Origin of the sequence: Leifsonia sp. NCR5 (assembly GCF_002105485.1) — a bacterium.
Lineage (GTDB): Bacteria > Actinomycetota > Actinomycetes > Actinomycetales > Microbacteriaceae > Leifsonia.
Map to the genome: position 1 here is coordinate 57,672 of NZ_NCSR01000013.1, position 55,909 is coordinate 113,580.

General features: G+C 67.9%; 56 protein-coding genes and 1 tRNA gene (2 of these 57 only partly in view). 20 read left to right on the forward strand and 37 right to left on the reverse strand.

What is annotated here, in order from left to right:
- Both B7438_RS12220 and B7438_RS12225 read left to right on the forward strand, forming a co-directional pair.
- Window positions 1-1,049, forward strand: partial view of an Hsp70 family protein gene (locus B7438_RS12220; protein WP_085369877.1) — the 3' portion only. The gene continues 532 nt to the left of window position 1, outside the view; only the last 1,049 of its 1,581 coding nucleotides appear in the window; its start codon lies off the left edge, out of view; its stop codon occupies window positions 1,047-1,049.
- 7 nt (window positions 1,050-1,056) lie between these two features.
- On the forward strand, window positions 1,057-1,662 hold the full coding sequence (locus B7438_RS12225; protein WP_085369878.1) for a VWA domain-containing protein: 606 nt from the start codon (window positions 1,057-1,059) through the stop codon (window positions 1,660-1,662).
- Window positions 1,663-2,294: 632 nt separating this feature from the next.
- Here the strand turns inward: B7438_RS12225 and B7438_RS12230 are convergent.
- On the reverse strand, window positions 2,295-2,567 hold the full coding sequence (locus tag B7438_RS12230; RefSeq protein WP_143465874.1) for a hypothetical protein: 273 nt from the start codon (window positions 2,565-2,567) through the stop codon (window positions 2,295-2,297).
- Window positions 2,568-3,271: 704 nt separating this feature from the next.
- Between B7438_RS12230 and B7438_RS12235 the strand changes: the two genes are divergently transcribed.
- Window positions 3,272-5,881 (forward strand): AAA family ATPase, encoded by a 2,610-nt coding sequence (locus tag B7438_RS12235; RefSeq protein WP_256922005.1) that lies wholly within the window; start codon window positions 3,272-3,274, stop codon window positions 5,879-5,881.
- A gap of 475 nt (window positions 5,882-6,356) precedes the next feature.
- Here the strand turns inward: B7438_RS12235 and B7438_RS12240 are convergent, their stop codons facing one another.
- Genes B7438_RS12240 through B7438_RS12245 form a run of 3 tightly spaced genes read right to left on the reverse strand, consistent with a single transcriptional unit; the run spans window position 6,357 to window position 9,843 of the window.
- The gene (locus B7438_RS12240) at window positions 6,357-8,735 is read right to left on the reverse strand and encodes a hypothetical protein (RefSeq protein ID WP_085369881.1); all 2,379 of its coding nucleotides are present in this window, start codon (window positions 8,733-8,735) and stop codon (window positions 6,357-6,359) included.
- The gene (locus B7438_RS20305) at window positions 8,732-9,211 is read right to left on the reverse strand and encodes a hypothetical protein (protein WP_143465876.1); all 480 of its coding nucleotides are present in this window, start codon (window positions 9,209-9,211) and stop codon (window positions 8,732-8,734) included. The genes B7438_RS12240 and B7438_RS20305 overlap by 4 nt, the downstream gene beginning before the upstream one ends.
- Complete coding sequence (locus B7438_RS12245) at window positions 9,211-9,843, reverse strand: hypothetical protein (protein WP_143465878.1); 633 nt, start codon at window positions 9,841-9,843, stop codon at window positions 9,211-9,213. The genes B7438_RS20305 and B7438_RS12245 overlap by 1 nt, the downstream gene beginning before the upstream one ends.
- A 346-nt stretch (window positions 9,844-10,189) precedes the next feature.
- Between B7438_RS12245 and B7438_RS12250 the strand changes: the two genes are divergently transcribed.
- Window positions 10,190-10,765, forward strand: a complete 576-nt coding sequence (locus B7438_RS12250; RefSeq protein ID WP_085369883.1) for an HD domain-containing protein — start codon at window positions 10,190-10,192, stop codon at window positions 10,763-10,765.
- Here the strand turns inward: B7438_RS12250 and B7438_RS12255 are convergent.
- Together B7438_RS12255 and B7438_RS12260 are read right to left on the reverse strand one after the other, a co-directional pair.
- On the reverse strand, window positions 10,753-11,223 hold the full coding sequence (locus B7438_RS12255) for an NUDIX hydrolase (protein ID WP_085369884.1): 471 nt from the start codon (window positions 11,221-11,223) through the stop codon (window positions 10,753-10,755). The two genes, B7438_RS12250 and B7438_RS12255, sit on opposite strands and share 13 nt — an antisense overlap.
- A gap of 4 nt (window positions 11,224-11,227) precedes the next feature.
- Complete coding sequence (locus B7438_RS12260; protein ID WP_179150806.1) at window positions 11,228-12,007, reverse strand: helix-turn-helix domain-containing protein; 780 nt, start codon at window positions 12,005-12,007, stop codon at window positions 11,228-11,230.
- A 208-nt stretch (window positions 12,008-12,215) separates the two neighbouring features.
- Here B7438_RS12260 and B7438_RS12265 point away from each other — a divergent pair, with 208 nt between their 5' ends.
- The 3 genes from B7438_RS12265 to B7438_RS20565 all read left to right on the forward strand — a co-directional run bounded on the left by B7438_RS12265 (window position 12,216) and on the right by B7438_RS20565 (window position 13,978).
- Window positions 12,216-12,572, forward strand: a complete 357-nt coding sequence (locus B7438_RS12265; protein ID WP_085369886.1) for a hypothetical protein — start codon at window positions 12,216-12,218, stop codon at window positions 12,570-12,572.
- Window positions 12,573-12,626: 54 nt separating this feature from the next.
- Window positions 12,627-12,854 (forward strand): helix-turn-helix domain-containing protein, encoded by a 228-nt coding sequence (locus tag B7438_RS21025; RefSeq protein WP_179150807.1) that lies wholly within the window; start codon window positions 12,627-12,629, stop codon window positions 12,852-12,854.
- 515 nt (window positions 12,855-13,369) lie between these two features.
- Window positions 13,370-13,978 (forward strand): tyrosine-type recombinase/integrase, encoded by a 609-nt coding sequence (locus tag B7438_RS20565; RefSeq protein ID WP_179150808.1) that lies wholly within the window; start codon window positions 13,370-13,372, stop codon window positions 13,976-13,978.
- Between the two features lie 46 nt (window positions 13,979-14,024).
- On the opposite strand, the gene B7438_RS12275 is transcribed toward B7438_RS20565, so the two are convergent.
- The 20 genes from B7438_RS12275 to B7438_RS12370 all read right to left on the reverse strand — a co-directional run bounded on the left by B7438_RS12275 (window position 14,025) and on the right by B7438_RS12370 (window position 34,579).
- A tRNA-Ser gene (locus B7438_RS12275) sits at window positions 14,025-14,114 on the reverse strand.
- A 94-nt stretch (window positions 14,115-14,208) separates the two neighbouring features.
- Complete coding sequence (locus tag B7438_RS12280; protein ID WP_085369888.1) at window positions 14,209-14,934, reverse strand: DUF2510 domain-containing protein; 726 nt, start codon at window positions 14,932-14,934, stop codon at window positions 14,209-14,211.
- Window positions 14,935-15,026: 92 nt separating this feature from the next.
- Entirely contained in the window at window positions 15,027-16,505 is a 1,479-nt protein-coding gene (locus B7438_RS12285; RefSeq protein ID WP_256922006.1) for a sulfatase-like hydrolase/transferase, read from the reverse strand.
- Window positions 16,502-16,843, reverse strand: coding sequence for a DUF202 domain-containing protein (locus B7438_RS12290; protein ID WP_085369889.1), 342 nt, complete (start codon window positions 16,841-16,843; stop codon window positions 16,502-16,504). The genes B7438_RS12285 and B7438_RS12290 overlap by 4 nt, the downstream gene beginning before the upstream one ends.
- Entirely contained in the window at window positions 16,840-17,196 is a 357-nt protein-coding gene (locus tag B7438_RS12295) for a YidH family protein (RefSeq protein WP_085369890.1), read from the reverse strand. Before B7438_RS12295 ends, B7438_RS12290 begins: the two co-directional genes overlap by 4 nt.
- Window positions 17,193-18,656, reverse strand: a complete 1,464-nt coding sequence (locus tag B7438_RS12300) for a sulfatase (protein WP_085369891.1) — start codon at window positions 18,654-18,656, stop codon at window positions 17,193-17,195. The genes B7438_RS12295 and B7438_RS12300 overlap by 4 nt, the downstream gene beginning before the upstream one ends.
- Window positions 18,657-18,747: 91 nt before the next feature.
- Complete coding sequence (locus tag B7438_RS12305) at window positions 18,748-19,761, reverse strand: aliphatic sulfonate ABC transporter substrate-binding protein (protein ID WP_085369892.1); 1,014 nt, start codon at window positions 19,759-19,761, stop codon at window positions 18,748-18,750.
- Window positions 19,762-19,825: 64 nt separating this feature from the next.
- A complete protein-coding gene (locus tag B7438_RS12310; protein WP_085369893.1) occupies window positions 19,826-20,614 on the reverse strand; it encodes an ABC transporter ATP-binding protein in 789 nt (262 codons plus the stop codon).
- On the reverse strand, window positions 20,611-21,411 hold the full coding sequence (locus B7438_RS12315; protein WP_085369937.1) for an ABC transporter permease: 801 nt from the start codon (window positions 21,409-21,411) through the stop codon (window positions 20,611-20,613). The genes B7438_RS12310 and B7438_RS12315 overlap by 4 nt, the downstream gene beginning before the upstream one ends.
- Before the next feature lie 49 nt (window positions 21,412-21,460).
- Window positions 21,461-22,693 carry an ROK family protein gene (locus B7438_RS12320; protein ID WP_085369894.1) on the reverse strand — a complete coding sequence of 411 codons (1,233 nt, stop codon included), beginning with the start codon at window positions 22,691-22,693 and terminating at the stop codon, window positions 21,461-21,463.
- A gap of 136 nt (window positions 22,694-22,829) precedes the next feature.
- Complete coding sequence (locus tag B7438_RS12325) at window positions 22,830-25,184, reverse strand: family 20 glycosylhydrolase (protein WP_085369895.1); 2,355 nt, start codon at window positions 25,182-25,184, stop codon at window positions 22,830-22,832.
- Between the two features lie 141 nt (window positions 25,185-25,325).
- Entirely contained in the window at window positions 25,326-25,841 is a 516-nt protein-coding gene (locus B7438_RS12330) for a gluconokinase (RefSeq protein ID WP_256922007.1), read from the reverse strand.
- A complete protein-coding gene (manD, locus tag B7438_RS12335; protein WP_085369896.1) occupies window positions 25,838-27,088 on the reverse strand; it encodes a D-mannonate dehydratase ManD in 1,251 nt (416 codons plus the stop codon). The genes B7438_RS12330 and manD overlap by 4 nt, the downstream gene beginning before the upstream one ends.
- 1 nt (window position 27,089) lies before the next feature.
- Window positions 27,090-28,472: a mannitol dehydrogenase family protein gene (locus tag B7438_RS12340; protein WP_085369897.1), complete on the reverse strand. Its 1,383-nt coding sequence runs from the start codon at window positions 28,470-28,472 to the stop codon at window positions 27,090-27,092.
- Window positions 28,469-29,338, reverse strand: a complete 870-nt coding sequence (locus B7438_RS12345) for a sugar phosphate isomerase/epimerase (RefSeq protein ID WP_085369898.1) — start codon at window positions 29,336-29,338, stop codon at window positions 28,469-28,471. Before B7438_RS12345 ends, B7438_RS12340 begins: the two co-directional genes overlap by 4 nt.
- Before the next feature lie 3 nt (window positions 29,339-29,341).
- On the reverse strand, window positions 29,342-30,484 hold the full coding sequence (locus B7438_RS12350) for a Gfo/Idh/MocA family protein (protein ID WP_085369899.1): 1,143 nt from the start codon (window positions 30,482-30,484) through the stop codon (window positions 29,342-29,344).
- Window positions 30,481-31,314 carry a sugar phosphate isomerase/epimerase gene (locus tag B7438_RS12355; protein ID WP_085369900.1) on the reverse strand — a complete coding sequence of 278 codons (834 nt, stop codon included), beginning with the start codon at window positions 31,312-31,314 and terminating at the stop codon, window positions 30,481-30,483. The genes B7438_RS12350 and B7438_RS12355 overlap by 4 nt, the downstream gene beginning before the upstream one ends.
- Window positions 31,315-31,334: 20 nt before the next feature.
- Window positions 31,335-32,210 carry a carbohydrate ABC transporter permease gene (locus B7438_RS12360; protein WP_085369901.1) on the reverse strand — a complete coding sequence of 292 codons (876 nt, stop codon included), beginning with the start codon at window positions 32,208-32,210 and terminating at the stop codon, window positions 31,335-31,337.
- Window positions 32,207-33,208: a carbohydrate ABC transporter permease gene (locus B7438_RS12365; RefSeq protein ID WP_085369902.1), complete on the reverse strand. Its 1,002-nt coding sequence runs from the start codon at window positions 33,206-33,208 to the stop codon at window positions 32,207-32,209. Before B7438_RS12365 ends, B7438_RS12360 begins: the two co-directional genes overlap by 4 nt.
- Window positions 33,209-33,220: 12 nt before the next feature.
- Entirely contained in the window at window positions 33,221-34,579 is a 1,359-nt protein-coding gene (locus tag B7438_RS12370) for an ABC transporter substrate-binding protein (protein ID WP_085369903.1), read from the reverse strand.
- A gap of 144 nt (window positions 34,580-34,723) precedes the next feature.
- Between B7438_RS12370 and B7438_RS12375 the strand changes: the two genes are divergently transcribed.
- From B7438_RS12375 to B7438_RS12385, 3 genes are all read left to right on the forward strand, one after another.
- Window positions 34,724-35,758 (forward strand): LacI family DNA-binding transcriptional regulator, encoded by a 1,035-nt coding sequence (locus tag B7438_RS12375; protein ID WP_085369904.1) that lies wholly within the window; start codon window positions 34,724-34,726, stop codon window positions 35,756-35,758.
- Complete coding sequence (uxaC, locus tag B7438_RS12380; protein ID WP_085369905.1) at window positions 35,755-37,170, forward strand: glucuronate isomerase; 1,416 nt, start codon at window positions 35,755-35,757, stop codon at window positions 37,168-37,170. The genes B7438_RS12375 and uxaC overlap by 4 nt, the downstream gene beginning before the upstream one ends.
- 92 nt (window positions 37,171-37,262) lie before the next feature.
- Window positions 37,263-38,255, forward strand: a complete 993-nt coding sequence (locus B7438_RS12385) for an NADP-dependent oxidoreductase (RefSeq protein WP_085369906.1) — start codon at window positions 37,263-37,265, stop codon at window positions 38,253-38,255.
- Between the two features lie 15 nt (window positions 38,256-38,270).
- On the opposite strand, the gene B7438_RS12390 is transcribed toward B7438_RS12385, so the two are convergent.
- Window positions 38,271-38,828 (reverse strand): DUF1697 domain-containing protein, encoded by a 558-nt coding sequence (locus B7438_RS12390; RefSeq protein WP_085369907.1) that lies wholly within the window; start codon window positions 38,826-38,828, stop codon window positions 38,271-38,273.
- Window positions 38,829-38,832: 4 nt separating this feature from the next.
- Window positions 38,833-39,618: an SDR family oxidoreductase gene (locus B7438_RS12395; protein WP_085369908.1), complete on the reverse strand. Its 786-nt coding sequence runs from the start codon at window positions 39,616-39,618 to the stop codon at window positions 38,833-38,835.
- 77 nt (window positions 39,619-39,695) lie between these two features.
- On the opposite strand from B7438_RS12395, the gene B7438_RS12400 reads away from it, so the two are divergent.
- From B7438_RS12400 to B7438_RS12410, 3 genes are all read left to right on the forward strand, one after another.
- Window positions 39,696-40,568 (forward strand): sigma-70 family RNA polymerase sigma factor, encoded by an 873-nt coding sequence (locus B7438_RS12400; protein ID WP_085369909.1) that lies wholly within the window; start codon window positions 39,696-39,698, stop codon window positions 40,566-40,568.
- 61 nt (window positions 40,569-40,629) lie between these two features.
- On the forward strand, window positions 40,630-40,830 hold the full coding sequence (locus B7438_RS12405) for a hypothetical protein (RefSeq protein ID WP_085369910.1): 201 nt from the start codon (window positions 40,630-40,632) through the stop codon (window positions 40,828-40,830).
- A 63-nt stretch (window positions 40,831-40,893) separates the two neighbouring features.
- The gene (locus tag B7438_RS12410) at window positions 40,894-41,937 is read left to right on the forward strand and encodes a glycoside hydrolase family 6 protein (protein WP_256922009.1); all 1,044 of its coding nucleotides are present in this window, start codon (window positions 40,894-40,896) and stop codon (window positions 41,935-41,937) included.
- On the opposite strand, the gene B7438_RS12415 is transcribed toward B7438_RS12410, so the two are convergent.
- The 7 genes from B7438_RS12415 to melA all read right to left on the reverse strand — a co-directional run bounded on the left by B7438_RS12415 (window position 41,931) and on the right by melA (window position 49,159).
- On the reverse strand, window positions 41,931-42,635 hold the full coding sequence (locus B7438_RS12415) for a PBS lyase heat domain-containing protein repeat-containing protein (protein ID WP_085369912.1): 705 nt from the start codon (window positions 42,633-42,635) through the stop codon (window positions 41,931-41,933). The genes B7438_RS12410 and B7438_RS12415 overlap by 7 nt on opposite strands.
- 26 nt (window positions 42,636-42,661) lie before the next feature.
- Window positions 42,662-43,618 carry a carbohydrate kinase family protein gene (locus tag B7438_RS12420; protein WP_085369913.1) on the reverse strand — a complete coding sequence of 319 codons (957 nt, stop codon included), beginning with the start codon at window positions 43,616-43,618 and terminating at the stop codon, window positions 42,662-42,664.
- Window positions 43,615-44,502, reverse strand: coding sequence for a carbohydrate ABC transporter permease (locus B7438_RS12425; RefSeq protein WP_085369914.1), 888 nt, complete (start codon window positions 44,500-44,502; stop codon window positions 43,615-43,617). The genes B7438_RS12420 and B7438_RS12425 overlap by 4 nt, the downstream gene beginning before the upstream one ends.
- A complete protein-coding gene (locus tag B7438_RS12430) occupies window positions 44,502-45,452 on the reverse strand; it encodes a carbohydrate ABC transporter permease (protein WP_085369915.1) in 951 nt (316 codons plus the stop codon). Before B7438_RS12430 ends, B7438_RS12425 begins: the two co-directional genes overlap by 1 nt.
- Before the next feature lie 13 nt (window positions 45,453-45,465).
- Complete coding sequence (locus B7438_RS12435) at window positions 45,466-46,785, reverse strand: ABC transporter substrate-binding protein (RefSeq protein ID WP_085369916.1); 1,320 nt, start codon at window positions 46,783-46,785, stop codon at window positions 45,466-45,468.
- 58 nt (window positions 46,786-46,843) lie between these two features.
- The gene (locus B7438_RS12440; RefSeq protein ID WP_085369917.1) at window positions 46,844-47,725 is read right to left on the reverse strand and encodes an SIS domain-containing protein; all 882 of its coding nucleotides are present in this window, start codon (window positions 47,723-47,725) and stop codon (window positions 46,844-46,846) included.
- Window positions 47,726-47,845: 120 nt separating this feature from the next.
- A complete protein-coding gene (gene melA / locus B7438_RS12445; RefSeq protein ID WP_085369918.1) occupies window positions 47,846-49,159 on the reverse strand; it encodes an alpha-galactosidase in 1,314 nt (437 codons plus the stop codon).
- A 109-nt stretch (window positions 49,160-49,268) separates the two neighbouring features.
- On the opposite strand from melA, the gene B7438_RS12450 reads away from it, so the two are divergent.
- Window positions 49,269-50,084 carry a DeoR/GlpR family DNA-binding transcription regulator gene (locus B7438_RS12450; RefSeq protein WP_085369939.1) on the forward strand — a complete coding sequence of 272 codons (816 nt, stop codon included), beginning with the start codon at window positions 49,269-49,271 and terminating at the stop codon, window positions 50,082-50,084.
- Window positions 50,085-50,089: 5 nt separating this feature from the next.
- Window positions 50,090-50,725, forward strand: coding sequence for an NADPH-dependent F420 reductase (locus B7438_RS12455; RefSeq protein WP_085369919.1), 636 nt, complete (start codon window positions 50,090-50,092; stop codon window positions 50,723-50,725).
- 26 nt (window positions 50,726-50,751) lie between these two features.
- Here the strand turns inward: B7438_RS12455 and B7438_RS12460 are convergent, their stop codons facing one another.
- Window positions 50,752-51,510, reverse strand: coding sequence for an SDR family NAD(P)-dependent oxidoreductase (locus B7438_RS12460; protein ID WP_085369920.1), 759 nt, complete (start codon window positions 51,508-51,510; stop codon window positions 50,752-50,754).
- 86 nt (window positions 51,511-51,596) lie between these two features.
- Here B7438_RS12460 and B7438_RS12465 point away from each other — a divergent pair, with 86 nt between their 5' ends.
- Window positions 51,597-52,193: a TetR family transcriptional regulator gene (locus B7438_RS12465; protein WP_085369921.1), complete on the forward strand. Its 597-nt coding sequence runs from the start codon at window positions 51,597-51,599 to the stop codon at window positions 52,191-52,193.
- Window positions 52,194-52,208: 15 nt separating this feature from the next.
- Here the strand turns inward: B7438_RS12465 and B7438_RS12470 are convergent, their stop codons facing one another.
- On the reverse strand, window positions 52,209-53,129 hold the full coding sequence (locus B7438_RS12470) for an NADP-dependent oxidoreductase (protein WP_179150809.1): 921 nt from the start codon (window positions 53,127-53,129) through the stop codon (window positions 52,209-52,211).
- A gap of 112 nt (window positions 53,130-53,241) precedes the next feature.
- Here B7438_RS12470 and B7438_RS12475 point away from each other — a divergent pair, with 112 nt between their 5' ends.
- The 4 genes from B7438_RS12475 to B7438_RS12490 form a co-directional block, all read left to right on the forward strand.
- Window positions 53,242-53,742: a MarR family winged helix-turn-helix transcriptional regulator gene (locus tag B7438_RS12475; protein WP_085369922.1), complete on the forward strand. Its 501-nt coding sequence runs from the start codon at window positions 53,242-53,244 to the stop codon at window positions 53,740-53,742.
- Between the two features lie 70 nt (window positions 53,743-53,812).
- Window positions 53,813-54,397, forward strand: a complete 585-nt coding sequence (locus tag B7438_RS12480) for a TetR/AcrR family transcriptional regulator (protein ID WP_085369923.1) — start codon at window positions 53,813-53,815, stop codon at window positions 54,395-54,397.
- 81 nt (window positions 54,398-54,478) lie between these two features.
- Window positions 54,479-55,621: an ABC transporter permease gene (locus B7438_RS12485; protein WP_085369924.1), complete on the forward strand. Its 1,143-nt coding sequence runs from the start codon at window positions 54,479-54,481 to the stop codon at window positions 55,619-55,621.
- A protein-coding gene (locus tag B7438_RS12490; RefSeq protein ID WP_085369925.1) for an ABC transporter ATP-binding protein crosses the window boundary here: on the forward strand, window positions 55,618-55,909 show its 5' portion. Its footprint extends 401 nt past the window's final position; only the first 292 of its 693 coding nucleotides appear in the window; it begins with the start codon at window positions 55,618-55,620; its stop codon lies beyond the right edge, outside the window. Before B7438_RS12485 ends, B7438_RS12490 begins: the two co-directional genes overlap by 4 nt.

The following is a 55,909-nucleotide window of genomic DNA, read 5'->3' on the forward strand; positions in this document are numbered from 1 at the left end:
TCGACGCGACGGTCATCCGGCTCACCGACCAGGGGCCGCGTGTGGTGGCCGTGGACGGCGCCAGCCGGCTCGGCGGGCTGGACTTCGACGAACGACTCGGCGCGCTGCTGCTGGAGCGGTACGCGTCGATGACCGACGACGAGGCCGCTCTCGACGACGAGGAGTTCGCCCTCCGAGTCTATGCCGACGCCGAGGAGCTCAAGAAGAAGTTGTCGCGCGCCGAGTCCGCGGCCCTGCCGATCAGCCGTGGCGGGAAGAGCGCTCGCATCGCGGTGACCCGCGCCGAGTTCGAGGCTGCGACGGCGTCGCTCGTCCACGAGACCCTCCGCGTCGTCGACCGGGTGATCTCTGCGGCGACGGCTCTCGGCGCACCGGCGCCGAGCCAGGTGCTGCTCACCGGAGGCTCGACACGAATGCCGGCGATCACGCTGGCGCTCCAGGACTATCTGCGGGTGCCCGTCCGGTTGAGCGATCCGGACACTGCGGTGGCTAAGGGCGCGGCGATCCACGCGCGCGCCCTGTCGGGGACAGGGGCCGAACCCGCCGCCGCCAGGCTGCTTTCGTCTCCGGCGGCGGCCCGACTGCTCGCGAGCCGCCCGGTGCGCTCGGTCGTCCCGCGCGCGATCGGCGTGAAGATCCACGACAGCCACGACCCCTCCGGGAAGGGGATTATCGTCGAGCACATCATCCCGGCGAACGCTCCGCTCCCCGTGCGAGAGGTGACCACGACCTTCGCGACCGTCGTCGACGGTCAGAATCGCATCCGTATCGAGCTCATGGAACAGGCAGGCTCCGTCGCGGGCTCCGATCTCGCCTTCAACAGGCGGATTCTGGACGGGGAACTCACCGGCCTTCCGGCCGACCTCCCGTCGGGCTCACCCATCGACGTCTCGGTGTCGATCGGAACGGACGGCCGTATCGAGTGCGTCGCGCGAGAGCGAGGATCCGGCCGCGAACTGGTACTCGAGTCCTACATGGAGGGCGTCGCCGACGCGCACGAAGCTGCTGAACTCCGTCGCGTCGTGTCCGGACTCCTGGTGAAGGGATGACTACGGAATGAAATGGCTCAAGCGCACCTACGACGCTGCCGGGCTGACGCAGTACCCCGTCGGCCCGCATCTGGAGGCGGTCCAAGCTCAATTCGGCGGCTCCGTAATACTTTGCCTCGATGTCAGCGGATCCATGGCCATGGGGTCGCACCTGACGCAGGCCGCACGCGGATGCGAGGTATTCGTCAGGGAGGCCGTGGAGAGCGGCTACTCCGTAGGCGGCGTCCTCTGGCATCACGACGTCGAGAGGGCCACGGAGCTGTCACGTGATCCCGACCCCGCGATCCGGCTCTTCCACGGAGCAGTCGCGAACGGTGGAAACAACATCGTCCCGACTCTCCGGCTTTGCGAGGCCGCGCTCGCGGACAAGTCGGGAGACCGCGTCATCGCGATCTTCGGCGACGGCGACCTCGGCGATGCCGCCGCGGCCGCCAAAGAGGCCGAGCGACTTACTGCCGCCGGCATCCGCGTTCTGACCTGCGGCCTCGGCGGCAGCAGCGCCGAACAGCTCGGCGCCATCTCGTCGGAGTCCACCGCTCCCCGGGTGGCGACGACCGACGGAATCGCCCAGGCGATCGCCGGCATGACATCCGGGCTGCGGCGACGGCGGTAGCGGGGCGCCCGCCCTCGCGCGGCCTTCGCCCCGTAGCGGTTAGTGCCTCGCAGCTGACGCTGCCGACGGCTGGTGTAGTCACAGAAGATCGAGCGCTAAACCAGCTGAGGAGAGAGGCCCAGACAGAGGGGCCAGACGACGAAGGGTATGACATATAGACATAGAGCCCAAGGCCATAGGCGAACGAGACAAGCCAGAGGACATATGGAACCAACAGCGAAATGCACGCAGGCACTTAAGTGGAACGGCCTGCGCCAGACCCGGATTCAGAGGACTCCCGCGTCAACACGATCACCTCCATCTTCCCGGCGTTCGACGTCGAGCGATCCGCATCGCGCAACACTGATCCTCGTGGAGAACGGCGTCTACTTGCGACTGTGCGACATGGTGATGCAGGGTGTCTGAGAAGTGGTCCCGCGTTGTAACCCGAGACGATGACGGGGCCACAATCATGACCGCATGCCGATGGACGAGGACGCCGCAGACGGCGCAGCGCTGCTGAGGATTGAGGGCCTTTCCGTCGCCCGATCGTAGTTCGTTCCCGGAGCTCCGTGCCGGGCTTTCGCGGCATATGCTCACTCCGCTCCGCTATTCCACAGACCCGGCACTGCGCGCCTCCCACTCGCTATCGATCACTCGCCGGAAAGGCGCTCAAAACGATCGACCTTGGGAGTGAGTGAGATGCGGGTATTCATCATCGACACCAGCAACATGGCACCGGAACTGCAAGGCGGACTCATCGGCGTGGAAGGGTCCTCAAACCCGACCGCAGCGGGGAAAAAGAAAAGCGTTGAGACAGTCAGCACATACGTGATGGACGGATGGGCGATCGCGGCCGACCCGCACACTGCAATCGGCTGGCTCGCCGCCCTCACAGCGGAGACGGCATGTGTGCCGTTCGTCAACCTCACCCGTCTCGCTCTGGGTCATCCCGCTGCAGTCCGCACACTTCTGACCCACCCACTGTCGACTCGACTGCGCGGTCGGGCTGTTTGGCGAGTTGGAAAGGGGGAATGCCCGGCGGCGAGATGCGGTCGGGCAGTGAACGGTTTCTGCGAAATTCGAATTTGCGCGTCAAAACCTCCTCGGAAACACAACGTGTAGGTATGAGGGCACCGCTTTCGGGAACCGCACCGCGGCGCAGTACGCCGTCGGCGGCTCCGGAAAGCTCGCCGGATTTACAGCAGAAGCGGCCTGCACGTCCGCTGTCCGCCTCTGCGACCGCACCATCGAACACGCTGCGCCGCAGTCGTCTCAAACCCACATCGGTGGTTAGGCGGGCCATGTTCGCGTGGCCTCCCGGCACGGCTCACCAAGGGGAGAAGCCGCTCGACTCTGATGAGTTTCTAGCGGGTTTCGGACGTTTGGGCCGTTTGCGCGCCAAAACGACCTTGGAACCGGAAGTTCTAAGTAGACGGAGTCTTTTTCGAAAGGACAAGACTGCCCATTTCGGGAAGCCCGAGACGAGGTGCGCGGGAGGTGAGTGCGGGTGCGAGGTGGAGTAGCCAGGTGGAAGCGGGGACAGCAGTCCCATGGTGTCAAGCAAGCCGTCGACTACGCGTTCAACGGGGTTTGTGACGCGACCCTCACCGCCAAAACTGCCGACGGTGTGATCGCCGCCGCCGGCTACGCCGACGCGGTGATGACCCGCTACATCGTCGAGAACGGCGCCATCCGCGATGACCTCCTCACCCGGGATCAGCTCAAAGCGTGGGTCGACGGGTCCGACCCGCTCACCGGGGAGCGCCGTGGTCGGGACCTCGAGTCCCCGGTCGCGGACCTGATTCTGGATACGACAATCAACGCACCAAAGTCGTTCTCGATCGCCGCCATGCTGGACACCGATCTGGCCGCAGCCTACGAGGATCTGCAAGACCGACTCCGCGACCGGATTGTGAAGCTGTGGCAGTCCGAGCTCAACGCCCGCCGCGGCAAAGGCGGCACTATCCGGGAGAACCTGGCCCGGATCGAGGTCGTTGAGCTCCGCCACGAACGTTCTCGTTCGTTGGATCCGCACAAGCACCGCCACCTCTGGCTGAACGTCAAAGTCCAAGGCGTCGACGGCAAATGGTCCAACATCGACACGAGAGTGGCATTGAGGTTGCAGAACGTGATCAACGCCGAGGGCGACCTCGCCTCCCGCACCGACCCGACCTGGATCAGCGCTCTCGCCGCGAAAGGGTTCACCCTCAACGAGGACGGGGAGATCACCCAACTGCGGCACCTGGTGCGGCCGCTGTCGAAGCGGTCCGCGCAGATCGAAGCCAACAAGATCGTCCGCACCGCCTGGTGGAAGCAGCAGCACCCCGGGCAAGAGCCCTCCCACGACGTGCTGAACCAGATCGACCGATGGGCGTGGGCCACCGGCCGACCCAACAAACCCGTCGACCTCAACTCCGACGACTGGGCAAAGCTCATCCAACACGAACTCCTGACGGCCGACCCTGCGCTGCGCCGAGACCGCTCTCCGGTCGCGGCTGCCACGGCGTCGCTCGCTGATCTCGACATCGAACTCCTCGCCGCGAAAGCCATCGTCGATGCCGACGCCCGCTCAACCAGCACGGGCGGACGCTTCAGCATGATGGACCTGCGAGCAGGAGCCGTCCGCACCATTGCCGCCACCGGGGTAATCGCTGAACGCGCGGAACTCGCCACGATAGCCGATCAGGTCGTTGCATCCACTCGAGCACTTACCGTCACCCTGCTGGAGGACAGCGACGTCCCAGCGCATATCAAGTCCCGCATGGCCACCTCGACCGCAGCATTGAAGGCCACGATCGCCAACCGCATCGAAGCGCTCTCGGCGCCCGGTGCACCCGCTCCAGTCGAGGAGATTACAGCGATCGCCCACGCCCTCGACCTGAACCGATTCCTAGACAACGACCAAACCGACGGCGCCTCCGCCATCGCCGGAGCCGCTTCCGTCGTCGCGATCACGGGAGCCGCCGGCACCGGCAAAACCACGATGCTGAAGGTCGCCGTCGCCGCACTTCGCCGCCACGGGCACGACTTGATCATCGTCGCTCCTACCAAGAAGGCCTCAACCGTCGCCGGACGCGAAACCAACAGCGCCGCATCAAGCCTTCACCAGCTCCTACATGACTACGGTTGGCGATGGAACACAGGTGCCGCCGGGAACACAGAATGGACTCGCCTCAACCCCGGCGACACCGACCCCACCACCGGGCAGCGATATCAGGGCGCCCGCACGCGGATCCGCCCTGGCGATCGAATCGTCGTCGACGAGGCCGGCATGCTCGACCTCGAAGCCGCAAACGCCCTCATCGATGTCATCCACCGCACCGGCGCGACCGTCGCGGTCGTCGGCGACGACTACCAAGCCCTCCCCGTCGGGCATTCCGGCGCTATGGCGCTCTTCCGGCGCTCGGCATTCGAGAAGATCGAGCTCACCGAGATCCACCGCTTCCGCGACCCCGAATGGGCAGACCTGTCCGCGCGTCTGCGCGACTCACGTGGTTCGGCTGAGTCTCGGGCGATCGCCGAGGAGATTGAACGCACGGGACATCTCATGCGCGTCTCCAGCGAGGCTGAGGCTCATCAGGCGATGGTCGCCGCGTGGCTCGAGTCGTCACGAAAGGCGGAGACTATCGCGCTCGTCACAGCGACACACGCGGAGGCTCAAGAGATCAACGAAGCGATACAGACCCGGCGCATAGAGTCGGGCGCGCTCGACACACGCCGCTCGGCGCTTGGGCAGTCAGAGCAGCCCCTCTTCATTGGGGATGTGGTTCAGACCCGACGGAACGACAACGCATCCGGTGTAGAGAATCGGCAGAACTGGATCATTAGGAATATCACGGACGCGCACCTCACCCTGGTGTCCGTGTCCGACTCGACCGCGCTGCGGAGAATCACGCGCGAATACGCGAGCTCCAACCTGCACCTCGGCTACGCCAGCACCGTATACGGCGTCCAAGGCGAGACCACAGATCGCGCCATCGTGGGACCAGGCGTCGACGCGGCCGGCCTCTACGTCGGACTCACTCGCGGACGTGCGCGGAACGACACAGTCATCATCGCGTCAACAGGTGAGGCGGCCAAGACAGAATTGGCGGCCACGATGCAGCGACAGCTCGGGGAAGAGACCATAGAAAAGTCCCGCATCGCGGCCCGCCAAGAACTCGGCAGGGCGGCAAGAATCGACGCTTCACGGACGGTTCCTACGTCCGACGCAACGTCCTCCACATTGACACGCTGAGCCGTCAGAGTTCGGTTACGTCCCTGTCAGACCGGTCGCGACGATTTCCCGCCCAAGTCGACTCCTGCCATCGAGTGCACGGTCCCGTTCGCGGTAATTGAGCAGTGCCACCCCAAGAGCGTCGGCACGTTCTTGCGCAACGGGGCGCACACCGCCCCGTTGGAAGATGAGCGGTTGACGGCCATCTGCTGCCGCCACTCGTGCAGCCTTCTCAACGACGTCGACGTCGAGATTGCCACGGCCATTGTCAACCCAGGCCAGGTACCGAGAGCTGTATAGGTCGCACGTCGCGCGCGCTGGACCGGCAGAGACGACCGCCTCCCTTGCACCGAGGGCGACCATCCACTCCCTACACAATTCAATTGCTTCTATGTCAGAAACCCCGAACGGCCTAGGGTTTGGCGGGTCGTAACGCACGCGTCAAGTCTGCCGTAGGCCACCGTCGAGTTGCGGTCACGCTATAGATGCCTCGCAGCTATACGTCCGACGTCCTCTCATCAGACACTGTGAAGGCGTACCGAGCTGCACGGCTGAGGACGCGAGGCGTCTCCTGATTCGCGATTGCCTGAAGTGGCTCTCTGAGCGCCGAAAGCGGTCCGTCGAGCCCGAATTGCTGAATGGCATGAATTATTCGCAGAGGTACACGTTGGCCGTCGGACGTCAGCAATTCCACCAGACGCTTCGTAAGCTCGGCTGACGCGTCAGTGCTCGCGGCGAGTACCCGGACCATTGCTCTCGCGGCCTCAGCTCGAACATCCGGGCTTCGATCGTAGGAAAGCTGAAGCAGAAGGTAGTGACCCCATATCGGATTGGAGGTATTTGTCATCGCAGCGGGCACAGACCTTGCTGTTTCGATTCGGGAGCCTTCGTCGCCCGACGACCACCTCAGTAGCTGGTCAACGAGCGAGCTGCCGTCCTGAATGCCAAGCGACTCCCCGGCGCGAAGCGCCGAAGGGAACCCCTCCTTGACAGAAGATCGCGCCAACAACACCCTGTAGGAACTCCCGGAAATCGCCTCCCACCGGGTCGAGAGCACTTCGCGAACGGTCGCCGGAACCTGGGACGGAAAGTTCGCGATGCGTTCGAGGGCTCGCGCCTTGAAGGCGGCATCGACGTTAGCGAGCAGCATTTCACAAACTTCACGCCAGACTTCGATCGAATCGAACCGCATGGCGAAAGCAACAGCGACATCACCCAGATCGACACCGCCGATCGAATATCCCCCCTGGACTGCGGTTGCCGTCTCCGTTCGGAGCGCGCCGACAATGATGGCCTGTGCTTGGTCCAGATCGTCAGGTGCTGGATCCCGCTCCCGGTCATCAACCAGCCGCGCGACATCGATGACGGTGGACAGCTCGCGAACATTGTCCAAGTCCAGACACTCAGCAACTGCTTCACGCAATACTGCCGCGCCGGCCGACTGCGACTGGTACCACTCGATCCAGGCCGCTCGAAGCTCTTCCTCGACTTCAGCCCAATCCAGGCTTTCGAGAGTAAGCGCGATCGCCGAGGCCACAGGCTCATCAACACCTTCGGTGGCCGCATCCAACGCTTTCTGCGCTAAGTAGGCGTCGGCCCCGCTGCCTGGAGCTAGTCGCTTCAGAGTCCGCCACACCCTATCGTGAGCCGACCAACCGGCAGGACCGTTGAGACGCTCAGCGTCAATCGAACGTTCAGCGATATCGATGGCCCGCATAAGCTCGTCGCGGTCAAGCAAGTCGGCCGCGAAGTCCAGCACGAGAAGGTCCGCCTCCGTAGCTCTCTGGGAGCTCGAGGGGCGGTCGGTGATTACCTTGGCCTCTCGGTAAAGGGCGTCACTTGGCCCTTCGCTCTGAATGAATCGAAGGGCCGTTTGCAGCGACCCCGTGCTTCCTGCCTGTCGTAGCAGTCGAATGGCTTCGCGTGCTTCGAAAATGCCGCTCTCGCTTGCAAGCAGTCGAAGCTTGCCAAGCGATTCTCGAGCGCGATGCATTAGCGAGCTTGATCCGGAAAGTTCCGCAATCAGATAGGCACCGTATCCGAGTTCGGAAAGCGGGGTACGACCCATCACGACCTTTCCAGAGTTGGACTCGAACCGGTCTTCCCACTGTTCAAGCAGCACTCGCGAATCGCGGTCTTCGAATGCACCGGAAACCCGATAGTCGATCCAAGTAGCCCTGCTGCGCACGGCCGCGGTCCAACTGTTATCCCGCATGAATTGAAGATGAGCCCATTCGCCCATGGCACGACGGAGGAGAGTTGCGTGAATGTCCGATTGCACCATGGAAGAGTCCCAGCTGATGCCTTCGCTCACCGGGAAGGTTTCCAGCGGCCCTAAGTTTTCACGCCTAAGAATCTCAAGACACTCGGCGCATGCCTCACGGGCCAACTCAAACTGCTGCCCGTCCTGCCGGCGGGCACACACGAGCAGAAGCAAATACGCCTCGAGTAGCGCATGGCTGCCGGGATAATCGCGAGACCCCGCTTCTTTCCCATTCCGAGCGAGCTCGCCGAGCTTGTCAGCAGTAAGCTCCGGCTGATCCGCTTCAAGGGACCCAAGTGCGGCAAACGCGGCCGAAGCTACCCGCTGACCGAAGGAGAGCGCTGGGTCCTCTGCCAGACTCCAGAGGCCGACGATTGCGTCCTCCTGCGTTTCGAGTGAAAGCGACATCGCACTCAAAGCAACGATGTTTGAAGCTTCCGTCGCCGCCACTGCGGACGCGATCGCAGTCTGGTCCGTCTCGAAAGGTCGGCGTTCCACGACCAACGCCAGCCGGCTAGCCTCATCCGCGATGGGGGCCGAGAAGTTTGGGTGGGTGGACACCGTCCAGGGCGCGACGACGGCTGCCAGCCACTCGATACCAGTGTTTGTCAAAAGTCATCTCCTCTCATTGTTGACCGCTCGCGTCTTGTCAGGCTGAGTCCGGTTAAGTTCTTTTGGCCTATGTAGGTAAGTAGGAATTGCCTCAGGTGGTAACTAAGTTCGCCAGCGGAGTCTGCTCTATAGCCCGTGGCAAACGTCACATGATCTGGGACCTGCTGCTTGAGTAGATCACGTATGGGGTCCACCAGTAGAGCCGGCTCACATCTGTCGCACGCGACGAGGGCGACTGCGTCCAAGTCCTCGAGTCGGCACCTATAGACCTGCTCAGCCACGCGCCTACCCGCCGCAACGGAGGGATGATCTGAGGCACGGTAACCGACGACCAGCACATTGACTGGCTCGCCCTGGAGTGCGAAGCGAACCTCGTAATCAGCGTTGAGTTCGCCGATCAAATCGACGAGGCTCGCCTGCCATGAAATATCTCCGAGTCGTTCGGCCTCGGCCCAAGCGACCGTTATCCCTGGCATCAGCGATCGATTACCAGATCGCTTCGGCTAACGAAGATAGTTGTCGTCGGCGATTCGGCGCCCAAGCGACACCGGCGAGAGTCGAGTTGCACTGCCACCGACTCGTTCCCGCCGTACAGGTCCGCGGATTGAGCATCGAGCACTGTTGACTCGTCCAACAAGGGACAAGCCGCTCGGGCTGTGTCCAATCCATTGCCAACAATGCGAACCCGTTGTTCCTGGTCAACCTCCGAGAACGCCAAGGCAAGGGAGACGCACACTGCGACGGCGGCAGCACCAGCGAGCCACTTCCCCGCCCGCAGACGAACCTTGATCCGATTCAACACGGTGTCGGCGTGCGCCCGAAGCCTCTCGTCGCGCTGCTCCTTGGTCTCGTCTGTCGCATCGGCGCTCTCTGCAAAGTAGATGGACCCAGCAGCGAATGCGACAGTTGCCAAGACGAGAAAGCAGAATCCAGCGACGCCGGCATGGAGGTAGACACCAGCATGAAGCCGCCCTTGCTGAACGAAAAGGGCTGCTGCGAGGACTCCCGCCGCCGCGCCACAAAGCGTTGCGACGTTTGCGCAGCGAGCTCTGTACATCGCATTGCGATCGGCTGAGGCTCGAAGATGCTCACCCGAGTCCTCAGCCATGAATGCACACTACAAGTCGGGGTAGCGGGATGCTCCCATTTCGACCAGCAGAACGAAATCATCGCTGGGCAACGACCTTCGGCGGACACCAATAACTCAAAGCGGTGTAAACGGTGAGTTTGGCCAAAAACCATTGAGCGGGTAGTCTGGGCGGCAGCGTTACTTCCCAGTGTTCTACTGGGATTCCGGGCCGCGCGAGTGTAGTTCAATGGTAGAACTTCAGCCTCGCCGCTCGAGCAATCGAAAGGTCGTATCCGGCGCAGGTCATGCCCTGCGAGGGGTCCAGATACCTGGCTAGGGTGACTGCCGGTCATGCGCCCACGCGGTGCGCCTACGCTATGTAGCGATGAACAAGGATCTGGTCGACCGAGCTCGAACACTCGCGAGCGAGCGTTTGGCCGTTGCCATGCCCCAGCGGTGGGCGCACGTCCTTGGCGTTGCGAGAACCGCGTCCGATATCTCCCCGAGGCTTCTCGCACGAGACGCCGACGCGGTCGTTGCCGCGGCTTGGCTGCATGATGTTGGCTACGCACCGAGCATCGCAATGACGGGTTTTCATCCTGTGGATGGTGCGAGGTTCGCCAAGTCTGCTGGTATGCCCGATCTGGTTGTCTCGCTCATCGCGCACCATTCCGGAGCCAGTGCCGAAGCAATCGAGCGCGGGCTTACGGACGAGCTGGCGGAGTTCGATCGTCCACCCAGTGTCGTCCTTGACGTGGTGACATACGCGGACATGACCACGGCGCCCGATGGGGCACCAATCGACGCCGAGAGGCGCGTATCGGAAATCCTTTCTCGCTATTCGCGCGATGATCCGGTGCATTCAGCGGTCTCGCGATCGTCTGACGAGCTGCTTGCCACGGTTGCTCGAATCGAGGAGCAGCTTAGATTGGCGCCCGCTCGGGCTGCTCAGCCGAGGTAGGGCGCATCACGTCGTTCGAGGTAGTGGTTGATCCGTAGCCTCATCGAAGGGTGCATCGGCAGACCGGCGATCTCCAGGGGTTCGACCCACAATATTTCCGTCGACTCGGAATCGAAGGCAAGCTCGCCACCGATCAGCTTTGTCGTGTAGCAGATCGAGAATTGCTGCCGGACTTCTCCGTCGTCGTATTTCATGACGTGATGGGGGTTTGTGTAGATACCGACGAGGCCGGTGAGTTCCACGTCGAGGCCAGTCTCTTCCTTGACTTCGCGCACAGCGCAGTCCTCGATGCTTTCGCCGAGTTCCATGCCGCCGCCGGGCAATGCCCAGAGCCCGTTGTCTTTTCGATGCACGAGGGCAATGCGTCCTTGGTCGTCAAGTACGACTGCCGTGGTCGATGGCACGACGCTGTTCGCCTTCGGCGCGTCAGGGTCGTTGTAGTAGTCGATTCGCGCCACTGCCTCAGCTTTCGATTGGGAACTTGGCCAGTCTTGCGCTGCTCCATACGGCGTCGAACGCGACTGCGTAGGTGTCCCACAGTTCGGGCTCGGCTTCTCTGGGTAGCTCGATCACGGGGTTCTCTCCGGCTGGGGAGCCGAAGATGTGGTGGTTGGCGTAGAGCATGTCGTCGATGAAGAACATCGAGGTGTAGAGCGGCGTGCCATGGGTGCGAATTTCAACGCCCTCGACGCTACCCAGCGGCTCAAGGTGGACAAGGGTCATTCTGCAACGCGCAGCAAGTGCGTCGCCGATCCTCTCCTCCGCACCGCGCCGCAGGACACCCTCTGAATCCGGTGCGCCTACTGCAAAACGAATCTTCGTGCCGCGCGCGGCCGCGTCTTTGATGATGCGGGTGAACCCGTGAAGCGCGTCCCAAAGGAAGGTGCCGCCGTAGACGCAGATGTCGATGCGCTCGGTGGCAGCCTCGAACATCTCGCGCCACAGATCGATTGGGACATGGGCCCGCGACGGGAACAATCGGACTTCGATGGTCGCGTCGTGAATGGCGTGTCGAATGCCGAAACGCGGCCATAGATCCTCAGCCGTGACGCCAAGGGCCGCTGCCATCTCTTCGGCAATCCGAGTCTTGGGCGTGGTCTCGCCCCTGATCGCGCGTTGAACGGTGCGCTCGTCGCATCCAGCGCGAGAAGCGAGATCGCGGATGCTTATCCGCTGCTTATCCATCTGCTCGGCCAAGAGGCGTCCAGTTCCGACGCCAGCCGCTCTTTGAATCACGGTCATGAGGCTCCCCAAACCAGATCTTGCCTGCAACCTCTGACACATTCTGACACTCGTCTGGCCTTCCGCTGTCAGATTCGGCCGTGTGCACTAATTGTTGTGCCCGCCAACCGGCGCTGTCACCTGCAACGAGACAGAGGAATTAAGACATGCGTCTGAGCAGCATCGACCAAGCACAATTCCCCGCGTTCAGCTCCGGTAACCGGGAGTGATGATGCGCAGCACGAGAGAGATCGGCATCGAGCTGTTCGACGGGATGCATCACTTGAGTGTGACAGTTACAGGGAGGCCCATCTCGGGACACGAGCTATGCGACATCCTTGCGAATCTCGAGGCTGCCGGCGGCTACAACTTCGGTGAGGTGCTGAGCCGATTGGCGAGAGGGTTCGAGCGATCGCTCGGTGAGGACGAGACCTCCCCCATATCCGTTCGCGAGCGACTCGTTGCCGCCCTGGTGCGAAGGGCCGCAGAGCAAGCGCAACTGATCGCGCTGTGCCTGGAGGCCGCGTGTTGCGAGTTGGAAGCGATGGCAGCCCCGGAGCTCCAGGACTCGAGTCACGTTCAGTGACAGGTCGCCAACGACATGAGCGCAAAGGTCAAAGTAGGAGCAGATGGAGGGGACATGAACAAAGGAAGAGGTCCGGTTCGGGGCAACGCAAATACCGTTGCGCCATTACTTCTGACAGAAGCAGAGACGGCAGCGATACTCCGAATTGACCGGACCACGCTCGCGCGCCTGGTGGATCAAGGAACTTGTCCGCTGCGCCCGGTGAACCTCACGCCACGGATACGTCGGTACCGCCTAGCCGACGTCGAGGAGCTGACGGGTTCCCATGTGGTGATGCCGTAATGGCAATCGATAAGCGCCCTTCAGGCAAATATCGCGTGCGCGTCTTTCTGGACCACGTAGTGGTGGGAACTCGATCATTCGAGCGAAAGGCGGACGCCCAAGCCTGGGAGAAGGAACAGTACCGCGTTCTCTCGCTGGGAGGGATTCCCTCCCCTTCCTTGTCACTGCTGCCTGTCGCCGGGCTGATAACTCGGTTTCTCAACGCTCGGCAGACGCGCGTTTCTCCGCACACGTGGCGTACCGACTCGGACAACCTTCGCCACGTGCCTTCGACGTGGCTGCGTCGACCGGTATCCACGGTCACCGCATCCGACGTACACGACCTGCTAGCAGGTCTGCTGGCCGGCGGATTCGCGCGTTCGACCGTTACTCGGATAAGAGTCACCCTCTCCGCTCTATTCGAGTACGCCGTCTCAGAACACTTCGCACCAGCAAACCCCGTACGGGGTGCTCGCATGCCTGTGGTTATCGGCCTCCCTTCGCGACCCAAAGCGGATACATGGACGCCCGAAGAGATGTCGAGAACCATCGAGGCGCAGCGGGTAGTTAACCCTGCAATGGCCGAGGTGACTGAGTTTCTCGGGCTCACCGGCCTGCGGTGGTCAGAACTGAGGGCGTTACGCGTTGAAGACGTGGCGCAGATTCCGATGCCGGCGTTGCATGTATGGCGCGCACAATCAGATGGCTACGCCGAAAAGACGCTGAAGAGCAACTCCGGCGAGGTACGGTCCCGAACGATTCCCCTGCGTCCGCGGGCCTTGGAGATCGTGGCCCCTCGAGTTGAAGGCGTTCCTCCCGGAGCACACCTGTTTCGTTCGAAAACGGGGAAGCAGTTGAGAGGAAACTTGTTCCGCCGTCAGGTGCAGTGGAATGCGACAACGTGCCGCGGGCTCACGATCCACGCGCTACGGCACTTCGCAATTTCGTATTGGCTGCTTCGCGGCGTAGACGTCAAGACTGCCGCCGAGTGGTCAGGGCACAAGAACCCGACAGTGCTGCTGTCCACCTACGCTCATGTCCTCGGCATTGATGCCAACCGGGCAGCCCTCGCCCTTCTGGACACACCTGCTGTCCCAGCGCTGTCCTGGGGCACGGTTCCTGAAAGTTCGAAAGGCCTCGACTAGTGCGCTACAAAGCTTTAGAAACGGCCGCTTATCAGCACTTTTGTTGCGGAGACGGTGGGATTTGAACCCACGGTGCCCTTAACGGGCACTCCACCTTAGCAGGGTGGTGCACTAGGCCGAACTATGCGACGTCTCCTGAGCGACCGTGAACGGACGCACGACAGCCATCATAACGGACGATTCAGGCGGGGTCGGACACCGACCTCTCAGGACGCGGGGCGCATCCGGGGTCAGGCGCCGAGGTTCCGCATCGGCAGGTCGTGGACCATCGTGGAGACGAAGGAGACGGTCCAGGCGATGGTGACGATGAGGGACAGGACGTAGAGGCCGATGGTGACCCAGATCGGGGCGAGGCCTCGGCCGGGGGCGACGCGGCGGACGATGACGCTGCGGCCGATCACGTAGACGAGGGCGCTGAGGAACGTCCAGGCCCAGTGGAACGGGCGGACGACGCCGATGCGTTCGAGTTCCCGGTAGTCGAGCCAGGAGAAGACGACGCTGAGGGCGTATGCGAGGAATCCGATGCCGACGATCGCGAAGTACATCGGGCCGAACATCCCGAACGGGTTGCCGTAGCTGGTGTAGCCGTGCTCGGTGGCGACGACGTCGAAATGGGGCTGGTAGAACGGCAGGAGGACGAGGCTCACGAACGGGAGCGCGACGACCAGCCAGATGTAGACGTTGTAGATGCGCGCGCCGTCGGCCAGGCGTGGGCGGACCGGGGCGTACGTCTGACCGTATGCGGGCTGCTGGGCGTAGCCGGGCTGCTGCGTGTATGCAGGCTGCTGGGCGTAGACCGGCTGCGGCTGCACCGGCTGCTGCTGCTGTGCCTGCGCCGCGCCCGCCAGCGGCGCGAAGTGCGCCGTCCACTGCGTTCCGTCCCACCAGCGCAGCTGCTGGGCGCCGCTCGGGTCCGGGTACCATCCCGCCGGGACGTGTGCGTCGGTGTTCGTCATGCTCGCGGCTCCGCTCTGCGGCCCGTCGGCCGCCCGGCTCGTATGCTACCGCCGCGTCCTATGGATGCGCCGCACGGCACCCATGCAACCGCTCAGCCGATCCGCGCCTCCACCGCCGTCTCCGGCCGCACGCGCTCCGACTCCGGGATGCCACCGCGGAACGCCAGCCACTGGGCGAAGCGGTCGCCGCGGGCGACGAGTTCCCGGTAGAGGCGGAGGCGCAGGTCGCGGACCGTGGCCGCGTGCCGGGGCACGTCGATCGCGTTGTGAAGCTCGTGGGGGTCGGCGTCGAGGTCGTAGAACTCGTCGATGCCTTCGGGGTTGACGACCAGTTTGTGGTGGTCGGTGCGGAGCATCCGCTGGGCGTACGAGAAATGGTGGCCGTGGAATTCGGCGATCAGCTCGTCCCGCCATCCGTCCGCAGGCTTGCCACTCAGCAGCGGGAGCAGCGACCGGCCCCGGCAGCCTGCCGTCGGCGCCCCTGCCAGGTCGAGGATCGTCGCGGTGAAGTCGAGCAGGTTGACGAACTCCGCACGCCGCCCCGGTTCTCCGCCCGGGATGCTGACGATGCCCGGGATGCGGTAGATGTCCTCGTACATCGCCGGGCCTTTGTCGTTCAGGCGGTGCGCCCCGGTGAACTCCCCGTGGTCGGCTGTGGCGAACACGGCGGTCGTGTCGGTGAGGCCGAGACGGTCGAGCTCGTCGAGGACGCGGCCGTACTGGTGGTCGATCATCGCCACGTATCCCCAGTACACCGCCGTCAGCTTGCGCCACTGCGCATCGTCGAAACTGTCAGCTCCCCAGTACGCGCTGTACGTGCGCTGCACCTCCGGCTTCCCCGCGAAGGTCTCCGACATGGATGCGGGGAGCACCACCTCCGACGGGTCGTAGCGGTCGTACCATTCGTCCGGGAGCAGGTACGGCAGGTGCGGGCCGAAGTAGTGCAGTGACAGCGAGAACGGGCGGCCGTCGTCGGCGAAGCGCCGGAGCATCTCGATGGCCCGGTCGGCGAGGTACGCCTCGAACGTGGCCTCCGTCGGCTGCGCGAGCCTCGCAGCGATCAGGTGGCCCCTGCTGCCGTCGGCCGCGCTGGTGTACACCGGCTCGTGCGCGGCGAAGGGCGGGTATCCGTGTTCGTCGAGCCAGGCCGTGTAGTCCTCGTCGTCGTACGGGTTCAGTGCGCCGGGCAGGTGTCTGCCCTCGAAGCCGTACGCGTCAGGCCCGCGGTGGCGCCCGACGTGCCACTTCCCGACGTGGCCGATCGCGTAGCCTTCGTCGCGCAGCGCTGCCGAGAACGTCGGCAGGCCGTCCGGCAGCTCTTCGCGGTGGCCGGAGTTCCATTCGTAGTTGCTGAGCAGCCCGTGCTCGAACGGGTGCAGGCCGGTGAGGAGGCTGGCGCGCGCCGGGGTGCAGATCGCGCTCGGCGTGTAGCAGCGCTCGAAGACCGTGCCCCTGGCGGCGATGCGGTCGATGGCGGGCGTCTGCACCGTGGGGTTCCCGTAGGCGGGCAGGGTGTCGACGCGGTGCTGGTCCGTCATCAGGAACAGGATGTTCGGACGCGCCCCGCTCACGACGCCGCCCCCATCAGGATGCTGACGGCCCCGAGGATCGCCAGCGCGAGTGCCAGCGCCGCCGTCCCTGCAAGCACGGCGCCCCCGCCCGCGCGCGCCCCGGTGAGCTGCCGGTAATGCTGCAGATACCGCCGGTGCACAACAGCGAGCAGGGCCGCAGACAGCACGACCGCGAGCGCCGACGCGACATACCCCGCGACCCCCAGCTGCCCGGGGAGCACCCGGATGGAGGCGCCGGACAGCACCAGGAACGCGAGGCACGTCCTCCGCCACGCCAGAGCCGTCCGCTCCGGCTGCAGGCCGGCGTCGTAGAGGACGCCGTCGCCCACGGCGGTCACCGCAGCACCACGCCGAGCAGCACGAGCACGCCGACCGCCGCGACCACGAGCGCCAGCGGCAGGGCGGAGACCGGGGCGGGCAGCGGCGTGCCGAGGCGGAGGGCACGCTCTGCGCGCATCCAGCCCAGCCACGCCTGGATCGGGACCACGAGCGCTGCGGCGATGAGGACGATGGATGCGGCCGTCCGCATCCCCTGCTGGAGGCCGAGTCCGAACGCTTCGAGCGCGACGCCTCCGGCGAGCAGGGCGAGCCCGGTGCGCACCCACGCGAGGAAGGTGCGCTCGTTGGCCAGGCTGAACCGCGCATCCGGCTCGCTGCCGTGCGCGAAGACCGCGGACGGGAAGCGGCTCACCGGCTCGCCTCTGCCGCGACCAGGCCCTCCCGGAGCAGCCGGGGTTCCGGCTGGCTCGGGTGCGGTTCGTCGCCGAGGTCGTGCTGCAGCCGCCACAGCTCGGCGGTCAGCTCGTCCCGGATCGTGGCGTATGCCGGGTCGCCCCACACGTTGCGGAGCTCCTCCGGGTCGGCGGCGAGGTCGTAGAGCTCCCACTCCGGCGGGTAGCTGAACCCGGACGAGCCGGGGTGGCCCATCCCGTCGTTGTAGAAGTAGATGAGCTTGTAGCGGTCGGTGCGGATGCCGTAGTGCGCGAGCGCGTGGTGGAACTGGTCGTCGTTCTCGTAGTAGCGGTAGTAGACGGCATCGCGGGTGGGACGGTCCGGCTCTTCGGTCAGCTGCGGGAGGAAGCTGACGCCCTGCATCTCCGGCAGCGCAGGGGTGCCCGCCGCGTCGAGGATGGTCTGGGCGAAGTCGACGTTCGTCACGAGCTGCGTGAGCGGGGCGCCGGGGGCGATCCTGGCCGGGTAGCTCATCAGCAGCGGCATCCTGATGGACTCGTCGTACATGAAGCGTTTGTCGAACCAGCCGTGGTCGCCGAGGAAGAAGCCCTGGTCGGAGGTGTACATCAGGAGGGTGTCGTCGAACTCGCCCCGCTCCCGCAGACGGTCGATGACCCTGCCGACGTTGTCGTCGACCGACGCGACGCAGCGCAGATAGTCCTCCATGTATCGCTGGTACTTCCACAGCGCGGACTCCTCGTATGTGAGCCCTTCCGGCGGGCTGATCTTGAGGTCGTCTGTGGTGAGGTAGTCCGCGATCCGCATGGTGGCGTGGTGCGCGGCCATCGAGCGGGTGCTGTAGTCGTCGGTGAAGGTGCCGGGCACCGGGATGGGGTCGCTGTAGAGATCGGCGTGCTTCTCGTCGGGTTCCCAGGCGCGGTGCGGCGCCTTGTGGTGGATGAGCAGGCAGTACGGGCGGCCGTCGTCGGGGAGCGAGTCGACCCAGTCCAGGGCCAGATCCGTGATGATGTCGGTGGCGTAGCCCTGCACGATCTCGACGCCGTCCTCCGTGAGCACCTGCGGGTCGAAGTACTCTCCCTGGCCGCGCAGCACCGCCCAGTAGTCGAAGCCCTGCGGGTCGTGCCCCTCTCCCTCGCCGAGGTGCCACTTGCCGACGATCCCGGTGTGGTAGCCGGACTCCTTCAGCTGCGAGACGAAGGTGGGGAGGGACGCATCCATCGGGGTGTCGAGGGTGGTGACGCCGTTGACGTGGCTGTACGTGCCGGTGAGGATGGTCGCCCTGCTCGGCGTGCACAGCGCGTTGGTGCAGAAACAGTTGTCGATGCGTCGTCCCGCCGCCGCGATCTCGTCGATGCGCGGCGTCTCGTTGACGACGGAGCCGTACGCCCCGACCGCGTGGGAGGCGTGGTCGTCGGTGAGGATGAGCACGATGTTGGGACGGCGAACGGATGGGCGCATGGGCGGAGGAACTCCCCTTCGATGGGTGCGGCGGGCGCGGAGACAGTGGATGCGCGGGAGGGGCACACGCGGCGCCCCTCCCGCCCGGCGGCTACTCGCCGGCCGTTGTGTAGAGGTCGGCGTCGTAGTAGGAGGAGACCTTCTCGGCTTTCTGCAGCTTGCCCGCCTTGACGAAGTAGTCGCTCATGCCGGTGAACCAGCTGTCGACGGTGCCGTCCTTGGTGAGCTTGTCGAGCTCGGCCGCGGTGAACACCTGGACGTTGGTGGCGTCGGCTTTCACGGTCGACTCGTCCATTTTGAGCTGGGCGGCGACGAGCTTGATCGTCTCGCTGCCGTTCTTCGCCCGGTAGTCCATCGCGTCGCGCAGCACGGCGTTGACCTTCTTGGCGGTCTCCGGGTGCTTGGTGACGAAGTCGACGCCGCCGACGATCGCGTTGGGGAAGCTGACCTCCTTGGCGAAGTCGGCGTCCTTGGCGAGCTCCTTCAGGTCGGGGACCTGCTTCTTGATGGTGTCGATCAGCGGGTACCAGAGCCCGGCAGCATCCACCTGCTTGGAGGAGAACGCGGAGACGATGGTGGACGGGTCCATGGTGACGATGTCGACGTCGGACTTGGACATGCCCGCCTTCTCGAGGGCGAGGGTGAGGATCATGTCGCCCGATGTACCTTCGGCGACGGCGACCTTCTTGCCCTTGAGCTGCTTCATGCTGGTGATGCCCGGCTGGGCGATCACGCGGTCCGCCTTGCCGACGCCGTCGACCGTCAGGATCTTGGCCTGGCCGGAGAACGGCATCCACAGGGCGCCGGGGCCGACGTATCCCACGTCGAGGTCGCCCGTCTTGAGTGCCTGCACCTGCAGGGGGCCGTTGGTGAACGTGCTCAGCTCGGCCTTGAGGCCGTGCTTGGCCCACAGGTCTTCCTTGTCGGCGATGGCGACGAGGCTGGTGCCTGTGTAGTCGCCGATGTAACCGACCTTGACGGTCTCGACCGGGCCTGCGGCCGCTGTGCCGGAGCTCTCACCGGCGGAGGTCGGAGCCGAACAGCCGGCGAGGACGAGCGCCAGGGCGCCGGCGGCGATGCCGGCGAGGGTGCGTGAAATGCGCATAGTGGTACTCCTTCGGGTGGTGGGGAATGTGAGAAGTGGTGCGTCGTGCGTCTGGTGCTGCCGCTCAGTGAGCGACGGGCGTCGGCCTGTCCTGGTGATAGACCGAACGCCAGACCCGGTTGCGCAGGTCTTGGAACTCCGGGCTCAGCCGGACCTCCTCGGTGCGCGGATACGGGAGATCAATATCGACGATGTCGAAGATGCGGCCCGGTCGTGCGGCCATCACCACCACGCGGTTGCCGAGGAACACGGCCTCGTCCACATCGTGGGTGATGAAGACGACGGTCCTCTTCTCCTTCGACCAGGTGTCGAGGAGCTGCTCCTGAAGGTTCACCCTGGTCAGCGCGTCGAGGGCGCCGAACGGTTCGTCCATCAACAGGATGCTCGGGTCGACCGCGTACGCCCTGGCGATGGCGCAGCGCTGCCGCATCCCTCCGGAGAGCATCTTGGGCAGGGCGTCGGCGAACTGGGTGAGGCCGACGAGGTCGATGAAGTGCTGCGCCTTCTCACGCCGCTGGGCGGCCGGCATCCCGGCCGTGCGGAGGCCGAACTCGACGTTCTTCCGCACGGTCAGCCAGGGGAACAGCGCGTACTGCTGGAAGATCACGCCGCGGTCGGGGCTGGGGCCACGCACCTCGGCGCCGTTGACCAGCGCCCGTCCTCCTGTCGGCTGTTCGAGCCCGGCCAGGATGTTCATGAGCGTGCTCTTGCCGCAACCGGACGGTCCGACGATGGTGATGAACTCGTTGTCGGCGATGTCGATGGACACGTCGCCCAGGGCGACGAACTCCTCGCCCTTGAGGTCGAACGTCTTGCGGACGTGCTCGATGCGGATGGTGGGGTTGTCGCTCATCGTCGCTCCTGCCAGCTGGTCAACTTCTTCTCGACGGCCAGGAGGATGCGATCCATCGCCAGGCCGAGCACACCGATCACGATGAGGCCGACGAAGATCGTCGGGAGGTCGTAGTACAACTGCGCCTGCTGCATCCGGTGGCCGATGCCGTTCTGCGCGGCGATCAGCTCGGCGGCCACCAGGGTCGCCCAGGAGGCGCCGAGGCCGATGCGCATCCCGACCAGGATGAACGGGAACGACGCGGGCACGACGATGCGGGCGAAGATCGTCCCGTCGCCGGCGCCGAGCACGCGGGCCGCGTTGATGAGGGTCTTGTCCACATTCACCACGCCCTGGAACGTGGAGACCACGCAGGAGAGGAACGCGGCGAGGAAGATCACCAGGATCTTCGGCTGCTCGCCGATGCCGAGGAGCACGATGGCCAGCGGGATGATCGCCAGCGGCGGGATCATCCGGAAGAACTGCACCCACGGCTCGATCAGCGAGCGCACGGTGGCGTACCAGCCCATCAGGAAGCCGACGGGGATGGCGAGCGCCGTGCCGAGCACGAAGCCGCTGAGCACGCGCAGCAGGCTGGCGCCGACATCCTGGAACAGGCTGCCGTCCGCCGCGAGCTGCCAGCCGCGGATGGCCACGGCGGGCGGGGTGGGCAGCTGGGGCGCGACGAGGGAGATCAGCCACCAGATCGCGATGCCGCCGACGAGCGAGACCACGGTGAGCACCAGGTTGCGATTCGAGCGCTTGCGGCCGGCACGTGCGGCGCTGCGGCTGGCGATGGCGCCGGTGTTCTGCGTCATGGCGGTCACGTCGCCTCACCTCTCCGCCGGGGGGAACGGGGTGGATGGTTCATCGGATCTGTGCTCCTTTGCGGGATCGCGTACGAAGGGATGGTGCAGGTGCCGCCGTGGGAAGCAGCTGCGAGTTGTGGAAGGCGGCGACCAGGGCGCCGAGCGCTCCGGAGTCGTCGCCGAGGCGTGCCCGCCTCACCGAGGGGACGTGGCCGGGCAGACTGAGCGACTCGTGGTGGAACGCCTCTGTCGCGCGCTCCAGGAAGACCGGATGCAGGCCGACGACCTGGCCGCCGAGCACGACCTCGCTCGGGGAGAGCGCCGTGCCCAGGATCGCCAGCGTCCGTCCGACGACCGCGCCGACCGTGGCGAGCAGCCCGACCACGTCCGGATCGCCGCTCCGTGCACGCTGGGCGAGCTCGGCCGCCGAGGCCACCCCGAAGGGATGCGCGGCCGCCGTCAGCGCGCGGAGGGACGCGACCGTCTCGAGGCAGCCGCGCTTTCCGCACGAGCACGGCTCACCGTCCGGCTCGACCGTGACGTGCCCGATCTCGCCCGCGAAACCGGAGCGCCCGGACACGAGGGCTCCGTCGACGACGAGGCCGCCGCCGCAGCCGTCTGCCAGGCGCAGGTAGATGAGGTCTCTGGTGGGCTGGCCGAGCATCCACTCCGCCTCGGCCAGTGCGGCCAGCCTGGTGTTGTTGTCGATCAGGATGGGCGCGTCGAAGCGGGAGGTGAACGCGTCTTCGATCGTCGCCGTGATGAGCGGACCCCCGGCGAGCGTGCGGTGCTCTCCCGATCCCTCCTCCGGCCGCGAGACCGGGCTGGACACGCCGATGCCGATGCCCTGCAGCGCGTCGTAATGGACACCGGTGCTGCGTTCGAGGTCGTCGAGCAGGGCGAGCGCCACCTCGACCCGCACCCGCCACTCCGCGCCGTGCGGGTACTCCATCGACCCGGAGGCGATGATCTCGTGCGACGCGTCGGCGACCGCCACATGCACGGCACGGTGGGTGAAGTCGGCGCCGAGGTGCTGCCCGGCCCGCGGGTCGAGCGCGAGCAGTTCGGCCGGCCGGCCCCTGCCCTCGCGCGAGACGGCATCGGTCTTGGTGACGACGATGGCCCGCGTGTCCAGCAGGCTTCCTGTGATCTCGGAGAGGGTCGTGCGGGAGAGCCCGACGAGCGGCGCGATCTGTGCGCGGCTCATCGCGCCCCTGTCGCGCAGCACGGCCAGCACCCTGTCTTCGTGGGTGCGTCGGATGAGTGCTTGCACTCCGACGGGCGATGTCATAGGTCGACCGTACGAAGCCGGATTTTTTCCGTCAACACTCCGACATAATTCGGCGACAGAAAGTTTCGCCGGTTCGCCTCCCCGACCCAGGGCATCCGGAGTCGGGGCGGCGCACCAGTGCGGCGTCATTGCAGCGTCAGTGCAGCACGCGCGTGACGACCTGATCGGAGCCTGCCCGGTGCACGACGATGGCCACATACCCCGAGCCGCTCGTCGCGTAACTGTGCGTGACCGTGGCGGTGAACGCCGAGTTCAGCGTCATCGCCGCGATATCGGACGTGCGCGCCGCCGTCAGGGTGACCGGCGAACTGGTGCCGTCTCCCCAGTCGACGGTCGCGGTCAGGTCGGCCGCCGCCGCGCCGGGCGCGAGAACGGACACGTCGATGCTCGCGCTGCCTCCCGCAGTCGGCGAGAGCGCGGTCACGCGGGCACCGATCTGCGTCTGCCAGGACACGTCGGCCGTCGGGAAGAAGTTGACGCCCTCGAGCGTCATCCGTCCGCCGAGCATCGAGACCCGGGCGAGGAAGTCGGCCTGGTCGCGGGCCGTCTGCGGTGTCCAGCCCACCTCCGCCGTGGCGAGCATTCGCGGGAAGGAGTAGTACTCGGCCTGGTCGGCTCCGCGGATGAACTCGCCCCAGAATGCGCCCTCGACGCCGAGCACGCTCGCCTCTCCGATGCCGGACACGAACGTCGCAGGGTTCCACGAGTACGCGTTCTGCAGGGTGCACGGTCCGCCGCAGGCCCAGGTCGCCCCGAGCGGCTGCCGGGAGTCCTGCTTCTGCGGGTAGTACGTCTTCGACGCCGGGGACATGATCACCTTCGCTCCCCGCTGGGCGACAGCCGTGCTCGCGGTCGCGCCGTTCCCCGTCCAGAGCTGGATGATCGAGCCGGTCGGCAGGTTCGTCGCGCTGGCCTCGTTCCAGACGATCGGCGTCTTGCCGAGCGACGTCGCCGTCGAGGTCTCCGTGTCGACGAGATCGACGTATGCGGCCGCCGGCGTCGGCGCCTCGTCTCCGCCGACGTGGAGGTACGGGCCGGGGGTCATCGCCGCCAGCTGGGAGAGCACCTGCCCGATGAACTCATCGGTGGCGGGGTTCGCGTTGCCGAGCGAGGTGTTGCCGGTGTTCACGGGCAGCACGGTCTGGCCCGCTGTGAGCGCGGGCATCGACCCTCCGCCGTTCAGCTGCGGGATGGCGTGCAGCGCCGCCCCGGTGTGGCCGGGCATGTCCAGCTCGGGAACCACGACCATCCCGTTCTGCCCCGCGTACGCGACGATGCTCTGGTAGTCGGCTGCGGTGTAGTAGCCGGGAGTGCCGGGATTGCTGCCGGTCGCCGCCGTGCCGTCGAACTGCACGGCGGTGGCGCCGCTGACCCTGGTGAGCGCGGTGTAGTCGATGCCGGACGGGTTGCTCGCGGGATTGGTCATCGCGATGCGCCATCCCTGATCGTCGGACAGGTGCAGGTGCAGCCTGTTGATCTTGAACTGAGAGGCGTGGTCGATGAGCCTCTTCACCTCGGCGACCGTGTAGAAGCTGCGGGCCACATCCACTTCGAGGCCGCGGTAGGCGAATCGCGGGTAGTCGCTGATGGTGACGGGGGGCACGGTCCAGGTCGCGGTGCGGACACTCGGCGCCTCGATCTCCGGCGGCAGCAGCTGCCGGAGCGTCTGGACGCCGTTGAGCGCCCCGGCGGCGGTGTCGGCGCCGATGGTCACCCCGGCCGATGTCGCGGCCAGCGTGTATCCCTCTGCGGGCTGGCCGGCCGGGGCGTTGCCTGCGGCGACCACGACGGTGATCTTCGACGACGCGGTCGACGACGCGACCACCGGGAGCGCGAACCCGGTGGACCGTCGCAGCACCGTCGCGAGCTGGGTCGCAGGCGCGGTCCCCGAACCGGAAGCGACGATCACCGTACCCGCGGTGACGGCGAACGGCGCACCGCTCCCCCTGCTGACGCTCACCGGCTGCGGCACCAGCGCGAGCGCAGAGCGGCCCGGAACCCCATAGACCTCGAACTCGGAGATCGAGTACCCGTAGACGGATTTGCGGGTGATCCCCTGCATCCGGATGTACGACACGGCGCCTGCGGTGTTCAGCTGCACGGTGTCGGTGCGGGCGCAGGTGTCCTGCCCGGTGTAGCTGGCGGCGTTCGTCCAGGTGGCGCCGTCGGTCGAGACCTGCAGACGGTATGCCTTCGCGCACGCGTTCGGCCACGCGATGACGACATGGTCGACCACCGACGGCGTCTGCAGCCGCACTTGGAACCAGGCGTTGTCCTGATACCCGGAGGAGAAGCGTGTGTTCGGATTCCCGTCGATCGCCATCGACGGCTGGAAGTCGGCGCGGTCGAGCTCGACGCTCGATGCGGTGGCGGTGGCTGTCAACGCCAGATTGGTCGGTTCGCTCGGTATGGCATTGGCAGCCGGCGCCTGGGAGACCATCAGGGCCCCCAGCAGCACCAGCGCACCCGCCGCGGCGGTCGTGCGTTTCATGCGTCCTCTTTCGTCGGTGAAAGCCCGGGTCCTCAGCGGGACTCCGGATGCTTCGCGACGATAGGCACGCCGAAAACTTCCGGCAATCGGGCGGCAGAATACGGGTGCGAAATCGGTTCCGTCAGTGCGCCGTGCGATCGGTCAGACGAGCTCCCGCACTGCCACGACCGCCTGCTGAACCACCGCATCCACCGGCGCAGACACGTCGATCGTCACCCCGCGCTCGTCCGCCTCGAGCGGTTGCAGCGTCGCCAGCTGCGAGTCGAGCAGCGTGGTCGGCATGAAGTGGTCCGTGCGGCCTTCCATGCGCGCGGCCAGGACCTCGCGCGTGCCCGCCAGGTGAACGAAGACCGCGCCGGGGGCCTCAGAGGCGATGAGGTCGCGGTATGCGCGCTTCAACGCTGAGCAGGCGATCACCAGGCCGCCGGGGGCGTCCGCCAAGGCACGGCCGACCGCGCGCAGCCAGGGGGCCCGGTCGGCGTCGTTGAGAGGGGTGCCTCCCGCCATCTTGCGTACGTTCTCGATCGGGTGCAGCGCGTCGCCGTCGAGGAAGGGGAGGCCGAGGTCGGCGGCGATGAGGGCGCCGATCGTGCTCTTGCCGGAGCCGGACACCCCCATCACGACGACGCGCGGGTGCTCCCCCAGTGCGCCGCTCACCAGTCGTGCATCGAACCGTCGAGGAGACGGTTGACCGGGAGGTATGCGGCCTCGTACGGGAACGACTGCGCGACGATCTCGTCGTAGTCGACACCGATGCCGGGGGCGTCGCTGGGCTTCAGCATCCCGTCTTCGAAGCTGTACGTGGTGCGGAAGACCTCGTGGGTGGTCGGACTGTGCTGCATGTACTCCTGGATCCCGAAGTTGGGGATGGCGATGCCGAGGTGGATGGCGGCCGCGAGCCCGACGGGTGAGACGTCGGTGGGTCCGTGCACGCCGGACTTGATCTGGTACACCGAAGCGTAATCGAAGATGCGCCGCAGGCCCGTGATGCCGCCGGCGTGCGTGACAGGAGAGCGCACGTAGTCGATCAGCTGCTCCTCGAACAGCTCGCGGTAGTCCCAGATCGTGTTGAACACCTCGCCGATCGCCAGCGGCGTCGTGGTGTGCTCGCGCACCCGGCGGAGCGCCGCCTGGTTCTCGGCGGGGGTCACGTCTTCGAGCCAGAACAGGTCGTACGGTTCGAGGGATTTGCCGAGCTTGGCCGCCTGGATCGGCGTGAGCCGATGGTGCGCGTCGTGCAGCAGCGGCAGCTCGGCGCCGAACTCGTTACGCACCGCCTCGAACACCGTCGGAGCGTGGCGCAGGTATGCGCGGGTGTCCCACGACTCCTCTACGGGCACGGCGCTGCGGCGGGCCGGCTCGTAGTCGTAGCGCGCGTCCGAACCGGAGCCGGCACCTGCCGCCGCATTCTTGCTCGACGCCACCCCGTACACCGACGGCAGGCCCGGGATGCCCGTCTGCACGCGGACAGCACGGTAGCCCTCCTCCAGGTGCTCGGTGATCGAGTCGAACAGTTCGGGCAACTCGGCACCGGATGCGTGACCGTAGACGAGCAGACCCTCGCGGCTGCGCCCGCCGAGCAGCTGATACAGCGGCATCCCGGCGACCTTGGCCTTGATGTCCCAGAGCGCGGTGTCCACGGCGGCGATGGACGCCATCGTCACCGGACCCCTGCGCCAGTACGCGCCGCGGTAGAGGTACTGCCAGGTGTCCTCGATCTGCTGCGCGTCCCGCCCGATCAGCAGCGGCACGACGTGCTCGCTCAGGTAGGCGGCGACTGCAAGCTCGCGGCCGTTCAGGGTCGCGTCGCCGAGGCCGGTGACGCCGTCCTCCGTCGTGATCCTGAGGGTGACGAAGTTGCGGCCGGGGCTCGAGACGAGGACCTCGGCGGAGGTGATTCGCATGTCAGTGTGCTCCTGTCGGTAGCGGTGGTTCGGTGATGGCTCCGGCGCGCAGCTGTGCGATCCGGTTCTGGATGAGGTCGGTCACGGCGCTCTCGCGCGCCAGGTCGGGTGCGAGTGCGGCGAGGACGCCGGCGGCGAGCGCCGCATCGTCGTCCGGAGTAGCGCGCAGGGTCTCCGCGAGGGCGGCAGCTCCCGGGTCGCGCACGTCGGGGCCGAGCAGGTGCAGTGCCCAGGCGGCGAGTGCAGTGGCCTGCGCCTCGCCCGGCGCGCGTCCCGCCGCCAGCCTCGACCGCAGCGGATCCAGGATGCGCGGGCCGAGCTTCTGCGAGCCGTCCGACGCGATCTGCGCGAGCGTGTGCTCGATGCGCGCGTTGCCGAAACGGTCGCGGAGGGCGGCGGTCGCCGCATCCAGCGTCTCGTCCTCGAACGGCAGCTCGGTGCGCGCTTCCGCCCAGAGCCGTTCGAGGTCGGCGGCGATGTCGTCGTCGGCCATCGCCTCCGCGATGGTCTGGTGGCCGCGGAGCAGGCCGCGGTATGCGAGCAGCGAGTGCCCGGCGTTGAGCAGCCAGAGCTTGCGGCGCTCGTACGGCTCGATGTCGTCGACGAACTGCGCGCCGACGGCCTCCCAGTCCGGACGTCCGGCGGGGAACGCGCCGCTCAGCACCCACTCGCTGAACGGCTCGGTGACCACGGGGGCCGCGTCGTCGTAACCGGTGAGGGCAGCCGCGGCCGTGCGATCGGCGTCGGTGGTCGCCGGGGTGATCCTGTCCACCATCGACGAGACGAACGAGACCTCGGACGTGATCCAGTCGGCAAGGCCGGGGTCGACCTGTCCGGCGAGGCCGAGCACGGCCTCCCGCGCCACCTCCCCGTTGCCCGGCAGGTTGTCGCAGCTGACCACGGCGAGCCCGGCGACGCCAGCCGCTCGGCGCGCCCGCAAGCCGTCGACCAGGCGGCCGGGGGCAGTGGATGCGCCCTCCCCCGCCACCAGCGACGCCCGGTCGGCGTCGAGTACCTCCACCGACGGACGGTAGCCGGCCTCGGTGACCGTCAGGGTGATCACCGCGACGGCCGGGTCGGCGACGGCTGCACGCCAACGCTCGGTGTCACCGCCGTCCGCGACGGTGCTCAGCGCATCCACGATGGTCGCAGTGTCGGAGGCGGGGCCGCGCTCGATCAGTGTGTAGACCGCATCCTGGGTCGCGAGCACGCGCGCCGCCTCCGGGCTGCGGCCGGTGAAGGCCGCGATCCCCCAGCCGTCGCCCTGCCCGCCGCGCTCGTTCGCACGCTGGGTGTACCAGGCCTGGTGCGCCCGGTGGAACGCCCCGAGGCCGAGGTGCACGATGCGGACGGGGTGACGCGCTGAGCGCGGCGGCGGCGTCATGCGGTCGCCGACGCCAGGGAGCGGGTGCGGGATTCGACCTCGCGCAGGTAGGCGAGGTTGTCGCGCGTGCGCTCCGCGAGGGGCAGCTCCGTGGAGAAGTCCTCCACGGTGACCCAGCCGTCATAGCCGTAGGTGTGCAGCGCGGTGAAGTACGCCTCCACGTCGCCGGTGCCGGTGCGCAGCGGCGCCCACGCGTGGTGCCAGCGCACGGTGCCGTCCGCCTCCGGCTCGCCCGGCAGCCACGCCGCGTTCTTGACGTGCACGTGCGCGAGGTACGGGCCGAGCAGCTGGAAGGCGGACAGCGTCGCCTCCTGGCCCTCGATGATGAGGTTGCCGAGGTCGTGGATCACACCGACGGTCTCCGGGTCGATGCCGTCGATCAGCCGGAACGCGGCCGACGCCGACGCGGTGATGGTCTCGTGGTGCAGCTCGACCAGCGCCTTCACGCCCAGCTCTCCCGCCCGGGCTGCCGCCCGCTCGACGTCGCGACGGGCGGAGGCGAACAGTTCCCGGTAGTCTCCGGCGTCCGTGCGCGGCATGGTGACGCGCACCTGCCGGGCGCCGAGCGCTGCGGTGGCTGCGAGCATCCTGTCGACGTTCGCGTGGTCGTCGCAGCGCGCGTAGCCGCCGATGCCGGAGAACTCGAGTCCGGCCTCCGCCGTGAGCCGCGCGATCTCCGGCACGGACTCCTCCAGGCCGGTGAGCGGCCAGGTGGAGCGGTTGCCCGCCCAGAAGCCGGCGGGGGTCGCGTCGTCCTGGTCGATGACGCGCCACTCGATCCCGTCCCAGCCCTGGGCGGCGAGCGTCTCAACCGCCTCGGCGAGCGTCCAGTCCGGGGTGGATGCGGTGAAAACCGAGAACTTCATGGCTCAGGCTCCTGTCGTGACGGTGATGTCGTCGAGCGCCCCGGAGAGCACCTCGTCGAACGCGATGGGACGGCCGAGGGTGGCCGACAGGTAGATGGCACGCACGACAGCGAGCGACACGAACGCGTCCTCGACGGTGACGCCCGGCGCGCGGTGCTGCTCGATCGCATCCACCACGTCCTCGTACTGGCGCAGGTGGCCGACGATGAAACGGTCTGCGCCGCGTTCTCCGCCGCGCACCTCGCTCGCGTCGACGAGCTCCGCCGCCCTGTTCACGACGCTCGCCCCTGTCGGGTCGAACGCCGCGGGGTCCGCGGTGCCGAAATACTCCAGCTGGTCGTCCTCGATGATCGCCGACCCGCGGTCGCCGAGCACCTGAAGACGCACGGAACCGCCCGGATACGCGGCGGTGGTCGCGTGCACGACGGCGAGCGCGCCGGACTCGAACCGCACCGTCGCGACGGCGATGTCCTCCACCTCGACGCGCTCGTGGGCGAGCAGCGCCGTCTGGGCGACGATCTCGACAGGACGGCCCAGGAACCAGACCAGCAGGTCGACGGTGTGGACGCCCTGATTCATCACCGCACCTCCGCCGTCGAGCTCCCAGGTGCCCCGCCACTGGCCGGAGTCGTAGTAGTCCTGACTGCGCCACCAGGCCACGGATGCGATACCGCTGGTCACGCGGCCGAACGCGCCGCTGTGGGCGGCGTCGGCGACCACCACGGAGGCCGGATCGAAGCGGTGCTGGCTGATCACCGAGACCACCAGTCCGTTCCGCTCCGCCTCGCGCGACAGCTCCAGGATGCGCCTGGCCCGCGCCATCGACACGTCCAGCGGCTTCTCGATCACCACGTGCTTGCCCGCGGCGAGCGCCTCCTCGGCGAGCTGCACGTGCAGTCCGCTGGGGGTGCAGATCACGACGATGTCGACCGGTGCTCCCGCCACGGCGGCGGGCAGGGTCTCGAACTCGGCAGGCCGCTGCACGCCGAACTCGGACACGATCTGGTCGGCGAGCGCACTCGCGGCGGCGGGGACCGCATCCACCAGGGCGGTGATCGCGAGGTCGGGGTGCCGGGCGATGGCCCTGGCGTGGTTGAGTCCGATGATGCCGCAGCCGACGATGGCCACGTTCAGGCGAGCGCTCATACGAGCTGCACTCCAATCTGGTCGGTGAGGCGGCGGAACGCGCGGCCCGCGCGGCCGAACGCCTCCGGTCCGGAGAAGCCGCCCATGTTATTCACGTCGGCGAGGTGGGGTTCGAGCGAGGCGAAGCCGGTGTACCCGTCGTCGCGCAGGGCGGTGAGGGTGGCGAGGAGCTGGCCATCGCCCTCCCCGGCGGGGGTGACGTCTCCGGTGGCGCTGAGAGCGTCCTTCACCTGCAGGTACTCGAGGTGCGGCCGGAGCATGGCGTATCCGTCGTCGAACGGATGCGCGACGCCGACCTGCACGAAGTTCGCGCTGTCCCAGGCGAGCCGGAGGTTCGGCGATGCGACCGTCTCGACGATGTCGAGGCAGCGCTCCGGGGTGTCTCCGTAGATGTCCTTCTCGTTCTCGTGCAGCAGCACGACGTCCGCGGCCTCCGCCGCGTCCGCGAGGGCGCGCATCCGGAGCATCACGTCGTCGCGGATGCTCTCGACCGCGACGCCGTCCCCGTAATAGAAGGAGAACAGGCGGATGTAGCGCGTGCCGAGGCGATGCGCTGCTGCGATGGCACGGCCGAGACGTTCGACCTCGTGCTCGACGGGGAGGGACACATCCACTTTGCCGATCGGGGATGCGATGGCCGAGACGCCCATCCCCCGCTCGGCGAAGACGCCGGCGAGCCGATCGAGCTGCTCGGCGTCGAGGTCCACGATGTTCACGCCCCAGGCGCTGCGCACCTCGATGTGGTTCGCGCCGAGTGCCTGCAGCACCGCGACCTGCACGACAGGGTCCTGATCGATCTCGTCGCCGAAGCCCGACAGGGCCCAGCTCACTGAATTCTGAGCGTTCTGGCTCACTTCACTCCTCCAGAGGTCAGGCCACCGACGAGGTAGCGCTGGAACACGAGGTACAGCACGACCACCGGCACGGCACAGATGAGGGACGCCGCCATCATCTGCCCGTAGAGCGGGACCGCGCCACCCTCTTGCGTCGCCCCGAAGACCTGCAGCGCCACGGCGGCGGTGCGGGTCTCCGGGTTGGTCAGCACGGATGCGAACAGCACGTCGTTCCAGCCGAGCAGGAACGCGAAGATGCCGGAGACGACGATGCCCGGCCAGCTGAGCGGCACCACGATGCGGGTCAGGATGCGCCACGACGACGCACCGTCGATGCGCGCCGCCTCCTCCAGCGCCTTGGGCAGGCCGCGCAGGTAGGTGACCATGACCCAGGTGGAGAACGGGAGCGCGAACGTCAGGTAGGTGATGAACACCGCCCAGCGCGTCCCGATGATCTGCACGCCGAGCAGGCTGGCGGTCGACGAGAACAGCACGAACACCGGGAGCAGCATCAGCGTTCCGGGGATCGACTGCAGGCCGAGGAGCCCGCGCAGGAAGGTCAGGCGCCCGCGGAAGTCGTAGCGGACCAGCACGTACGCCGTCGCGACGGCGAGGAACGCGCAGACGATGGCGACAGCCACGCAGACGATCACGCTGTTCATCAGGCCGGTGCCCAGATCCACCGTCGTCCACACCTTGAGGTAGTTGTCGAGGTGTAGCTCGGTCGGGAAGAACGCTCCCCCGGCGACGGAGACGTCGGAGTTGACTGACGCGAACAGCATGTAGAGCACGGGGCCGAGCACGATCACCAGCAGCACCGTGATCACCACGACGAGCAGCGGCCGAGGGAGCAGGCGGGTGATGTCGGCCGAGGACGGCTTGACGGCGGTCATCGTTGTTCCTCTTCCCCAGAGTCGAGTTTCACGGCCCGCAGGTAGATGAACAGCGGGATCGCGATGAGCACAAGCGAGCAGATCGCCATGGCGGCACTCAGGCCGAAGCGGAAGCTCTGGAAGCTGGTGACGTAGGTGAGCACCGGCAGAACGTCCACATCCTGAGGGGCGGGGACGCCGAACAGCACGAACGGCAGCGTGAACGCGTTGATGTTGTGCAGGAACGCGATGATCAGCGCCAGCAGGATCGGACCGCGCAGGTACGGCAGGATCACCGAGCGGAGCTTGATCCACCAGGTCGCGCCGTCGATCGCCGCCGCCTCGTGCACCTCGTGGTCCACGGACTGCAGACCGGCGAGCACGAGCAGGTAGAAGAACGGCCACGACGTCCAGATCTGCACGACGATCAGCGACCAGTAGCTGAGAGGGCCGTTGAGGAACAGCCCGGTGTGGATGCCCATCCCGCCGAGAACGGAGTCGACGACGCCGCCCGGCTGCAGCATCGTGCGCCAGAGTGTGCCGACCACGAACGCGGGCAGCACGTACGGGATGAGGAAGAGCGAGCGGACCAGCGCACGGCCGCGGAACTTGTTCTGCGTCGCCAGGGCGGCCGCGAGGCCGATCGGCATGGTGACGACGGCCGCGATCAGCGCGAACGAGACGCTGATGCCGATGGAGCGCAGCAGCGACGACGACGTGATCGCCTCGACGTAGTTCTGCAGGCCGATGAACGGCGCTTGCAGCCAGCTCTGCAGCGTGTACTGGTCGAGGTCGAGGGAGGACATCACCGCGGCCACGATCAGCGGCACCACGATGATGATGAGCATGAGGATGCCGCCGGGCAGCAGCATCCAGAGCGGCCGGTTGCGCTCGTACTTGCGCTTGCGGCGGGGGCTCTCAGTTCGGCCGGGGCGGCCGCCCGCGGGGGTGGACCCCGCGGGCGAACCGCTCTCGTGGCCGGTCGCGCCTTCCGGCGCGGCCAGGGTGGAGTTGGACATGATCGGTCCCGGCTACTTGGCCTTGTTCAGCGAGCTCTGCGCGGCGTCCTGCGCCGTCTTGAGCTTGGCGTCGAGGTCGGAGGACGAGACGGAACCGCTCGACAGCGACGGGATGGACTGCACCACCACGTTCACCAGCGCGAGCTGGGTGTCTCCCCACGCGCCGCTGAACGGTGTTCCGTACGCCTTCGTGCCCGCTTCGAGGATCGGGGCGATGAGCTCGTTCCCGTTCTCGATCTGCTTGGCCGCGTCGGCGTTCGTCGGAAGATCCCCGAAGGTCTTGGTGTACTTCACCTGGTTGTCGGTGCTGGTGAGCATCTTGATCAGGGCGAAGGCCAGATCCTGGTTCTTCGAGTACTTGGCCACGACCATGTTGTCGCCCGAGATGATCGTCGCGGCGGCCTTGCCGTCGCTCGGCAGCTTGGTGGCTCCCGGCGGGATGGTCGGCATCACTGCGTACGCGTACTTGCCTGCGACGCCGGATTTGTCGAGCGAGACCTGCGAGGACGACGACACCATCGGCAGGAATGCGGCCTTGCCATCGGCGAAGGCGGCGACGGCCTGGGCGTTCTTCCACCCGATCGAGGCGGGGTCGACCACCTTGTCCTTGGTGAGCCAGCCGAAGTACGTCTCGTACGCCTTCTTCACGGCGTCGTCGTCGATCGTCGCCTTCTTGCTCTTCAGATCCAGGATGGTGTTTCCCTGCTGCATCGACATCGCCCAGACGAACTTCCACGGGTCGAAGCTGTCCGCGTATGCAATCGCCATGCCGTGCACGTCACCCGTGGTCAGCTTCTTGGCCTGCTCGGCCAGTCCGTCCCAGGTGTCGGCCGGCTTGTCGATGCCCGCGGCCTTCAGCAGATCCTTGTTGTACGCCAGGACGAACGGGCGGCTGAGGAACGGGATGCCGACCTCGTTCTTCTCATCCGGTCCGGAGATGCCGAGGGTCGCGGGGACGAAGCGGTCCCGGCCGCCGACCTTCTTCCAGTCGTCGTCGGTGAGCTTCACGAACGCACCGGTGGAGTACGCGGTGGGAGTGAAGGTGGTGCCGAGGTCGTAGATGTCCGGACCCTGGCCGCTCAGCACCGAGGTCTGGATCTTGGTCAGCTCGTCGTTCGCGGAGGCGAAGGTCTCGAACTTGACCGTGGCTCCCGTCTCCTTCTCGAACTGAGCCGAGACATCCTTGAACCACTGCTGCTGTTCGGTCGGATAGAGCGAGTTGGCGGCGATCATGACGTCGAGGGTCTTGCCCTTGCCGTCGACGGGGCCGGAGGTGGAGGAGTTGGTGCTCCCCGACGAGGAGCAGCCGCTCAGGGCCAGGCCGATGACGGCCAGCCCGGCGACCGCGCCGAGCGCGATGCGAGATCTCATTCGTGACTCTCCTTTGAGACAGGGACGTGAGTTGTCAGCACCCTCTGCTGGTGCACGGAGGATGGTTGCTGAGGACTCTAGGCACCACGGCAATGTTGCTGCAACCGATTGCCAAAAATTGCCATCGTGTGCTGAGATGGCGTCATGCAACCTCTCGCCGGAGCGGGGTCGGATCGCCCAGCCACCCTCGCAGACGTGGCCGCCGTCAGTGGCGTGGCCACCTCGACGGTCTCCCGCGCGCTCTCCAATCCCGGCCGCGTGAACGCTGCGACGCGCGAGCGCATCGAGGAGGCGGCGCGCGCGCTCAACTACGTGCCGAACTCGCAGGCCAGAGCGCTGACCAGCGGCAAGACCAGAGCCATCGCCGTGCTCGTCTCCGATGTGACCAATCCGTTCTACTTCGGCATCATCCGCGGAACGCAGCAGCAGCTGAAGGCCGCCGGATACACGCAGATCCTGGTGGACACCGAGGAGTCCGACGAGCTCGAAGACGGGATGCTGCACAAGCTCCGCCGCTCGTTCGACGGCGCCATCCTCGCCGCCTCCCGTCTCACCGACCGCCGGCTCACGGTGCTGGCCAACGACATCCCGCTGGTGGCGATCAACCGGCAGACGCGGGGCGTCCCGCACATCTTCATCGACACCCCGAGCGGCATCGAGCAGGCCGTCGGCCACCTCGTCTCCCTCGGGCACACGCAGCTCTGCTACGCGTCCGGACCGGAGACCTCCTGGTCGAACGAGGGCCGCTGGCGGGCGATGGTGCGCGCCGCGGAACGCTACGGCGTGACGGCCACCAGGCTCGGCCCGTTCTCACCGCGGCAGTACGCGGGAGCAGCGGCGGCGGACGCCGTGCTGCACGCCGGCGTCACCGCGTGCATCGCCTTCAACGATCTCCTCGCCATCGGGATGCTCGCCCGGTTCCGCGAGCGCGGCGTCGACGTGCCGGGCGACGTCAGCATCGTCGGCTGCGACGACATCTTCGGCGCCGACTTCTGCAACCCGCCGCTCACCACCCTCACCGCACCCATCGAGCAGGCGGGCCGCACGGCCGTGTCGATGCTGCTCGCCCGTCTCGACGACCAGAGCACGATCGGGATGCGCCAGGGAGCGACGCTGCCCACCCACCTCACCGTGCGGTCGTCCACCGGACCTGCGCGGGAACCGAAAGGACGCCGATGACGACGCTCGCCCCCCATCCAGACCGCCTGTTCCCGGCCGATCCTGCCGAGCGCGACCTGGCACGACGCCTGCACGCCGCCGTCGCGGACGCGCCCATCGTCTCCCCGCACGGTCACGTCCCCGCGGCGATGCTCGCCGACGACACCCCGTTCGGCGACCCGTCGGCGTTGCTGATCACGCCCGACCACTACGTGACCAGGATGCTGCACGCCGTCGGCGTCCCCCTCGACGACCTCGGGCTCTCCCGCAACGGAGCGGCCCCCACCGCATCCGGCCGCGAGATCTGGCGGAGGCTCTGCGAGAACTGGGATGCGTTCCTCGGCACGCCCGTTCGGTTCTGGTTCGAGTCGGAGTTCAGCGACGTGTTCGGCCTCACTGAGCATCCATCGGCCGCCACCGCCGACGCACTCTACGACCAGCTCGCCGAGACCCTGACGCGCCCGGAGTTCCGCCCCCGCGCGCTGTTCGACCGGTTCCGCATCTCGGCGCTGGCGACCACGGACGACCCGGCGGACGACCTGGCAGCGCACCAGCGCCTCCGCGACGACCCGACCTTCACCGGCCGCGTCGTCCCCACCTTCCGCGCCGACCGCTACATGCATCCGGACGAGCCGACCTGGCGCGGCCGCCTGGATGCGCTGGCCGCCCGCGCCGACATCGACACCTCCACATACGCCGGCCTCCTCGCCGCACTGCGCGCGCGCCGCCAGGCGTTCATCGCCGCCGGAGGCACCGCGACCGACACGGGCGTGATCGACGCGGGCAGCGAGCCGCTCTCCGAGGCGGAGGCGTCGCGCATCCACCAGGCGGCGCTCGACGGCAGCCTGACCGCCGCGGAGGCCGTCGCCTACCGCAGGAACATGCTCTACCGCCTGGCCGAGATGGCCGCGGAGGACGGCCTGGTGATGCAGCTGCACCCCGGCGTGATCCGCAACCACCACCGCCCGACGTTCGACGCGTACGGGCCGGACACCGGCCACGACCTGCCGGCCGTCGGCGGCTTCACCGCTCCCCTCACCCCGATCCTGCGCGACTTCGGCACCAGCTCGACGTTCCGGATCGTGCTGTTCACCGTGGACGAGACGACGTTCTCCCGCGAGATCGCGCCGCTCGCCGGGTTCTACCCGACCGTCTACGCCGGCGCTCCGTGGTGGTTCCTCGACACCCCCGCCGCCATCCTCCGCTACCGCCAGGCCATCACGGACAGCGCGGGCTTCACCAAGACAAGCGGCTTCATCGACGACACCCGCGCGTTCTGCTCCATCCCGGCCAGGCACGACATGTCCCGCCGAGTGGATGCGTCGTTCCTGTCCTCGCTCGTGGTCACGCATCAGCTCAGCGAGGAGGACGCGTTCGCCATCGCGCACCGGCTGGTGGACGACATCCCGCGGGCGACGTTCCGGCTGGGCTGACCGGCTCGGCGCGCGCCCGCTCCGGCAATCTCCTCTCGCCATCGCGCAATTATCTAGCTAAGCTAGTTAAAAGCCGATCTAGCGAGGCGATCATGTCGAAGAAGCATACGGAAGCGCTGGTCGTGGAGTACGACCGCAACGGCGACGCGAGCGAGCTGCAGCTGCGGAGGCGTCCCCTCTCGCCGCCCGGAGCCGGGGAGGTGATGGTCGAAGTCATCGCATCCGGCATCAGCCACATCGACGGCTTCATCCGGAGCGGCACGGAGACCGAGTGGGACGAGCCGTTCCCGCGGAAATCGGGGAGCGACTTCGCCGGGATCGTGGTGGAGGCCGGACCGGACACCGCCGGGTTCCCCGTCGGGTCCGAAGTGATCGGGCACGTGCGGACGGGAGCGCACGCCACCCACCTGGTCGTGCCGGTCGCAGCCCTGGTCCCCAAGCCCAAGGGCGTCGGCTGGGAGGCGGCCGGCGGGCTGTACCTGTCCGGCGCGACGGCGCTGGACACCCTGGACGAACTCCGCGTCGGGCCCGGGGACGTGATCGTCATCTCGGCGGCGGCCGGAGCGGTCGGGAGCGTGGAGGCCCAGCTCGCCAAACATGCGGGCGCGCGCGTGATCGGGACCTGCGGTGACCGGAACTTCGACTACCTCCGTCAGCTCGGCATCACACCGGTGCGGTACGGACCAGACATCCAGGACCGCATCCACGAGGCGGCGCGCGGAGCGCAGGTCACCTGCTTCGTCGACAACTTCGGTCAGGACGGCCGCGACCTCGCGAACCTCCTCGGCGTCCCTGCCGCGCGCTATCGGTCGAGCGACGACCGGCGCGACACCGAGCTGCGGCTGCTCGGCGACGACCAGGAGGCGGTCGAGCACGGCACCCGCCAGCTGCAGCGGCTCGCGCAGTACGCGGCCGACCGCGCCTTCACCCTCCTCATCTCCGGGTTCTATCCGCTGGAGGCCATCGCGGACGCATACGCGGACCTGCAGCATCTGCACGCGAGAGGAAAGGTGGTGCTCGGCACGCATCCGGTGACTCGGTACACCTCCCTCAAAGCGCGCGACGTGCAGGAGTCCCGCGCGTGAGACAGTAAGCGTCGATCAGGAAGACGGGGCGTCCAGCAGGGTGAGCAGCCGGGTGGTCGTGCCCCAGGTGCGCACGGTCATCCGCTTGAACACCGGCATGGCCAGGAGCCGCTGGACGCGGGTCTTGGTCGCCTGCGCCTTGACGCGCGAGAAGTAGAGGACGCCGGAGCCGGGCGTCATGGTGTCGACGCCCGCCCGCAGTTCGGGAAGCTCCGCCATCACCTCGTCGGCGGTCAGTGGATGCTTGAGGAAGTAGACGTCGCTGCGCAGGTCGGCGGAGCCGTGCCCGGGAGGGGCATCGGCGACGATCGCCGCCAGCTCGTCCCTCGACCGGACGATCACGGGGATCTCCGCGCCGAACCGCTCCTGCAGCATCGACTCCAGCGCCGCCTCGAGGGCAGGCCCACCAGACGCGGCGCTCACGTCGGTCGAGAACAGCACGTTGCCGCTCTGGATGTGCGTGCGCACGTCCTCGTATCCGGCCTCGCGGAAGCTCGCGGCGAGCGCATCCATCGCGACCGGGTTCGTGCCGCCGACGTTGATCCCGCGGAGCAGTGCGACGTATCCGGGCATGTGGTCATGATGGCACCGGCGCGGCCGTCGCGGCGAGCCCGTCCAAGTACTCGCGCCAGGTGCGCCCTCCGCGCAGCGCGCCGTCGGCCGCCAGGTTCTCCCCTGCCCGGTATGCGCGACCGACAGCCCCGGGGATGCGGATGGGCAGGCGCGCCCGGGTCTTCCGGCCGTTCGCCGCGGCGTACGCCTCCGCCAGCTGCCGGATGTCGAGCACCTCCGGTCCCGCGATGTCGGCGACGCGTCCGGCCGGCTCTGCGAGCGCGAGTTCGGCGAGGCGGGCGGCGACCGCGTCGACGTCGACGGGCTCGAAGCGCAGACCGCCGGGGGAAGGGAGCAGCGGCAGCTTCGCCATCCCCCGCACCACGGGGAGCAGGAAGTCGTGCAGCTGCGCCGCCCGCAGCACCGTCCACGGCACACCGCCGCCGGCGATGATCCGCTCGGCCTCCGCCTTGGCGTGGAAGTACCCGATGGGCATCCGGTCGGCGCCGACCACCGAGATGAGGAGCAGGTGCCGCACTCCCGCATCCCGGGCGGCGGCCGCCACGTTGCGCGCCGCGACGTCGTCGCCCTTCGCCCCTCCGGCGAGGTGCAGCACCACCTCGACGCCGTCGAACGCCGCGGCGAGTCCGGCGCCTCCGACGGTGTCCGCTTCGACATGCTGGACTCCTGGCTCGCCGACGCGCGGGTGGCGGGAGAGCACCCGCACCTCGTGACCGGCGGCGTTGAGCAGGGGGACGACGCGGCTGCCGATGGTGCCGGTGCCGCCCGTCACGAGCAGGGGAGCATTCATGGTTGTCTGCCTTTCATGTCACATCCGAGGGCGATCCCTCGTCGACATACCGACGATCACGACCGAGGAGATGTGACATGACCGACCAGAAATTCCTGGCGAGGCGGTTCGAGACCGAGCGGCGGCGGCTGAAGGCCATCGCGATCCGCCTGCTCGGCTCCGACGCAGACGCCGACGATGCCGTGCAGGAGACCTGGCTCAGACTCGCACGCACGGACGTCGCAGGCATCGACAATCTGGAGGCGTGGCTGACCACGGTGGTCTCCCGGGTGAGCCTCGACATGCTGCGCGCCCCGCGCCGCCTGCGCGAACGCTCCTGGCAGGTCGAACCGTGGCGGGACGAGCCCGTCGCCGTCGAGCTCGACCCCGCGGAGCTGGCGGAGGAGAGCGACCGCATCAGCACCGCGCTGCTGGTCCTGCTGGAGACACTGTCCCCCGCCGAGCGCATCGCCCTGGTGCTGCACGACGTCTTCGGCCAGTCGTTCGACGAGATCGCGACGGTGCTCGACAAGACGCCCGCCGCCGCGAGGCAGCTCGCCTCCCGGGCACGGCGCCGGGTGCGCGGTGCGGAGGAGCCGGCGCATCCGGAACGCGGGCGTACGCGGCAGGTGGTGGTTGCGTGGCTCACGGCCGCCAGCACCGGCGACCTCACCGCGCTGCTCTCCCTGCTCGACACGGGAGCGGTGCTCCGCGCCGACTACGGAACCAGCACGCAGCTCGTCGAGGGCGCGCAGTCCATCGCGGAGCAGGCCGTGCTCTCCGGCCGCCTCGCTGCGCACTCCACGCCGATCGTGATCGGCGGCCGACCGGGCGTCGCCGCCGTGCTGAACGGCGTGGTCGCCTCGATCATGGCGTTCGACATCGTCGGGGACCGCATCGTCGGCCTCGACGTGCTGGCCGACCCGGCCCGCCTGGCGGAACTGGATGTGCTGGGCGCGCTCGGCGGCTGAGCGGGCCGGCGTACCGGGCGAGACCGCTGACACACGGGCTCGCCCGGTCTACAGTTGCCTCATGAAACGCAGTTGGCCGTTCGTCGTGCCTGGCGCGATCCTGGGCATCGTCGGACTGGTGTGGACACTGCAGGGGCTCAACGTGCTGCGCGGTTCGGCGATGAGCGGGTCGCCGCTCTGGGGAACCGTCGGCCCGATCCTGCTGGTCGTGGGGCTGGCCCTGATCGTGTTCGGCCTCGTCCGTCGCCGCCGGGCGCGGTGACCGATCCTGGCCCGTCAGCGGAAAAGCGTGACCGGTCGCGGGATGCGGCCGATAGTTCCCGGTATGCGCACAGCGATCGGGATCCTCCTCGGAGCCGTCGTCGCTGCGGCCGCGCTGGCGACGACACTCGCGACACCGTCGGCGCCCCGCGCGGCCACGGCGTCGACGGCATCGGCCTCTCCGTCGCCGACCGCTGCACCGACGCCGTCTCCCTCCCCGTCCGCCGCAACCGCTGCGTTCGGGAAGCGGCTCTACCTCGACCCGTACAGCGACGCCCGCCGGGTGGCCGATCGGTTGACGGCCTCCGGCGATACCGCCACCGCCGCCATGATCGAGCAGATCGCGAGCCAGCCGACGGCCGTCTGGCTGGGTGAGTGGTACAGCCCGGCCATGCTGGACACCGTGATCCAGCGGCATCTGAAGGCCGCGGCCGCGCAGGGGGCGACCCCGGTGTTCGTCACATACGCCGTGCCCGATCGCGACTGCGGAGGCTACTCCGCGGGTGGCCTCACGCCGGCGACCTATCTCGACTGGAACCGCCGCGTTGCGGCAGCGCTCAGCGGAAGCAGGGCGGTCGTCCTGATCGAGCCGGACTCACTCTCCATGCTGCCGAGCGCGAAATGCGCCGGGCTCGCCGACGTGAGGCTGCCCCTCATCCGTTCGGCCGTCGGGATTCTGGCCGCCGCCGGGCTGAGCACCTACTTGGACGGCGGGAACGCCCGCTGGCTGACCCCGGATGTGCAGGCGGGATACCTCACCTCGGCCGGCATCGCGCAGGCGACCGGCTTCTTCACGAACGTCTCCAATTTCGACACGACGCAGTCCGAGCGCACGTATGCGGGCAAACTGTCGTCGAGGGTCGGCTGGAAGCACTTCGTCATCGACGTCTCCCGGAACGGCAACGGCTGGACGGGCGGCTGGTGCAACCCTCCGGGCGCAGCCCTCGGCCAGAACCCGCAGATCACGCAATCCCCAACGTCCAAGCTCGACGCCCTGCTCTGGGTGAAGCATCCGGGCACGAGCGACGGCCAGTGCAACGACGGCCCGGCGGCAGGCGCCTGGTTCGAGAGCGGCGCGGAGGCGTTGGTGCGCGGCCGCGGTCAGTGACCGGTCGAAGCGGACGACAGTAGGGACGCGAGCCGCTTCTTCTTCCGGTTCTCCGCCGCGATCCACGCGCTGTCCGGGTGTGCGGTGTCCAGGGCGAGGAAGGCGGGGATGCCCGCACCGGGGTCAGCGGCGACCGCGACGCTCCAGCAGTAGCCGAGCGCCTGCCGCAGGGTCCGCGCATCCGGTTGCTTGCGGCGGTCCTCCGGCAGGGCGGCGAGGCCGGCCGTCGCGGTGCGGCAGGCGTCGACGGCGGCCGCCGCAGCCTCCGGCGCGCGCAGCAGCCTCGGTTCGCACAGCGCGGCGACCGCTGCGCGCTGCACGAGCGGGTCGCCGTCCTCCACCCACCGCCGCACGATCGCGATCAGCTCCGGCAGGGCCCGGTCGCCCAGGTGCTGCAGCCCGATCGCGACGCCTTCGCGCACCCGCCACCGCTCGTCCGCCGCCAGCTCGCGCGCCGCCTTCTCGTCGGCCGCGTCATCGGCGCGCGCGCCCAGCGCGGCGGCCGCGCACATCACCGGATACTCGCCGCCCGATGCGAGGAGCACCGCCACCGCCTCCCGATCGGCGACCTTCGCGACCGCATCCGCCAGCGGAAGGTTGGCGCGGGGACCGGGAAGCCCCGAATGCTCCTCGAGGTATCGGGGCCATTCCGGCTTCCCGAGTTCCTGCAGCTCCCCCACCCAGTCGTCAGCGCGCATGGCCAGAGCATAGCGGTGGGGGTCTCTCAGCTGAGCGCCGCCCGTAGCTCCGCGGCGGTCGCCTGCGCGCCCGTCCCTCCGCGCCCGCGCACGGACAGCGATCCGGCAGCAGCGGCCCAGCGCAGTCGCTCCTCCTCGGTCGCCACGCCGCCGAGCATGGCCGCGAGGTAGCCGGCGTCGAAGCTGTCGCCCGCCCCCGTCGTGTCGGAGACCTCCACCACGAGTCCGGGGGCGGTCGCGGACTCCTCGCCGTCGTCGAACGCGATCCCGCCGTCCGCTCCGGCCTTCACCACCACCCGGCAGCCGAGCGCGGACAGCCCGGAGGCCGCGACGCCCAGGTCGGTAACCGGATGCCCCAGCACGGCCGAGCCGATCGCGAGTGCCTCCTCGCGGTTGGGCAGGAAGACCGCGACGCGGCTGAGCACGTCCGCGAGTCCGTGCCAGTTCTCCGCCGGGTCCCAGTTCGTGTCGATGCTGGCCGTGATGCCCTGCGCCGCGAGGTCGTCGAGCAGGGCGGGCAGCTGGGCGGCGAGGCCCGGCTGCAGGAAGTACGACGCGACGTGCACGTGGCGTGGGCGCAGCGCGGCGACCGCGGCAAGGACCGCCTCCGGAGTGAGCGACGGGATGGTGCCCGGAAGCGTCAGGATCGCCCGGTCGCCCGGCTCGGAGAGCACGACGGACAGCCCGGTCGGCACGGCGGGATCCGTCGCGACGGCCGTGTCGCCCACGCCGGCCTCGCGCAGCCGATCGCGCACGAACGCACCGAACTGGTCGTCGCCGACCACCGCGGCGAGTGCCGTGCGCATCCCGAGTCTCGCCAGCCCGCAAGCCACGATCGCCGCGCTGCCGCCGAGCAGCAGGTCGGCGGAGTCGAGCAGCTGCTCCGCCTGGCCGAAGCGGGGAACCGTGTCGCCGGTGAGCAGCAGGTCGGGGTTGGCGTCCCCCACCACGAGCACATCGACCGGTGGATGCCCGGCGCTCACCCTTTCAGCCCGGAGAACGTCATGGTCGCGATGAACTGGCGCTGCGCGAACAGGAAGAACAGGATCAGCGGCAGCGTGGCGATCACGTTGCCCGCCATGATCAGGCTCCAGTCCGTCTGGTGCGCTCCCTGGAAGTTCGCGATGCCCAGCTGCAGGGTGAACGACGACTGGTTGTTGATCGCGATGAGCGGCCAGACCAGGTCGTTCCAAGCGCCGAGCAGGGTGAAGATCGCGAGCGTGGCGAGCGCTGGACGGGCGAGCGGCAGCACGATCCTGAAGAAGATCTGCCAGCGGTTGCAGCCGTCGATGGCTCCCGCCTCCTCCAGCTCGGCGGGCAGGCTGAGGAAGAACTGCCGCATCAGGAAGATCCCGAACGCGGTCGCCAGCCACGGCACGATCGCCGCGCCGAGCCCGTTCAGGAGTCCGAGCTTGGCGAACAGGATGTAGGTGGGGATCATCAGCAGCTGCGTCGGGATCATGATGGTCGCGAGGATCATCAGGAAGCCGAAGTTGCGCCCGGCGAACTTCAGCCGGGCGAAGCCGTATCCGGCCAGCGAGCAGAGCACGATGTTGGAGACGATCGCGGTCGCGGACACGATCACCGTGTTGCCGAGCCAGAGCAGGATGTCCGTCTGGCCGAACAGCTTCACGTAGCCGTCGATGGTGAAGTGCGACGGCACGAACGGCGGAGGGAACGCCACCAGCTCTTTGGCCGGGGAGAACGACGCGAGCGCCATCTGCAGGAACGGCACCAGGAACAGGATCGCGATCGGGAACAGCACGAAGTGCCACCCGCTCATCTTCGTGCGCTTGCCTGCGCCGCGCGTGGTGTCCCTCGCCACCTGATCGGAGGCCTGGGAGACCTCGTCGAGAATCGTCGCCATCAGAACGCCTCCGAACCGCGGCGCCGCTGGAAGATCACGACGCCGATCGTGATGAGCAGGGTGGCCGCGAACAGCACGTACGCGGCGGCCGAGCCGTAGCCGAACTGCAGGGCGTGGAACGCCTTGTCGTAGAGGAAGTAGACGATCGTCCTCGTCGCATCCAGCGGCCCGCCGCGCGTGGTGGTGTACACCAGGTCGAACAGCTGGATGGCCTGGATGGTCTGCCAGATGCAGACGAACACCGTCACGGGGGCCAGCTGCGGCCAGACGATGCGCCAGAACGTCTGCCACGGGTTCGCGCCGTCGATGCGCGCCGCCTCGATGAGGTCGGCAGGCACATCCTGCAGCGCGGCCAGATAGATCACGGTGGTGAACGCCGCGGAACCCCAGAGCGACATGATCGCGATCACGAGCATGGCCTGGTGCGGGTCGTCGAGCCAGCCCTGCTGCGGCAGGTGCAGCACCCTCAGGATGTTGTTGACCAGTCCGAACTGCGGGCTGAACAGGTAGGTGGAGAGGATGCCGGTGGAGGCCGCCGATGCGACGAACGGGACGAAGATCGCTGTGCGGTAGAACCCCATCCACCGGATTCGGCGGTTGAGCGCGACGGCGAGGAACAGTCCGAGCAGCACCGAGGCCGGCACGAACAGCAGCGTGAAGCCGAGCGTGTTGAGGACGGAGTTGCCGAAGTCGGCGTCGGCCACGAGGTTCGCGTAGTTCTCGCCGCCGACCCAGGTGGCCTCGCTGAAGCCGTCCCAGCTCTGGAAGGACAGGACGAACGCCCACAGCGCCGGGAAGATCGAGAGGCCGAGGATGATGATCGTCGCGGGGGCGACGAACCCCCACCCGGTGAGCGAGGCGGTGAATCCAGGGCGCTTGGCCCGGCGCGGCCGGGTCGCGTCGGAGGACGCACCCGGCCGGCCGAGCGTTCGTGCGGTGCTGTCTGTCATGAACGAGACCCCGCTACTTCTTGTTCAGCGCCTGGTCGGCGGTCTTCGCAGCCTGTTCGAGGGCGCTCTTGGGTTCGCCGTCGCCTTGCAGCACGCTCGAGATCGACTTGCCGATGGCCACGGAGAGCGCCGCGTAGCCCGTGGAGGTGGGGCGCGTGTTCTTCACGTTCGCCGAGTTGGCGACGAAGACCTCGTAGCCGGGGAAGGCGGCCGCTTCCTTCTTCACGGCGTCCGAGTCAGCCTCGGAGGAGCGGAGCGGCAGGTTGCCGAGGGCCACGTTGAAGCGCTCGTCCTGCTCGGCGGAGGTCAGCCACTGCGCGAACTGGGTCGCCCAGTATGCGCGGTTCTTGTCCTTGTGGTCGAACAGGGCCCAGATGTCCGGGCCGGACACCGTCTGGTGGTCGCCGTCCGTGCCCGGCAGCTGCACCACGCCGTACTTGGTGCCGCCGGTCTTCAGGTCGGAGAGCTGCCACGGGCCGGAGGTGATCATCCCGATGCGGTCGCTCGTGAAGAGCTGCCCGAACTTGGTGTCCGTCTGGTCGAGGTAGACGCTCTTGTCGTCGACGGCCATCGACTGCAGGAAGGTGAGGGCGTCGACACCGGCGGCTGACGCGAACTCCGATTTCGTGCCCGCGTCGTTCAGGATGCTGCCGCCGTTCTGCCACAGGTGCGGCCAGAACTGCCAGGTCGTCTCCTCGCTGCCGGAGACGGAGTATCCGTAGCCGTAGACGTGGTTCGCGGGGTCGGTGAGCTTCTTCGCCGCGGCGCGGAAGTCGTCCCAGGTCCAGTCCTTGGTCGGATAGGCCATCCCCGCTTTGTCGAACAGGGTCTTGTTGTAGAGCAGCCCGATGTTGTCGACGACCGCGGGGAACCCGATGACCTTCTTGCCGCTGGGCTGCGCCGTGCCGCGAGCGGCCTCGGTGAACTCGTCCCACTTCACATCCGGCTTCTTCACCTCGGCGGAGATGTCGAGCGTGCGCCCGGACGATTCGAGCTGGCCGGCCCACGAGCCGAACGCGTACGACATGTCCGGATACTGGTCGCCCGCGAATCCGGCGGACAGCTTCTGCAGCAGCTGGTCGGTGGACGACGCGCCGGGCGAGAGGTCCACGTTGACGTTCGGGTGGAGCTTCTCGAACTCCTTCGCCAGCGACTCGACGATCTTCTCCGCGGCGTCGGACTGACCGGACCACACCTGGATGGTCACCTTGGCCTTGGTGTCGAGAGTGGTCGCTCCCTGCGAGCCACTGCATCCGGCCAGAGCGGTCACCACTGCTGCCGCCGCCAGGATGCCGGTGGTGCGGAGTATCCGCTTCGTGAGTGGAGCAATCATCGTCGGTTCCTCTTCTCGAGTTCTGCTGTTCGGGATGTTCGGGTCTGGGGACGCTCTGTCAGCCCAGCACGATGGAGCGCGTCAGGAGGCGCGGGTTGTCCGGGTCGAGTCCGCGCTGCTCGGCGATCGCGACGGCGAGGCGCTGTGCGTCTGCGAGCTCGACGAGCGGGTCGCCCGTGGACGTGCGCACCAGGGCCCCGGTGCGCTCGATGTCGGCCACCAGGCTCGGCTCCGCATCCCCGAGGATCCAGACGATCGAGCGCTCGTCGGCCACCGCGAGCGGTCCGTGCCGGTAGTCGAGCGCCGGGTACGACTCCGACCAGGCCTGCGCGGCCTCCCTGATCTTCAGCGCTGCCTCCTGGGCGAGCCCGTACGTCCAGCCGCTGCCGAGGTAGACGAAGTGGGAGAGGGCGCCGGTCTCGATGCCGAGCGGGGCGGCGAGGCGCGCATCCACCTCGTCCGGCAGGCCGGACACGTCCTCGCCGAGCGCGTGCCGCGCGAGCAGGAGGAAGGTGGTGGGGAAGCGCGTCTGCACGACCGACTTCTCGTCGGCGAAGTCGAGCAGCAACACATCGTCGACCCTGGCCGCGAGGGGCGAGTCCGCCACGCCGGTCACGGCGATGGTGCGCACGCCCTCGGGGATGATGTCCAGCGCCTCGATCACCTCGGTGGTCGTGCCCGAGCGGCTGAGCAGCACGACGGCGTCGTAGTCGCGCCATGGCCACGGCTCCGACGCGTACGCGGCGTCCGTCACACCGAGTCCGGCGCGCTCACGCAGCGCGGCGTACGACTCCGCGAGGAAGGCGCTGGTGCCGCAGCCGAGCACGAGGACCCGCGAGCCCGGCAGGGCGAGCAGCTCGTCCGCGACGGCGGACCTGCTCTCGATGGCCTCCCGCCAGATGGCCGGCTGGCTGGCGATTTCGACGGACGTCAGTGACACGAGTTGCTCCTGTGGGTCATGGGTGGTGCTGCGCGACGGTGCGCGCTGGCTTCATCCTTGATGGCAAGTGAGCGATTGACAATCACAATGCGCATATCGCTCACTCGTTGTGATTGTTTGTTACAGGGAGGTTTCCAATGTGCCGCCGAGAGCGACAGGGAGGAAGGATGCGTGGCGCGCGGTGAGCTCGTCGCAGAGCTCCCAGATCTGCTCGGGGGTCAGCGACGACGACGCGTTCGGGTCGGTCAGCACGGCACGGCGGACCAGTTCGGGGTCGCCCGTCTTCGCCGCCTCGATCGCCAGCTCGGCGACGGAGAGGTATGTACGGTTGAGCGCTGCGCCCTGCACCGGGATGGCGCCGAACGGCAGGGGATGCACGCCGTCGGCATCCACGCGGCTCGGCACCTCGACCACCGCGCCTTCCGGCAGGTTGTCGATGAGACCGCGGTTCACGACGTTCGCATGGATGATGCGCTCGGTGCCCGTGAGGATCGAGTGGATGACCTGCGGCGCGTACTCCGCAGCACCCTCCTCGAGCTCCAGGTCGTCTCCGACGGCCAGCGCCGCCTTCGCGTGCTCGAACTCCGCGACGTTATCCTCGGAGATGCCGATGTACTCGAGCGGGCGCAGCCGGAAGCGCTCGATCTGCTCCGGCGACCGCAGGAACCAGTCGAGGTACTCGGACGAGTGCTCGCTCGTCTCCGTCGGGTAGAAGCCGATGCGGCGGAAGATCTCGACGCGCACGCGGCGCAGCAGCTCCGGGTCCTTCTCGATCGCCGCGCGCAGCAGCGGGTAGAGGTCTTCCCCGTCGCGCGACCACTCGACGAGCCAGGCCTGGTGGTTCACGCCGGCCGCGCGGTAGTGGGTGCCCTCCATCGGCACGCCGATGAGTTCGCAGAGGTCGTGGACCGTCCAGTAGACGCTGTGGCAGAGGCCGACGGTCTTAATGCCGGGGGCGACCACGGACATCCACCAGACGTTCATGGCCATCGGGTTGGTGTAGTTGAGGAACCAGGCGTCCGGGCACAGTTCCGTCATGTCGGCGGCGATGCCGGAAAGCACGGGGAACGTGCGCAGGCCACGGAAGACCCCGCCGACGCCGGTGGTGTCGCCGATCGTCTGCAGGAGTCCGGCCGCCGCGGGGACTTCGAGGTCGACGCGGGTGGCTGCGATGCCGCCCACCTGGATCATGTTGATCACGAAGTCCGCGCCGGCCAGCGCCGCACGGCGGTCCAGCGTGGCGACGATCTCCGTCTCGCGGCCGAAGCGGGCCGCGACCTGCTCTGCGGTGCCGCGGGCGACTTCGAGGCGTTCCTCGTCGATGTCGTGGAGCACGATGCGCAGGGTCGGAAGGTCGTCGAACCGGTAGAGGTCGGCGAGCAGCTGGCGGGTGAAGACGACGCTACCTGCGCCGAGGAAGACAATCTGTGGCATGGAGCGATCCTGCGGTACTGTGTCAACTCTGCGCAACAGAATGAGCGAATCGCGAATAAAGTGCTCAGAACGAGTGATCGTTTCACCGCCGACGCTGAAAGGGGCGACCATGCTCCCTCCGACCACCGAGTCACTGATCGCCCGCGTCACCACGGGACGGCGCGCCGAACGGCTGGTGGCCATCCTGGATCTGGTCACCGAGCACGGCACCATCGGCCTGACCGAACTCTCCGACACGCTCGGGATCTCCGCAGCCACCGCCCGCAGGGACCTCTCCGACCTCGCCGACCAGAACCTCCTGCTGCGCACCCACGGAGGAGCGTCAGCGCTGGAGCGCCGCAGGGAACTCCCCGTCGTGCTGCGGGACACCCGGTTCCAGGAGGCGAAGCGTGCCATCGCTCGCGCGATGCTGCGGCGCCTGCCGTCGGAGCGCCACGTGGTCGCGCTGGGCGGCGGCACGACGACGGCGAGCGTCGCCAGGGCCCTCGCCAACCACCGGGACATCACCGTAGTGACCAACTCGCTCACCATCGCGAACCTGCTCTCCGGCTACGCGGGCGTGCGGCTCGCCATGACCGGCGGGTTCCTGCGCCCCGAGTCCCTCGAACTCGTCGGAGCCCTCGCCGAGAGCACCTTCAACGCCGTCAACGTCGGCACCGCCATCCTCGGGGCGGACGGCGTCAGCGCCTCCGCCGGCGTCACCACGCACGACGAGACGGAGGCTCGGACCAACCGCGCGATGGTCGCGAAGGCCCAGCGCACGGTCGTCGTCGCCGACGGGTCGAAGATCGGCACCGTCGCGCTCGCCCAGATCGCCGACGCCGCCGAGATGGAGCTGCTCATCACCGACAGCTCGGCCGACCCCGCCGAGCTGGAACGCCTGCGCGCTGCCGGCGTGCAGATCGTCATCGCGGACGAGGAGTGACCGGGATGCGCGTGGGACTCCTCGGCACCGGCCCGATGACCAGAGCCATCGGCGCCCGCCTCGTGCAGGCAGGGCACACCGCCGTGATCGGCAGCAGGGACGCGCAGCGCGCCGCCGCCGTCGCGCGCGACATCGGCGGGGATGCGCACGGCACCGGATACCGGGATGCTGCGGCCTGCGAGGTGGTCATCGTGGCCGTTCACGATCCCGTGGCGGTCGACGTGGTCGCCGGGCTCAGCGAGGTGCTCGACGGCGCCGTGCTGATCGACCTCGGCAACCCGCTCGATCCCCCGCACTGGGAGAGCCGATACGCCGGCGGCCCGTCCCTCGCCGAGCGGATCGCCGATGCCGCTCCCGGTGCGCGCGTGGTCAAGGCGTTCAACACCGTGTACGCCGAACTCCTCGCCCTCCCGTCCCCCGCTGGCGCAGAGCCGCCGCAGACGTTCATCGCGTCCGACGACGCAGAGGCCGCCGCCCTCGTCATCGCGCTCGCCCGCGAGCTCGGCACCGCCCCCGTGGATGCCGGTCCGCTGCGCATGGCCAGGCACCTGGAGGCCGTGGCTGGCTTCGAGGTGGCGATGGTCGCATCCGGGTTCGCTGCCGCTGTCGCGACACGGTTGTCGGCGGTGCCCCCGGCCTGACGGGGCCGTGCCGGCCGGGGCTTCGGCTACCAGGGAACGCGGGTGCCGTCCCAGGACCAGAGCGCTCCCGTCGGGCCGTCGTCCGGGAGGAGTGCGAGCCGCACGGCTCCCGCGGCAGCCTCCGCCGGGTCTCCGCCGACCGACATCCCGGCGACGAGATTGGTACGGCGCAGCCCGGGCGCGAGGGCGTTCACCTTGACGCTCTCGCCGAGCGCCTGAGCCATGAGCAGCGTGACGGCGTTGGCGGCCGTCTTCGAGCTCCGGTACGCGATCCCGCCGCCCTTGACCCGCTCCCAGTCGAACTGGGGGTTCTGGCCGCTGTTCCAGGTGAGCGATCCCGTTCCGCTGGACACGTTGACGATGCGCGGGTGCTCCGACCTCCGCAGCGCGGGGAGGAACGCCTGCGTAACGCCGATGAGGCCGAACACGTTCGTCTCGTACGCGACGCGGAACTGCTCGATGCTGGTGCCGTCGATGTCCTCCCCGCCGGGGTTCACGCCCGCGTTGTTGACCAGGATGTCCACCGACCCGACCTGGCTCACAGCCGCCTCGACCGATGACGGGTCCGTCACATCCAGCTGCACGGCGTGCGCGGACGGGCCCAGTTCGGCGGCGGCTGTCTGCCCTTTAGCGAGGTCGCGTGCTCCGACCCAGACGGTCACGCCGAGACCGATCAGGTGTCGCGCGGTTTCGAATCCGATGCCGCTGTTCGCTCCGGTGACGAGCGCGATCAGCCCGGGGTCCGGCGGCCTGATCGCTTCGGGGAGACGGTCGATGTCTGTCATGATGCTTCCTTTCCAACTCCAACGGTGTGGTTGGATTCTAACCCCATTCGGCTCATCTCCAACCCATGAGTTGGTATTCTGTGAGGATGGCATGGGACACCGACGGCACGCAGCGCCGACTCCGCGACGCCGCTCTCGTCGAGTTCGCCGAACACGGCTTCGAGGGTACGACCGTGGCCGCCATCGCCTCCCGGTCCGGTGTCAACAAGGAGAGGCTCTACCGCTACTTCGGCGACAAGGAGGCCCTCTGGAACCTGGTGCTGACCACCGAGCTGGAGCGACTGTCCGCCGCCGTCACCCTCACCGGGGCCGGGCTGGACGACATCGGCGAGTTCGCCGGTGCGACCTACGACTACCACTCGGCGCATCCGGAGCTCGGCCGCCTGCTGCAGTGGGAGGGCCTGCAGTCCGGGCCGCCCGCCCACGCCGAGGTGCGCACGGAGCACTACCGCGAGAAGGTGGCTCGCTTCGCCGCCGCCCAGCGTGACGGCTTGATCGACCAGGCGATCGATCCCGCTCACCTCGTCTTCTCCCTGATCGCACTGGCGGCGTGGTGGCAGACGGTGCCTCAGCTGGCCGAGATGATCACCGGTGCAGGCCCGGACGACCAGGCTGAGCGCGCGGCACGGCGCCGCTTCGTGGTGGAGGCGGCGCGGCGGCTGGCGTCACCAGCCCGCCGCTGACCATCCGTTCTCCCGTCACTGCGGAACCACGACGACCTTCCCGCGAATCTCCCCGGCCGCGACCTCCGGCAGCTCGCTCAGCGGAACACGCTTGGCGACCTCGACGGCCAGCTCTCCGCTGTCGACGAGTGCCACCAGCTGCGCCAGCTGGTCCGCCCTGGCTTCGACGAAGACTCCGGCCGTGCGCACACCCCGGGTGTCGTCGCCCGGCGTCGTCATCCACGCGGTCGTCGCGACGACGATGCCGCCGTCGCGCACCAGCGGAACGAGCGCCTCGAACTCCTCCTCGCCGATCGGCGCGAGGTTGAGAAGCACGTCGACGGGCTCGCCGACCGACTCGACGATCCCGGATGCGGTGTGATCGATCACCTCGTCCGCTCCGGCCGCCAGCACACTCGCCCTGCTGCGCGGGCTGGCCGTGGCGATCACGTGTGCTCCCGCCCGCTTCGCGAGCTGGATGGCGTATCCGCCGACCGCTCCCCCGGCTCCGACGATCAGCAAACGCTGACCGCCCTGGAGGTCGGCGAGGTCGAACAGGGCCTGCCAGGCCGTGAGCGCCACCGATGGCAGCGCTGCCGCATCCGGAAGCGGGATCCGCGAGGGAGCCGCAGCGAGCACGGCCGCCGGCGCCACGACATACTCGGCCGCGGAGCCGTCCTCCCCCATCGGGAGGAACCCGACGACCGCGTCGCCGACCCGGAAACCGGTGACTCCGCCGCCCAGCTCCTCGACCGTCCCTGAGACGTCGTAGCCGGGGACGTGCGGCAGCGTCACCGGGAAGGGCAGCGTGCCGCTCCGGATGCCGCTGTCCGCGGGGTTGACCGCGGAGCCGGCCACCCGGATGAGCACCTGGCCCTCTCCGGCGACGGGCCGGTCCGCCTCTTCGTAGCGGAGCACATCCGGTCCGCCGAACTCGTGGAAACGCACTGCCTTCATGGTTATCGTCCTCTCGTTGATTGCTTCGAATCCGAAGCACATGAGGGACGATAGCACTGCTTCGAGTTCGTAGCAACTACTTTGACTTCGTAGCAACTGTTACAGTTGCCGCATGTCCGAATCGCCCCGCTCCCTCGACCAGACCGAGCTGGGTGCCTACTTCGCGCTCATCGAGGTCAGTAGCCTGCTCCGCCACGCGGTCGAACAGCAGCTGCGCGAAGCCGGCGACCTCAGCTACGTGCAGTTCCAGCTGCTCGCACGCCTCGGCGACTCCCCGACGGGCAGCCACCGGATGACCGACCTCGCCGACGGCGTCGTCTATAGCCGCAGCGGCCTCACCTACCAGGCACAGGTGCTCGACGAGCGCGGACTGGTGACTCGCGCACCATCGGCCGACGACGAACGCAGCACCACCGTCACGATCACCGACGCGGGCCGCGACGTCCTCTCCCGCGTCTTCCCCGGCCACATCGCCGTGCTCGACGAGCTGCTCTACGACCCCCTCTCCCGGGCAGACGTCGAAGCGCTCGCACGCATCCTGGGAGCGGTCCGCGACCACATGCGCTCGGCCCCGCCCCGCTCCGCTGCGCCGCGGCGCCGCGCGGCGCGCTGAGGTCCGCTCCGCGCGCCGGCGCCGCTCCCAGGCCAGAAGGTCGCCTGGACAACGGAGGCATAATGAGCGGATGCCGAAGATCTCCGCCCCCACCGTCGCCGAGCATCGCGTCGCGCAGCGCGCAGCCCTCCTGACGGCGACAGAACACCTCCTCGTCGAGGCCGGACTCGCCGGGGTCACCCCGCGGTCGATCGCCGAACGCGCCGGACTCGCGCGGTCGAGCTTCTACGAGTACTTCGGCTCCCGCGACGACATCCTGGCCGCCGTCGCCATCGCGGCATTCGATCGCTGGGCAGAGGAGATCGACGACGCGCTGGCCGGAGTGCCGGAATCCGACCGGATGCGCGCATACGTCGAGGCGACCATGCGCATGACCGCGGACGGCAAGCACTCCATCGCGTCCATCCTGCAGCAGGCGGACATCTCGCCAACCAAGTACGACGACATCATGGCTCTGCACACCACGCTGCTGCGACCCATCAACACCCTTCTCCGCGAGACGGGTGTGCCCGACCCGGATGCGCACGCGACCCTCATCCAGGGCCTCCTGAACGCCGGCGTGCAGCTCGTCACCCACGGCGTCGACCCGGATGCTGCGACCGCCATGATCGCCGGCCTCCTCGCGAAAGGACTGCCCGCAGACGCGCCGATTTGAGTTCAGCGTGGTTTAGTGACAGGCTGTCGGTATTTTTACCGACACACTGTCGGTACCCCTCGCCCTCTCCAAGGATGTGTCATGTTCCTCGCTGTGCGCGAACTGCGGTTCGCTCGAGGCCGCTTCACCCTGATGGGCATCGTGATCGCACTGATCGCCGTGCTCGTGGTGCTGCTCTCCGGCCTCTCCTCCGGCCTCGTCAACGACGGTGTCTCCGGCCTGAAATCGATGCCGGCCACCGCGTTCGGTTTCGATAAAGGCACCATCACCGACAACGCGTTCAGCCGGTCGCTCGTCGACAAGAAGCAGCTGAACTCCTGGCAGGATGCCGACGGCGTCGCTGAGGCGGAGCCGATGGGCGTCAGCATCGTCAACGGCGTTACAGACTCAGACAAGCAGGTGGACCTCACTCTGTTCGGCGTCGAGCCTGGCGGCTTCCTCGACCCCGCCGTCTCCAGCGGAACCCGGCTCTCCGGCCCGGCGGGAATCGTCGTGTCCGAGACCGCGAAGGACGCCGGGCTGAAGCTCGGCAGCACGGTGAAGCTGGATCGCTCGAACGTGGAGTTGACCGTCGTCGGCTTCACCGAAGGCCAGGCGACCTTCGGCCACGTGGACGTCGCGTACCTCCCCATCGGCACCTGGCAGCTGATCGCCTCGAACACGGCCCCGGCCGGTGCGCCGACCCAGGCCGCGATCGACCAGGTCGCATACGACTACTCGAGCGTCGTCGCCATCAAGGCGAAAGACGGCGTCACCCCCGACTTCGCCGCGATCGACAAGACGGCGGGCACCATGACGATGACACGCACCGCCGCATTCAACGCCTCCCCCGGCTACGAGGCCGAGACGATGACGCTGACCATGATCCAGGTGTTCCTCTACGCCATCTGCGCCCTCGTGGTCGGAGCGTTCTTCACGGTGTGGACCATCCAGCGCACCCACGAGATCGCCGTGCTGCGGGCGGTCGGCGCATCCACCGGCTACCTCCTGCGTGACAGCCTCGCCCAGGGAACGATCCTGCTCGTCGGCTTCACCGCCCTCGGCGTCGCAGCGGGTGTCGGGATGGGCGCGCTCATGCCGGACGCCATGCCGTTCGACCTGGAGGCCGGCCCGATCGCCATCGCCTCCCTTCTCACCATCGTCCTCGGGATCATCGGAGCCGGGATCGCCGTCCTCCGCATCTCCCGAGTCGACCCCATCACCGCTCTCGGAGGACAACGATGACCGGAAACACCACCACCCCAGCACTCGAGATCGTCGGAGCACGCCTCGAACTCGGCGACGGAGACGCCCGCGTCACCGCCCTCGACGACGTCTCGCTCACCGTCCAGCCCGGCGAGTTCGTCGCCGTCGTCGGTCCATCCGGCTCCGGCAAGTCGTCCCTTCTCGCGATCGCGGGAGCGCTCGGCCGGCCGGACAGCGGAACGGTGCGCATCCACGGCACGGACATCACCGCGCTCAGCAAAGGCGCGGCGGCACGCTTCCGCCTGTCGACGATCGGCTTCGTCTTCC

Bases quoted from the DNA above. Each gene is read 5' to 3' on its own strand.
- B7438_RS12310 (WP_085369893.1), bottom strand. From the start codon at position 20,614: ATGAGCGACAACCCCACCATCCGCATCGAGCACGTCCGCAAGACGTTC.
- B7438_RS12325 (WP_085369895.1), bottom strand. From the start codon at position 25,184: ATGAAACGCACGACCGCCGCGGCGGGTGCGCTGGTGCTGCTGGGGGCC.
- B7438_RS12265 (WP_085369886.1), top strand. From the start codon at position 12,216: ATGATGCGCAGCACGAGAGAGATCGGCATCGAGCTGTTCGACGGGATG.
- uxaC (WP_085369905.1), top strand. From the start codon at position 35,755: ATGACGACGCTCGCCCCCCATCCAGACCGCCTGTTCCCGGCCGATCCT.
- B7438_RS12305 (WP_085369892.1), bottom strand. From the start codon at position 19,761: ATGCGCATTTCACGCACCCTCGCCGGCATCGCCGCCGGCGCCCTGGCG.
- B7438_RS12415 (WP_085369912.1), bottom strand. From the start codon at position 42,635: ATGCGCGCTGACGACTGGGTGGGGGAGCTGCAGGAACTCGGGAAGCCG.
- B7438_RS12405 (WP_085369910.1), top strand. From the start codon at position 40,630: ATGAAACGCAGTTGGCCGTTCGTCGTGCCTGGCGCGATCCTGGGCATC.
- B7438_RS12370 (WP_085369903.1), bottom strand. From the start codon at position 34,579: ATGAGATCTCGCATCGCGCTCGGCGCGGTCGCCGGGCTGGCCGTCATC.
- B7438_RS12375 (WP_085369904.1), top strand. From the start codon at position 34,724: ATGCAACCTCTCGCCGGAGCGGGGTCGGATCGCCCAGCCACCCTCGCA.
- B7438_RS12365 (WP_085369902.1), bottom strand. From the start codon at position 33,208: ATGTCCAACTCCACCCTGGCCGCGCCGGAAGGCGCGACCGGCCACGAG.
- B7438_RS12400 (WP_085369909.1), top strand. From the start codon at position 39,696: ATGACCGACCAGAAATTCCTGGCGAGGCGGTTCGAGACCGAGCGGCGG.
- B7438_RS12475 (WP_085369922.1), top strand. From the start codon at position 53,242: ATGTCCGAATCGCCCCGCTCCCTCGACCAGACCGAGCTGGGTGCCTAC.
- B7438_RS12260 (WP_179150806.1), bottom strand. From the start codon at position 12,007: ATGACCGTGATTCAAAGAGCGGCTGGCGTCGGAACTGGACGCCTCTTG.
- B7438_RS12315 (WP_085369937.1), bottom strand. From the start codon at position 21,411: ATGACGCAGAACACCGGCGCCATCGCCAGCCGCAGCGCCGCACGTGCC.
- melA (WP_085369918.1), bottom strand. From the start codon at position 49,159: ATGCCACAGATTGTCTTCCTCGGCGCAGGTAGCGTCGTCTTCACCCGC.
- B7438_RS12250 (WP_085369883.1), top strand. From the start codon at position 10,190: ATGAACAAGGATCTGGTCGACCGAGCTCGAACACTCGCGAGCGAGCGT.
- B7438_RS12390 (WP_085369907.1), bottom strand. From the start codon at position 38,828: ATGCCCGGATACGTCGCACTGCTCCGCGGGATCAACGTCGGCGGCACG.
- B7438_RS12425 (WP_085369914.1), bottom strand. From the start codon at position 44,502: ATGGCGACGATTCTCGACGAGGTCTCCCAGGCCTCCGATCAGGTGGCG.
- B7438_RS12360 (WP_085369901.1), bottom strand. From the start codon at position 32,210: ATGACCGCCGTCAAGCCGTCCTCGGCCGACATCACCCGCCTGCTCCCT.
- B7438_RS12480 (WP_085369923.1), top strand. From the start codon at position 53,813: ATGCCGAAGATCTCCGCCCCCACCGTCGCCGAGCATCGCGTCGCGCAG.
- B7438_RS12450 (WP_085369939.1), top strand. From the start codon at position 49,269: ATGCTCCCTCCGACCACCGAGTCACTGATCGCCCGCGTCACCACGGGA.
- B7438_RS12395 (WP_085369908.1), bottom strand. From the start codon at position 39,618: ATGAATGCTCCCCTGCTCGTGACGGGCGGCACCGGCACCATCGGCAGC.
- B7438_RS12345 (WP_085369898.1), bottom strand. From the start codon at position 29,338: ATGAAGTTCTCGGTTTTCACCGCATCCACCCCGGACTGGACGCTCGCC.
- B7438_RS12340 (WP_085369897.1), bottom strand. From the start codon at position 28,472: ATGACGCCGCCGCCGCGCTCAGCGCGTCACCCCGTCCGCATCGTGCAC.
- B7438_RS12320 (WP_085369894.1), bottom strand. From the start codon at position 22,693: ATGACATCGCCCGTCGGAGTGCAAGCACTCATCCGACGCACCCACGAA.
- B7438_RS12245 (WP_143465878.1), bottom strand. From the start codon at position 9,843: ATGGCTGAGGACTCGGGTGAGCATCTTCGAGCCTCAGCCGATCGCAAT.
- B7438_RS20565 (WP_179150808.1), top strand. From the start codon at position 13,370: ATGTCGAGAACCATCGAGGCGCAGCGGGTAGTTAACCCTGCAATGGCC.
- B7438_RS12460 (WP_085369920.1), bottom strand. From the start codon at position 51,510: ATGACAGACATCGACCGTCTCCCCGAAGCGATCAGGCCGCCGGACCCC.
- B7438_RS12455 (WP_085369919.1), top strand. From the start codon at position 50,090: ATGCGCGTGGGACTCCTCGGCACCGGCCCGATGACCAGAGCCATCGGC.
- B7438_RS12300 (WP_085369891.1), bottom strand. From the start codon at position 18,656: ATGCGCCCATCCGTTCGCCGTCCCAACATCGTGCTCATCCTCACCGAC.
- B7438_RS20305 (WP_143465876.1), bottom strand. From the start codon at position 9,211: ATGCCAGGGATAACGGTCGCTTGGGCCGAGGCCGAACGACTCGGAGAT.
- B7438_RS12280 (WP_085369888.1), bottom strand. From the start codon at position 14,934: ATGACGAACACCGACGCACACGTCCCGGCGGGATGGTACCCGGACCCG.
- B7438_RS21025 (WP_179150807.1), top strand. From the start codon at position 12,627: ATGAACAAAGGAAGAGGTCCGGTTCGGGGCAACGCAAATACCGTTGCG.
- B7438_RS12430 (WP_085369915.1), bottom strand. From the start codon at position 45,452: ATGACAGACAGCACCGCACGAACGCTCGGCCGGCCGGGTGCGTCCTCC.
- manD (WP_085369896.1), bottom strand. From the start codon at position 27,088: ATGCGAATCACCTCCGCCGAGGTCCTCGTCTCGAGCCCCGGCCGCAAC.
- B7438_RS12465 (WP_085369921.1), top strand. From the start codon at position 51,597: ATGGCATGGGACACCGACGGCACGCAGCGCCGACTCCGCGACGCCGCT.
- B7438_RS12485 (WP_085369924.1), top strand. From the start codon at position 54,479: ATGTTCCTCGCTGTGCGCGAACTGCGGTTCGCTCGAGGCCGCTTCACC.
- B7438_RS12470 (WP_179150809.1), bottom strand. From the start codon at position 53,129: ATGAAGGCAGTGCGTTTCCACGAGTTCGGCGGACCGGATGTGCTCCGC.
- B7438_RS12385 (WP_085369906.1), top strand. From the start codon at position 37,263: ATGTCGAAGAAGCATACGGAAGCGCTGGTCGTGGAGTACGACCGCAAC.
- B7438_RS12225 (WP_085369878.1), top strand. From the start codon at position 1,057: ATGAAATGGCTCAAGCGCACCTACGACGCTGCCGGGCTGACGCAGTAC.
- B7438_RS12435 (WP_085369916.1), bottom strand. From the start codon at position 46,785: ATGATTGCTCCACTCACGAAGCGGATACTCCGCACCACCGGCATCCTG.
- B7438_RS12350 (WP_085369899.1), bottom strand. From the start codon at position 30,484: ATGAGCGCTCGCCTGAACGTGGCCATCGTCGGCTGCGGCATCATCGGA.
- B7438_RS12410 (WP_256922009.1), top strand. From the start codon at position 40,894: ATGCGCACAGCGATCGGGATCCTCCTCGGAGCCGTCGTCGCTGCGGCC.